At 45.1% G+C, this 57,671-nt stretch carries 28 protein-coding genes and 3 pseudogenes (2 of these 31 running past the window's edge); 9 read left to right on the top strand and 22 right to left on the bottom strand.

The features are described 5' to 3' along the window. Nucleotides 1-7, bottom strand: partial view of a HesB/YadR/YfhF family protein gene (locus MY9_RS09915; RefSeq protein ID WP_014664138.1) — the start only. Its footprint begins 281 nt before the window's first position; only the first 7 of its 288 coding nucleotides appear in the window; it begins with the start codon at nt 5-7; the stop codon falls past the left edge of the window. Between the two features lie 87 nt (nt 8-94). Next, nucleotides 95-676 carry a glycerol-3-phosphate 1-O-acyltransferase PlsY gene (gene plsY / locus MY9_RS09920; protein WP_014664139.1) on the bottom strand — a complete coding sequence of 194 codons (582 nt, stop codon included), beginning with the start codon at nt 674-676 and terminating at the stop codon, nt 95-97. A 169-nt stretch (nt 677-845) separates the two neighbouring features. On the opposite strand from plsY, the gene MY9_RS09925 reads away from it, so the two are divergent. The 3 genes from MY9_RS09925 (at nt 846) to parC (ending at nt 6,041) form a co-directional block, all read left to right on the top strand. Continuing rightward, complete coding sequence (locus tag MY9_RS09925) at nt 846-1,253, top strand: CoA-binding protein (protein ID WP_003245606.1); 408 nt, start codon at nt 846-848, stop codon at nt 1,251-1,253. Nucleotides 1,254-1,649: 396 nt separating this feature from the next. Next, nucleotides 1,650-3,617, top strand: coding sequence for a DNA topoisomerase IV subunit B (gene parE, locus MY9_RS09930; protein ID WP_014664141.1), 1,968 nt, complete (start codon nt 1,650-1,652; stop codon nt 3,615-3,617). Between the two features lie 3 nt (nt 3,618-3,620). Next, nucleotides 3,621-6,041: a DNA topoisomerase IV subunit A gene (parC, locus tag MY9_RS09935; protein WP_014664142.1), complete on the top strand. Its 2,421-nt coding sequence runs from the start codon at nt 3,621-3,623 to the stop codon at nt 6,039-6,041. Nucleotides 6,042-6,081: 40 nt separating this feature from the next. Here parC and MY9_RS22015 read toward each other — a convergent pair whose 3' ends face one another. Continuing rightward, complete coding sequence (locus MY9_RS22015) at nt 6,082-6,207, bottom strand: hypothetical protein (RefSeq protein ID WP_003231548.1); 126 nt, start codon at nt 6,205-6,207, stop codon at nt 6,082-6,084. Between the two features lie 25 nt (nt 6,208-6,232). Next, nucleotides 6,233-6,586 carry a hypothetical protein gene (locus MY9_RS09945; RefSeq protein ID WP_014664143.1) on the bottom strand — a complete coding sequence of 118 codons (354 nt, stop codon included), beginning with the start codon at nt 6,584-6,586 and terminating at the stop codon, nt 6,233-6,235. Between the two features lie 511 nt (nt 6,587-7,097). Here MY9_RS09945 and MY9_RS09950 point away from each other — a divergent pair. The 3 genes from MY9_RS09950 (at nt 7,098) to MY9_RS09960 (ending at nt 10,662) form a co-directional block, all read left to right on the top strand. Then, complete coding sequence (locus MY9_RS09950; protein ID WP_014664144.1) at nt 7,098-8,495, top strand: alanine/glycine:cation symporter family protein; 1,398 nt, start codon at nt 7,098-7,100, stop codon at nt 8,493-8,495. Nucleotides 8,496-8,824: 329 nt separating this feature from the next. Further along, nucleotides 8,825-10,324: a cellulase family glycosylhydrolase gene (locus MY9_RS09955; protein WP_014664145.1), complete on the top strand. Its 1,500-nt coding sequence runs from the start codon at nt 8,825-8,827 to the stop codon at nt 10,322-10,324. Nucleotides 10,325-10,398: 74 nt separating this feature from the next. Then, nucleotides 10,399-10,662, top strand: a complete 264-nt coding sequence (locus MY9_RS09960) for a YnfE family protein (protein ID WP_014664146.1) — start codon at nt 10,399-10,401, stop codon at nt 10,660-10,662. 596 nt (nt 10,663-11,258) lie between these two features. Here MY9_RS09960 and xynC read toward each other — a convergent pair. After that, nucleotides 11,259-12,527 (bottom strand): glucuronoarabinoxylan endo-1,4-beta-xylanase XynC, encoded by a 1,269-nt coding sequence (gene xynC / locus MY9_RS09965; RefSeq protein ID WP_041521354.1) that lies wholly within the window; start codon nt 12,525-12,527, stop codon nt 11,259-11,261. Between the two features lie 109 nt (nt 12,528-12,636). Next, nucleotides 12,637-14,178: an alpha-L-arabinofuranosidase gene (gene xynD / locus MY9_RS09970; RefSeq protein WP_014664148.1), complete on the bottom strand. Its 1,542-nt coding sequence runs from the start codon at nt 14,176-14,178 to the stop codon at nt 12,637-12,639. A gap of 576 nt (nt 14,179-14,754) precedes the next feature. Between xynD and MY9_RS09975 the strand changes: the two are divergent. The 3 genes and pseudogenes from MY9_RS09975 (at nt 14,755) to MY9_RS09985 (ending at nt 16,775) form a co-directional block, all read left to right on the top strand. Continuing rightward, nucleotides 14,755-15,206, top strand: a pseudogene (locus tag MY9_RS09975) (GtrA family protein). 6 nt (nt 15,207-15,212) lie between these two features. Then, the gene (gene galU / locus MY9_RS09980; protein WP_014664150.1) at nt 15,213-16,106 is read left to right on the top strand and encodes a UTP--glucose-1-phosphate uridylyltransferase GalU; all 894 of its coding nucleotides are present in this window, start codon (nt 15,213-15,215) and stop codon (nt 16,104-16,106) included. A 72-nt stretch (nt 16,107-16,178) separates the two neighbouring features. Next, a complete protein-coding gene (locus MY9_RS09985; RefSeq protein WP_003231529.1) occupies nt 16,179-16,775 on the top strand; it encodes a DedA family protein in 597 nt (198 codons plus the stop codon). A gap of 48 nt (nt 16,776-16,823) precedes the next feature. Here MY9_RS09985 and nrnB read toward each other — a convergent pair whose 3' ends face one another. The 16 genes and pseudogenes from nrnB to MY9_RS10065 form a co-directional block, all read right to left on the bottom strand. Next, complete coding sequence (nrnB, locus tag MY9_RS09990; protein WP_014664151.1) at nt 16,824-18,023, bottom strand: oligoribonuclease NrnB; 1,200 nt, start codon at nt 18,021-18,023, stop codon at nt 16,824-16,826. 169 nt (nt 18,024-18,192) lie between these two features. Next, nucleotides 18,193-19,728 (bottom strand): acyl-CoA carboxylase subunit beta, encoded by a 1,536-nt coding sequence (locus MY9_RS09995; protein WP_081483621.1) that lies wholly within the window; start codon nt 19,726-19,728, stop codon nt 18,193-18,195. 10 nt (nt 19,729-19,738) lie between these two features. Beyond that, complete coding sequence (locus MY9_RS10000; protein ID WP_014664153.1) at nt 19,739-20,521, bottom strand: enoyl-CoA hydratase; 783 nt, start codon at nt 20,519-20,521, stop codon at nt 19,739-19,741. 20 nt (nt 20,522-20,541) lie between these two features. Then, nucleotides 20,542-21,441, bottom strand: coding sequence for a hydroxymethylglutaryl-CoA lyase (ldeG, locus tag MY9_RS10005; RefSeq protein WP_014664154.1), 900 nt, complete (start codon nt 21,439-21,441; stop codon nt 20,542-20,544). Nucleotides 21,442-21,455: 14 nt separating this feature from the next. Continuing rightward, complete coding sequence (locus MY9_RS10010; protein ID WP_014664155.1) at nt 21,456-21,677, bottom strand: acetyl-CoA carboxylase biotin carboxyl carrier protein subunit; 222 nt, start codon at nt 21,675-21,677, stop codon at nt 21,456-21,458. Nucleotides 21,678-21,691: 14 nt separating this feature from the next. Then, nucleotides 21,692-23,026 (bottom strand): acetyl-CoA carboxylase biotin carboxylase subunit, encoded by a 1,335-nt coding sequence (locus tag MY9_RS10015; RefSeq protein ID WP_014664156.1) that lies wholly within the window; start codon nt 23,024-23,026, stop codon nt 21,692-21,694. 9 nt (nt 23,027-23,035) lie between these two features. Then, on the bottom strand, nt 23,036-24,685 hold the full coding sequence (locus tag MY9_RS10020; RefSeq protein ID WP_014664157.1) for an AMP-binding protein: 1,650 nt from the start codon (nt 24,683-24,685) through the stop codon (nt 23,036-23,038). Nucleotides 24,686-24,728: 43 nt separating this feature from the next. Next, nucleotides 24,729-25,871: an acyl-CoA dehydrogenase gene (locus tag MY9_RS10025; RefSeq protein WP_014664158.1), complete on the bottom strand. Its 1,143-nt coding sequence runs from the start codon at nt 25,869-25,871 to the stop codon at nt 24,729-24,731. Nucleotides 25,872-25,961: 90 nt separating this feature from the next. After that, nucleotides 25,962-26,168, bottom strand: a pseudogene (locus MY9_RS21430) (DUF5367 family protein); the annotation flags it as partial. 4 nt (nt 26,169-26,172) lie between these two features. Beyond that, nucleotides 26,173-26,349, bottom strand: a pseudogene (locus tag MY9_RS21895) (GNAT family N-acetyltransferase); the annotation flags it as partial. Nucleotides 26,350-26,466: 117 nt separating this feature from the next. Next, on the bottom strand, nt 26,467-27,999 hold the full coding sequence (locus MY9_RS10040) for a glycoside hydrolase family 10 protein (protein WP_014664161.1): 1,533 nt from the start codon (nt 27,997-27,999) through the stop codon (nt 26,467-26,469). 153 nt (nt 28,000-28,152) lie between these two features. Then, entirely contained in the window at nt 28,153-28,545 is a 393-nt protein-coding gene (locus MY9_RS10045; RefSeq protein ID WP_014476970.1) for a DUF1360 domain-containing protein, read from the bottom strand. Nucleotides 28,546-28,655: 110 nt separating this feature from the next. Beyond that, nucleotides 28,656-32,495 (bottom strand): non-ribosomal peptide synthetase, encoded by a 3,840-nt coding sequence (locus MY9_RS10050; protein ID WP_081483622.1) that lies wholly within the window; start codon nt 32,493-32,495, stop codon nt 28,656-28,658. Nucleotides 32,496-32,502: 7 nt separating this feature from the next. Then, entirely contained in the window at nt 32,503-43,317 is a 10,815-nt protein-coding gene (locus tag MY9_RS10055) for a non-ribosomal peptide synthetase (protein ID WP_014664163.1), read from the bottom strand. Between the two features lie 25 nt (nt 43,318-43,342). Then, nucleotides 43,343-51,010 carry a non-ribosomal peptide synthetase gene (locus MY9_RS10060; protein ID WP_014664164.1) on the bottom strand — a complete coding sequence of 2,556 codons (7,668 nt, stop codon included), beginning with the start codon at nt 51,008-51,010 and terminating at the stop codon, nt 43,343-43,345. Nucleotides 51,011-51,028: 18 nt separating this feature from the next. Further along, nucleotides 51,029-57,671, bottom strand: the 3' portion of a protein-coding gene (locus MY9_RS10065; RefSeq protein WP_014664165.1) for a non-ribosomal peptide synthetase. The gene runs 1,037 nt beyond the window's last position; only the last 6,643 of its 7,680 coding nucleotides appear in the window; its start codon lies off the right edge, out of view — the gene reads right to left on this strand; it ends in the stop codon at nt 51,029-51,031.

Genomic DNA, 57,671 nt, shown 5'->3' on the forward strand with positions numbered 1-57,671 from the left:
TATTCATAACAGCACACCCCTTTGTTCTTCATTTGAATTTTCTCTATTATAAACGTATTAGGCTATTCTGTGTCAAAAGAGAAGGTTTTTAAGCTTATAGCCATTTTACTTTAGGTTCTGTTTTATTGATGATTCGTTTAATGTTTGCCCGGTGTCTGTATATCACAAAAATAGTGAGCAGGGTAACGACAATCAATAAATACGTATCATGGACAAAGAAACTATATATAACAGTATAGATCCCTGTTAACATCGATGATAGAGAAACAAATTTAGTCAAGTATAAAAAGATGAAGAATACCGCCACCATCGTGATAAATAACAGTGGTGCGTAAAATAGCAAAACGCCACCTGATGTTGCCACGGCTTTACCGCCTTTAAATTTAGCGAAGACGGGGAACACATGGCCTATAACCGCAAAGACTCCTGCAAGAAGCGGATGAATATCAACGTGCATGAGAAAAGGCAATGCAGTTGCCAGCGTCCCTTTCAAAATATCTCCGGCTATGACGACCGAACCAGCTTTTACGCCCAGTGTACGGAATGCATTGGTAGCGCCTAAGTTGCCGCTTCCGTGCTCCCGAATATCAATTCCCTTGGCAAGCTTGCCCACAATTAAGCCAGATGGAATGCTGCCTATCAAGTAGGCCAAAATAATCAATAAAGCAATTAACATCTACATTTCTCCTTTTTCAAATTCCCTTCTTTCTATTTTAACATGAGATGTCATGATCTGATGATAAGTTTTTTTGTAAAGTTTGCTTACAAATCCAATCAAACATGCATCATATTTTGATTTCTCCTGTTTTGATCGTGTAAAATAAGTGGAAAAGGAGTGACACATGATGCAAAATCCTTCTAAAGCGGAAATTAAAGAGATTCTTCAAAGAAGCAAACGTATAGCAGTAGTGGGGCTTTCAGACCGTCCGGATAGAACGTCACATATGGTTTCAAAAGCAATGCAGGACGCGGGTTATGAAATTATCCCAGTGAACCCGACAATTGATGAGGCACTAGGTGTCAAAGCCGTTTCATCTTTAAAAGAGATTGACGGTCCGATTGACATCGTCAATGTATTCCGGCGCTCAGAACAGCTTCCTGGAGTGGCGGAAGAGTTTTTAGAGACAGATGCCCCGGTATTTTGGGCGCAGCAAGGGCTGGTAAACGAGGAAGCATACCAGATGCTAAAAGAAAAAGGCAGAACGGTTATCATGGATCTGTGCATAAAAGTGGCACACGCTGTAACAAAATAGGTGCAGAACTGCAAAAATCCTTGTGAATTCAAGGATTTTTGCTTTTTAATTTTAAGATATTGTTTGCGTATTACGGTGAAACAGATACAATAAAGCTTGAACAGCTTTTTTTGAATACCTTGTCCAGCTGGGTTTCGGCCGTTCGATTTGCGAAGGTCTGCTGCTTTATATATAATAAACAAACATACGTTCTCATAGTGCGAAAACAGCACTAGCCGATGTTTTGAGAACTGATTCGTTAGCTCTATGTTGCGATTGCAAACATATTGGTTATAATGAGGAGTCCAAGGCAGTACCGGCTTGAGGCGAGGTTTATAAAAAATATCTTATATACAAATGATGTGTAACACTGAAAAAGAGAAAGACAATGTTAGTTTTTGAAAGGGGTTTGTACGTTTGGCTAGAAAACAGCAATTTGATTACAACGAAGATGCCATACAGGTGCTCGAAGGCCTTGAGGCTGTCCGGAAAAGGCCGGGTATGTATATTGGCTCTACTGACGCGCGCGGCTTGCACCACTTGGTTTATGAAATTGTAGATAACTCTGTCGACGAGGTGCTTGCCGGCCATGGAGATCACATAATCGTCAAAATACATAAAGACAATAGCATTTCTGTACAGGATAGAGGCCGTGGCATGCCGACCGGAATGCATAAGCTCGGCAAACCAACCCCTGAAGTGATTTTTACGGTGCTTCATGCCGGAGGAAAATTCGGCCAAGGCGGCTATAAGACAAGCGGCGGGCTCCATGGAGTGGGTGCGTCAGTCGTGAATGCTTTATCTGAATGGCTGACAGTTACCATTGAACGGGACGGTTTTATCTATCAGCAGCGATTTGAAAATGGAGGAAAACCGGTTACATCTCTCGAAAAGATCGGCAAAACGAAAAAGACGGGAACACTCACACACTTTAAGCCAGATCCAACGATGTTCAGCGCAACAACCTATAATTTTGAAACGCTTTCCGAGCGCTTAAGAGAGTCTGCGTTTTTGTTAAAAGGGTTGAAAATTGAGCTGATTGATGAACGCAATGACCAGCATGAGGTCTTTTATTATGAAAACGGCATAGAGGCGTTTGTCGCTTACTTAAATGAAGAAAAAGACGTCTTATCTGAAGTGGTCTCGTTTGAGGGAGAGCATCATTCCATAGAAGTGGATTTTGCGTTCCAGTTTAACGATGGTTATTCTGAAAATATTTTGTCTTTTGTTAACAATGTCAGAACAAAAGACGGCGGGACGCATGAGTCGGGTGCAAAAACTGCGATGACCCGGGCTTTTAATGAATATGCGCGAAAAGTGGCTTTGCTGAAGGAAAAGGATAAGAACCTTGAAGGCACCGATATAAGGGAAGGGCTTTCAGCCATTATTTCTGTCCGCATTCCTGAGGAGCTTCTTCAATTTGAAGGACAAACAAAAGGAAAGCTCGGAACGAGTGAAGCAAGATCAGCGGTTGATGCAATTGTTTCCGAGCAGCTTGCTTACTTTTTAGAGGAAAATCGGGACACCGCAACGCTTCTTGTCAAAAAAGCAATCAAGGCGAGCCAGGCGCGCGAAGCGGCACGCAAAGCCCGTGAAGAAGCAAGAAGCGGCAAAAAACGAAAAAAATCAGAAGCGACTTTAAGCGGAAAGCTGACGCCTGCGGGTTCGAGAAACCCGGCAAAAAATGAATTGTATCTCGTTGAGGGTGATTCAGCAGGCGGGTCAGCCAAGCAGGGAAGAGACCGCAGATTCCAAGCGGTTCTGCCTTTACGCGGTAAAGTCATTAATACAGAAAAAGCTAAGCTTGCGGATATCTTTAAAAATGAAGAGATCAATACGATCATTCATGCGATCGGCGGGGGTGTCGGAGCAGATTTCTCAATCGATGACATCAACTACGACAAAATCATCATTATGACCGATGCCGATACTGACGGCGCCCATATTCAAGTGCTGCTTCTTACCTTTTTCTATCGCTATATGAAGCCGCTCATTGAGCATGGCAAGGTGTTTATTGCGCTGCCACCTTTATATAAGGTCAGTAAAGGAAGCGGGAAGAAGGAAATCATTGAATATGCATGGTCTGATGAAGAGATGGGTGATGTCCTGAAAAAAGTCGGCAAGGGCTATACCATTCAGCGATATAAGGGTCTTGGAGAGATGAACGCAGACCAGCTATGGGAAACGACAATGAATCCGGAGTCCCGCACACTTGTTAGGGTCAAAATTGACGATGCGGCACGTGTAGAGAGACGTGTAACGACGTTAATGGGAGACAAAGTAGAGCCGCGCAGAAAGTGGATTGAGAAAAACGTCGCTTTCGGCTTAGATGAAGAAAGCAATATTTTAGAAAATGAAAACTTATCGGTCGCTGAGGAGGTTTAATGATTGTCACAGCCAGAATTATTTCATGATTTACCATTAGAAGAGGTGATCGGCGACCGTTTTGGACGCTACAGTAAATATATTATTCAAGACAGAGCGCTGCCTGATGCGAGAGACGGATTAAAGCCGGTACAGCGCAGAATTCTGTATGCGATGCATACAGATGGAAACACGTTTGATAAAAACTTCAGAAAAGCGGCCAAAACGGTCGGTAACGTCATCGGTAACTATCATCCGCACGGTGACAGTTCGGTTTATGAAGCAATGGTGCGGATGAGCCAGGATTGGAAAGTTCGTAATGTGTTGATCGAAATGCATGGAAACAACGGGAGCATCGACGGAGATCCCCCGGCAGCCATGCGTTATACAGAGGCACGATTATCTCCGATAGCATCTGAGCTTCTTCGGGATATTGACAAAAACACGGTTGAATTTGTGCCGAACTTCGATGACACAAGCAAGGAGCCTGTCGTACTCCCGGCGATGTTTCCTAACCTATTGGTCAACGGATCTACCGGGATTTCAGCAGGATACGCGACCGACATTCCCCCTCATCATTTGGGAGAAGTCATTGATGCTGTCATTAAGCGTATTCAAATGCCATCTTGCTCTGTTGATGAACTCATGGAAGTCATTAAAGGGCCTGATTTTCCGACAGGCGGTATTATTCAAGGCGTTGACGGCATAAGAAAAGCTTACGAAACTGGAAAAGGAAAAATCATTATCCGCGGAAAAGCTGAAATTGAAACAATCAGAGGCGGACGAGAACAAATAGTCATTACTGAAATTCCATTTGAAGTAAATAAAGCAAACCTTGTGAAAAAAATGGACGAGTTCCGTATTGATAAAAAGGTTGAAGGCATCTCAGAGGTTCGTGACGAAACGGATCGAACAGGGTTGAGAGTGGTCATTGAGCTGAAAAAAGAAGCGGATGCCAAAGGCATTTTGAATTTCTTATATAAAAACACTGATTTGCAGATCACATATAACTTCAATATGGTGGCTATTCATAACCGCCGTCCGATGCTGATGAGCCTGCCGTCTATTTTGGATGCGTATATTGGACACCAAAAGGAAGTCGTCACAAACCGGTCTGTTTACGAGCTTCAAAAAGCAAAAGACAGACATCACATCGTAGAAGGGCTCATGAAAGCTTTGTCCATTTTAGATGAAGTCATTGCAACGATCCGTTCTTCAAGCGATAAACGTGACGCTAAAAATAATTTGATTGCGAAATACGAATTTACAGAGCCTCAGGCTGAAGCCATTGTGTCATTGCAGTTATATCGTTTAACCAATACCGATATCACAGCGCTTAAGGAAGAGGCAGAAGAGCTCGGTGAAAAAATTGAAGAGCTTGAATCTATACTAAGCAATGATAAAAAGCTGTTAAAAGTGATCACAAACAGCTTAAAAGCACTGAAAAAGAAATATGCAGACACAAGACGCTCAGTGATTGAAGAGAAAATTGAGGAAATTAAAATCAACCTAGAAGTTATGGTTGCGTCTGAGGATGTATATGTAACCGTTACGAAGGATGGCTATCTAAAACGGACAAGCCAGCGCTCATATGCCGCTTCCAACGGCCAGGATTTCGGAATGAAAGATACGGACAGGATGCTGCATCAATTTGAGATGAATACGACGGACGTACTGCTGCTCTTTACGAACAAAGGAAGCTACATTTATTGTCCTGTTCACCAGCTGCCTGATATCAGATGGAAGGACATGGGTCAGCATTTTTCTAATATCATCACCATTGACCGTGATGAAACGATTGTAAAGGCCATACCGATAAAAGAATTTGATCCGTCGGCATATCTATTGTTCTTTACGAAAAACGGCATGGTGAAAAAGACAGAGCTCACCCATTACAAAGCACAGCGTTATTCTAAGGCGCTTGTGGCCTTAAATCTGAAGGGTGAAGATGAATTGATTGATGTTCATGTAACAAATGGGGAAAGCCAGATCTTTATGGCCACTCACTTAGGGTATGGCCTGTGGTTTGGCGAAGACGAAGTGAATGTAGTTGGCGCGCGTGCGGCAGGTGTCAAAGGGATTAACTTAAAAGAGGATGACTTTGTTGTCTCCGGGGAGATCCTTCAAGAATCTGATTCAATTGTTTTGTTCACACAGCGGGGAGCGGTAAAACGCATGAGTCTTTCTGAGTTCGAGAAAACATCCCGCGCAAAACGCGGTGTCGTGATGCTAAGGGAACTGAAAAAGAATCCTCACCGTGTTGCAGCACTGTTCGCTTGCGGTCTTGAACAGCGGCTTATGGCAGAAACAGAAAAAGGCGACAGAAAAGAACTGCAGGCAAAAGAGCTGCGGACAAACGACAGATACAGCAATGGCTCTTTCTTTTTTGATGAAGAGGAATCAGGCAAGGTTACAGCTGTTTGGCGCGTTCATACAGAACAATAATAAAAAACCCGCTCATATTACGTGAGCGGGTTTCGTTTATTTAGCTTTCATGGTTGGTGAATAGATCTGTTACGGCATGAATGACTTCAATTCCCTGCCATACAAATAAATTCAGCGCTGTGAAAGAAAATAAGCCTAATATCACCATTCTTAAGATAAACAACATGTTAAACAGCCTCCTCATATTATCGTTATATAATCGGGTGATGTTGAACATGAAGTTTGCCGAAATAAGACGACTGATAAAATTTGGCCAGTATAAAGCTTTTTTTCCGCTGGCGCCTGCGGGTGTATCCCGTACTTTTGCTTTCAGCGGTCAGAAGCAGAACAGCCATTGCCCACAAAGCGGTTAGCGCAAATGCCCCTGTGATGGATTTCTTCTCATCATCAGCATTTTGGCCGGCTTTCATCTCGTGCATTTCCTGCTGGTCGGCTACGGCTTTATAATGATGGCCGATATCAAAGGCGTGGGGAATTGAGAGCAAATGAAAACTGGCGATCGCCAAGAATAAGATGGATGCTTTCAATATCGTTACTTTTTTCAAATGATCTCCCCCTCCTTTAATATTACTGAATATTTTTATAATAATACCCTAATCCATCCTAAAAGTAAACCTGATTTATTAAATTTAAAAACTAAATTTCACTTTGTTAAGTATATATCTTTTTGCTTATTTTTGAAAGAGAAACATTCTTTATTAGTGTATGTATACCCGGTTTATGGTGTGAATAAAAGCATATTTTAGATGATATGTTTGTTGTTTAAGGTTTATTCCTTTATTTGTGAGCTAAAATCAAAGGAAAGGTAAGAGAATGAGAGGAAATGATTGCATTGTTAATAGGTACTTTTTTAAAAATGCAAACTTGCAACGAATGTTTTTATTTTTTATAGGAAAATGCTAGGGAAAGGGTCGACAGAGTAACATCTGGCTATGACAATATTCTTCGCGAAAAAACTTCCTAATTCGTCATATTGTGATATAATAAAACTCGTTATGTTAAAAAATCTAACATCAAAACGAATTCGTATTGAATTGATGAAAACGGGAGGTAAATATGGCGTCTTTTTTCGATAGTTTAATTCATATTCCAAGTGATTTCATTTGGAAATACCTATTTTATATTTTAATAGGGCTTGGATTATTTTTTACCATACGTTTTGGTTTTATCCAATTCCGTTATTTTATTGAAATGTTCAGAATAGTAGGTGAGAAGCCTGAAGGAAATAAAGGCGTTTCCTCTATGCAGGCATTCTTTATTTCCGCTGCATCCCGAGTCGGTACTGGGAATTTGACTGGTGTAGCTTTAGCAATTGCGACAGGCGGACCGGGCGCTGTGTTTTGGATGTGGGTTGTAGCTGCTGTAGGTATGGCTTCTAGCTTTGTTGAGAGTACGCTAGCGCAGCTTTATAAGGTAAGAGACGGGGAGGATTTCCGCGGAGGTCCGGCCTACTACATTCAGAAGGGCCTTGGAGCCAGATGGCTCGGCATCGTTTTTGCTGTCTTAATTACGGTATCATTCGGTTTAATCTTTAACGCTGTTCAAACGAATACTATTGCAGGAGCGTTGGATGGCGCATTTCATGTGAATAAAACAGTTGTAGCCATTGTCTTGGCTGTTTTAACTGCGTTTATAATTTTTGGCGGTTTAAAACGTGTTGTGGCTGTAACACAGTTAATTGTACCGGTTATGGCAGGCATTTATATTCTTATTGCATTATTTGTTGTTATCACAAATATTACGGCTTTCCCTGGCGTTATCGCTACAATTGTTAAAAATGCTTTAGGGTTTGAACAAGTCGTCGGCGGCGGAATTGGCGGCATCATCGTTATCGGTGCGCAGCGAGGACTTTTTTCAAACGAAGCAGGGATGGGAAGCGCTCCGAATGCGGCTGCAACAGCTCATGTATCGCATCCGGCAAAACAAGGTTTTATTCAAACATTAGGCGTATTTTTCGATACATTTATCGTATGTACGTCCACAGCGTTTATCATTTTGCTGTACAGTGTAACGCCAAAAGGTGATGGTATCCAAGTAACCCAGGCTGCCCTTAATCATCATATCGGCGGCTGGGCGCCTAGCTTCATCGCAGTCGCAATGTTCTTGTTTGCATTCAGTTCAGTTGTCGGCAACTATTATTATGGTGAGACAAATATTGAATTTATTAAAACAAGCAAAACATGGCTGAATATTTACCGGATTGCGGTTATTGCTATGGTTGTCTACGGTTCTCTATCAGGCTTCCAAATCGTTTGGGACATGGCGGATCTCTTTATGGGTATCATGGCGCTAATTAACTTAGTTGTGATTACGCTGCTGTCAAACGTTGCTTACAAAGTGTATAAAGATTACGCGAAACAGCGTAAACAAGGACTTGATCCTGTATTTAAAGCGAAAAACATTCCAGGGCTGAAAAATGCTGAAACATGGGAAGATGAGAAACAAGAAGCATAAGAACACGGCTGCATTCAATTCATTGAATGCGGCTTTTTATTTGGCGTAAAGAAGCAGAATCTTTCAAATTAAACAAAAAGTAACGTGAATAGTCCTGATTAAACAATTTTCTATTTGGTCCGTATGTGTCAGCAGTATCTGAAACAAGACAAAAAGAGCAAATTGACAGGCTTTTTAATCCGTCTAAAAACAAGAAATTAGGTTGATAGACAAAGATGAGATAAATTTTTACAATAGTCCGTGCCAAACAAAAACGGAAGGGAGGTGGAGCGTACGAGTTAATAGGCATATATTTTCGTCATGATGTAAAGGAGGAAAGAATACTATATATGAAACGTCAAGTCTCTATCTTAATCGTGTGTTTATTAATTTCAATACTCGCAACCAGCGGCTTAGGAAATCCAGCAGCATCTGCTGCAGGAGCAAAAACGCCAGTCGCCATAAATGGCCAGCTTAGCATAAAAGGCACGCAGCTAATCAATCAAAACGGCAAAGCGGTGCAATTGAAGGGGATCAGTTCACACGGATTGCAATGGTATGGCGATTTTGTCAATAAAGACAGCTTAAAATGGCTGAGAGACGATTGGGGCATTACCGTTTTCCGAGCGGCGATGTATACAGCAGATGGCGGTTATATTGACAACCCATCCGTGAAAAACAAAGTAAAAGAAGCGGTTGAAGCGGCAAAAGAGCTTGGAATATATGTCATCATTGACTGGCATATCTTAAATGACGGTAATCCAAACCAAAATAAAGAGAAGGCAAAAGAATTCTTCAAGGAAATGTCAAGCCTTTACGGAAACACGCCAAATGTCATTTATGAAATTGCAAACGAACCAAACGGTGATGTGAACTGGAAGCGTGATATTAAACCGTATGCGGAAGAAGTGATTTCCGTTATCCGCAAAAATGATCCAGACAACACCATCATTGTCGGAACCGGTACATGGAGCCAGGATGTGAATGATGCTGCCGATGATCAGCTAAAAGATGCAAACGTCATGTACGCGCTTCATTTTTATGCCGGCACACACGGCCAATCTTTACGGGATAAAGCAAACTATGCACTCAGTAAAGGAGCGCCTATTTTCGTGACGGAATGGGGAACTAGCGATGCGTCTGGAAATGGCGGTGTATTCCTTGACCAGTCGCGGGAATGGCTGAATTATCTCGACAGCAAGAAAATCAGCTGGGTGAACTGGAATCTTTCTGATAAGCAGGAATCATCCTCAGCGTTAAAGCCGGGAGCATCTAAAACAGGCGGCTGGCCGCTTACAGATTTAACTGCTTCAGGAACATTCGTAAGAGAAAACATTCTCGGCAACAAAGATTCAACGAAAGAACGCCCTGAAACGCCGGCACAAGATAACCCCGCACAGGAAAACGGCATTTCTGTACAATACAAAGCAGGGGATGGGGGTGTGAACAGCAACCAAATCCGCCCGCAGCTTCACATAAAAAATAATGGCAATACGACGGTTGATTTAAAAGATATTACTGCCCGTTACTGGTATAACGCGAAAAACAAAGGCCAAAACCTTGACTGTGACTACGCGCAGATTGGATGCGGCAATCTGACACACAAATTTGTGACGCTGCATAAACCTAAGCAAGGTGCAGATACCTATCTGGAACTGGGGTTTAAAAAAGGAAAGCTGTCACCGGGAGCAAGCACAGGAAATACTCAGCTTCGTCTTCACAACGATGACTGGAGCAATTATGCACAAAGCGGCGATTATTCCTTTTTCCAATCAAATACGTTTAAAACAACGAAAAAAATCACATTATATAATCACGGAAAACTGATTTGGGGAACAGAACCCAAATAGTTTAACTGTTGGCGGACATCAGCAATGATGTCCGTTTTCATTATCTTATCCAGTAAAACAAGGAGGTGTAGGGTGTGGATGAAACACTGAAGCAATATATGATGCTGTTCAAAGAAATGAATCATGCGATAAATGGTCCGGACTATCTAGGTAAGGAAAAAGACATCCAGTATCAAAAAGAACAGATTGAAGCTTACGAAAAACAGCTGCAGCAAGGATTTTCTACAGATTATGACTATGATGTGTTTGCTGACTCTGTTATCAAATGCGCATATGGCGATATGACGCTGGAAGATTTAGAAGCAGTTTATTATGGATTAACAACGCCATTTTTTTGATTGGCAACAAACAATAAAATTTCAATTTCTGTCTCACTAACTTAAGTATACTTTTGATATGAGACAGAAATTCATTTATTTCGTTTACTTCCTAGAATATATATTATGTAAACTAAAAAGCGAATTCTTTTAGTAGTTGGTTATTAAATCTTGGCCTTCCGGTCTTTTCTTTTCTTAAAGTTTGAATTGTCAACAAGTCAAACTTTCGATAACGTTCTACATTTCCCTTCCCTGAATATTCATAATATCTATCTCAGTAATAGTGCACCAGTTGTCGTTCAGAATGGATCTAGTTTTACTTTCTGTAAAGAGAACATAAAAGTGAATCCATTAAATGATAAAATACTTATTTGTTTATAACGCTTATGTTTATTCCTTATACATTTATTTTAACAAGCTGATGCCCTCCCGCATTTAAAAACCTTGAATCATGCGTCTTCAAAACGACGCACGACACGAAAAAAAGCGATTTTCTGATCGGAAAATCGCTTTTTTTCTGACTTCGACTTTTTATTCCCGTGCAGGTTTATTTGCGGCACCCTCAGCGGTTAATGTCCGTATCCGCTCCAATGCGGTACCGCTTGCCTTAGGTGTCCTTAACGATTTACAACAAATGTTGTCACGCTTTGAGCTGGGAGATGGGCCCAAAAATGATTGCCTGATACAGTGAGATTCGTTCCAGGTTGTAGATTGCTGCTGCTGCTGGTGATCCATCTAGATACGTTTGAAGCAGATCCATTCTGCAAAACAAAGTTTTGGTTGACCCCTGTGTTGCTTTTGTTAATGGCAACAATAACGACCTTGTTGTCACCTTTATAGGCTGACACGTAAACGTTGGCATTAGGGTTTTTCGTTGCATCAATCCTTACATAGCCGGGACGCACAAACTTCGAGAAATGTGCCATATTGTAACCGCGTTTACTGATCGTACCATCTTCTTTCATAGGACCATATGATCTTCGGATGTACCACCATACATAAGCTTGAAAATCTCCCTCTACCATCGAATTGTGAATATGTTGTGAAACATCCAATGCCTCGGGCCATCGATCCGCCGAGTTGTTATCACTGTTCGGATAGTATACTTCCGTCATCCAAAGGTCCTTCCCTGCTCCTTTCTGTTTGAAAAGAGGATAAGGGAATTGGCTGACCTGAGTGCCGTACAGATGGGTTCCGAGAATATCCATATTGGCAAGAGCCTGCGGATCGTTCAAGATCGGGTCCGACAAATTCTTCAAGTATTGAAATGACTCAGGCGCAATGACGCGGGCATTGATCGAGCCGGCGTTTTCTCTCATAAAGCGGAGTATTTCTTGCGGCGTCCACCACGTCCACTCGTGAGCGTAATCAGGCTCATTTTGGACCGAAATCGCGTAAAGATTCACACCATTATTTTTCATGAAGGTAACAAAATCGTTAAGATGCTGCGCATATGCGGCGTACTTATCGTATTTCAGCCGTTTAGCCGATGTATCACCATTACGATTAAAGGTCTCAACCATATCACTTGGAGGATTCCAGGGAGAAGCAAAAACGATTGCCCCATGTTTGACCGCACTCTTGGCAGTCTCCACCTCTTTATACCAATTATTTCGATTTTCATCTACATGAATTCTTAAGATTGAAAAGCCTAACTGATTCTGTCCATTGCCAAAAGCCGTTTCTCTTTGAGCTGCTGTAAGATCCCCAGCCCAAGCCGGATGATTCATCCCTCCAAAACCGCGAATCACTTGTTTCTCTGCAGATACATTAACTGTTACATCACTGGCTGCCAAAACTTCAGCAGCGCCTGGCCCTAACATGACTGACAGCATAGTGAAACATACTAATAATATACAAATTGTTTTTTTAAAACGTGGAATCATTTATTTCGCTCCTTCGTCATGTGTCTTTTACGGTATTAGAAAATTCATAATGGCGGGCTATTCCGGTGCTGGTCACCCGTCTCGTTTTTAAACGGTCCCATTACGAATCCTATCTTTGTGTAAACTGCCAGTAATCAAAATTAAACAAGTTTCCTGTACCTGTTCCGGTAAATACAAAGAATACTTTGTGCACACCGGTTGCCCCGCTTACTGCAGTTTCTATCTCTCTCCACGTTTGCGCTCCGCCTGTGGAAGGTACATTCAGGGTTCCAACAAGCTTACCATCAGCACTGTCGAGGCGCACTTCTATTTTTCCGCCTAAAGTGGATGCTACATTTGCTTTAAATGACCTGGCACCGCCCGCTCCAAAGTCTGCATTTCCTACAGCAATCCAGTCTCCATTTTGAATGTTTGTTACATGCTGATTATTTACTGGCCCGCCGGGGGCTGTGGACTTCTCTGTCAAAATGCGTCCATTCCAGGCAAACGTTTCAGCTTCTACCCGGTTATATGGGTTTAAATTGGAAAGCTGTGTTACACCTGCATAATTTGCTGCTACCTCTTGGATGGATCCATCTGGGTTATGCACCAGCTTATTAATATGGGGAGAACGGTAACCTTTGCCGGCCCCGAACAGAGCGGAACTGACAGTTTGCGCATGGTACACTGCATACCACTCGTTTTTAAAATTGAAAACAGCATGATGGTTGTTTCCGCCGCCTCCGAAAAATGCACCCGGATTTTTCAGGAAGTGCCCTCTATATGTAAAGGGACCCATGGGATTTGAACTGGTCATGTAGCCGATCTCACCCGGGGGTTTATCGGCCGGGTGCGCGCCGCCGAAATTGATGCAATAGGAATAGTAGTATGTTCCGTTATGCTTGTGCAATCCCGAATCTTCAAACATGAAAGGCGCATCAATTGTGGATGCACTTCCCTCAACACTCGTCATATCAGGCCCCAATTTTATGACTCTTGCCGTTTTAGGATTGGCCCATTGTCCCTGCGTTGGATTTGAACCGCCAGGAACGCCTCCCCCGGCATACATGTAACCGGTGCCGTCATCATCTACAAATACAGCCGGATCAAAAAGCCATACAACACCAGACATTCCTGGCGTACTTGGCGTTACGAGCGGTTTTCCGATTGGGTCGGTCCATGGACCAATCGGGCTGTCTGCGGTGAGAACCCCGATACCTCCGCCGCTGTTTGCGAAATAAAGGAAGAATTTATCCTTGCCATTTATTTTTTTAACTGCGATTGCCGGTGCCCATGACGCACCTGCCCATTTTGCAATTCCACGGCCTCCATTAGCTCCATTGGCACCTGCTACCGGAATGGCTCCGTGATCTGTCCAGTTCACCATATCCGCTGAAGATATGACGAATACTCTATTCAAATTGGCAAATGAATTATCTTTAATTGTTCCGTTGCTATTATATTCATAATCATCACTTGACATATAAATGTAAACCCTTCCGTTATAGGTCAGCGCAATCGGATCTGCTCCCAAATGATGGTCGATAAGCGGGTTTGAATTCCCTATATGTTTTGCAATTGTAGTACTGGTGGCAGCATACGCAGACTTTCCAGATAAGCAGCTCAATAATAAAACTAGAATCCATAAACATACGCTACACTTTTTCCTCATCACTTAACATCCTCCTTTTTCCTTAAAATGGGGGGGTTCTTTTGGAATTTGATAACAACAGGTCATGAAGAGCGCACCACTAAACCCATTGAACGGAGATGCATATTTATCCAAAATATCCCTTTGTCTAACATCCTACCTTATTAAAAAAATTGTGTATAGGATACTTTTGGAGGAATTCGTGTTCGATTCTACAAAGGAACTGGATACATTTATTCATTGATAAGATGGGGCTAACATAGACGACTGTTACCGACTTCTTCTTCGCTTCCTGTTCCCTCGAATCTCGTTGTTTTAGAGCTATTGACATAATAGACATCTTTGCAGATAGGAAATCATGGCTCGAAACTTCTCAATCTATTGAATTCGGGCTGCTTTTTCTGCTGATTCCTGTTTACATTGTTCTCTTCTTTGTAAGACATTTCGTTATCATTCCGCCCTCTTCCCCTTCGACATACTGCATATTTTGTCCATCCTTATGTAAAGAGAGCGGTATACCCGCTTTTTCATGTTTTGTTCATATTTTATTAATTGTTTATTCAACACTGTCCGTTAAAGTAATCCATATCAACAAATATGGCAGCTATTCGCATCTTTTATGAAGGGAGGTCGGTGCCGTTATGCTGAAAGAAAAAATAAAAACATTAGGACGCTTTTGCACCGTAGGCGTCGGCAATACACTGATAGATTTTGGTGTCTTCTTTCTCCTTACTGCTTGTCATGTCCCTTATCTGTCGGCGCAGATCTGCTCCTATTCGGCAGGTATCATCAACAGCTATGTGTGGAACCGGAATTGGACATTTCGTGTAAAACGTAAGGCTGACGGGAAAGAGATCGTACGCTTTCTCATGATTAATATTGCCGCGTCGGGGATCACCTTTTTGCTGCTTTATTTGTTTCAAAACTGCGGATGCTCGCTTTTGGTGAGTAAGCTCGCCGCCACTATCGGCGGAATGATGATGAATTTTATCGGAAACCGAATCTGGGTATTTGGAGATTCGCTGAAAAATATACAGGATCAGGAGTGAAGATGAATGAGAAAAAAAGTGAGAAAAGCGGTTATTCCCGCAGCGGGTTTAGGAACGAGATTTTTGCCGGCGACAAAGGCGCAGCCTAAAGAAATGCTCCCAATCGTCGACAAACCAGCAATCCAATATATTGTAGAAGAGGCCGTAGAGTCAGGAATTGAAGATATACTGATTATTACAGGGAGAAACAAACGCTCGATTGAAGATCATTTTGACCGATCGGCGGAATTGGAATTCAATCTGCGGGAAAAAGGCAAGACGGAGACACTTGAAGAAATGCAGCAGATCGCCGATTTGGCCAACATTCATTACATCCGCCAGAAAGAACCGCTCGGATTAGGCCATGCAGTACTGTGTGCGGAGCATTTTATCGGAGATGAGCCTTTTGCCGTTCTCTTAGGTGATGATATTATGGTGTCTGAAACACCGGCTCTTCGGCAATTAATGGATGTATATGACGTTTATGGCACAGAGGTTGTCGGTGTACAGTCAGTTCTCCCTGAGGATGTCAGCAAATATGGTATTATAAATACATCAGGGTCTCAAGGGCATGTGTATGAAGTGAAAGATTTAGTTGAAAAGCCTTCACCTGAAGAAGCGCCTTCCGACATCGCCGTAATGGGACGGTATGTGTTGAATTCTTCGATCTTCCCCGTTTTGAAGTCAATTGGCAGAGGCGCGGGAAACGAAATTCAGCTCACAGATGCGCTTCGTGAGGTTTGCCGTAATGAGCCGATCCATGCTCGGCTGCTGGAAGGAAATCGATATGACATTGGCGATAAGCTGGGCTGTTTTAAAGCGAGCACTGAAATCGGCTTAATGCGTCCCGAAATGAGATCTCAGCTTTTGACCTATTTAGAAGGTGTAATCAAACGGGAAACGAAAGAAATGCTGCGGTAAAAAAATTGTAACCATCTTGCTCGTCAATCAGTCATATAATAGTGAAAAAGATTAGGACAGGTTGTGAAGAATGTGGGCAGTTTGATAAGCGAAATTTTAACATGGCTGACGAACATGGGATATGCGGGTATTGCGATTGGGTTAATGATTGAAATCATTCCGAGTGAGATTGTATTAGCTTATGGCGGCTATATGGTATCGGAAGGCACGATTGGGTTTATTGGCGCCATTATTGCGGGTGTTATCGGAGGTACCATTGCCCAGATCTTTATTTACTGGATCGGCCGCTATGGAGGCAGACCATTTTTGGACAAATACGGGAAGTATTTATTGATTAAAAAGCATCATATCGACATGTCGGAAAACTGGTTTCAAAAGTACGGCGCCGGGGTTGTTTTCTCGGCTCGTTTTATACCGGTTGTCAGACATGCGATATCCATTCCTGCAGGTATTGCCAGAATGCCATTTCTCAAGTTTGTGGTACTGACTGTGCTTGCTATCATTCCATGGTCTATCCTGTTTGTTTATTTAGGCATACAGCTAGGAAGCCAGTGGGATGATGTAGAGAACATAGCGGGTACTTATACAACACCGATTATGATATTGGCTGTTGTTGTGATAGCCCTTTATTTTGTGATTAAGAAACGTACAGCCATATTCAAACGATAGCTAGCGGATATGCATAGGGGTGAATGACGCTCCCCTATGCATATTTTTTTACTTGCGATGTTGATTTGCCAGCTTCAGATTCTCCGCTAAAAATGCGACAAACAATTCATCCCGCACAAGCGATGCGGCATAATTTCTTTTAATGAACCATTCTGCTTCTTCAAACGCTGCGAATGTTTCATCCTGTGTTTCCCCGTTAATTTGGATATTCCACTCGTTGTCTAAAGGAAACAGAAAAAATCTCATTTGAGCACGATTTTCATATAATGATCCGTTCGCAGATCCTTTTAGATTATAGATGTTACGGAAAGCATCAGGCCGTACAGGCTCAATCCGGAAAGCTTCAGTTACAAACAACTCGTATACTTCATCGGTTATTGAACAGCCGGATGCCTTTGCATGCCCCCCGCCTCCGTATCGGCCGGCGATCTCTGACACATCGATGTAATCATGAATGGTGCGCAAACTGACTCGTTTTGATCCCATGCTTAAAAACGCAATGTAATCGAGGTGCGGATTATCTTTCCCTAGCCTGTTTCCCAGTTCTGAATGGTACGATTCAGCGTGAACAATGCCTACACAGTGTTCGTGCACAAAGGTTTGTACCATTTCCCTTTTCTTTCTGCGGAGGTAACGCTCAATTTTTTCGTCTTCTAAATCAAGCAGCTTTTCTTCAAAATCATCGAAGAAAAATTCGTCATGCGAGGAAAGGCGCTGAATCATTTTTGCCTCAAATTCATCAATTGACAACAAAAAGAAAAGATCATTAAGCCGCTTCGCCTGTTTTTGATCGTACCGCTCCCATTCCCATGTATCGTATTGGCGGACGAGCTCTGTGAATTGGTCTAAGGCATTTGTCGGTTTCATGAAGCTATTTTCAACGAGATAGCCATATAAAAGTGACGTCGCGGATGTGAGCCTTCCATCATCGTATTCCACCTGGATTAATCCCCATTCATGCTCATTCAAATGAAGGGCTGTTTTATGATGGTCAATAAGCTTCACTTTGCCCCCTGCATGAACATAATCATTCAATCTCTGTTCGTTTTCTTCATTGACGGCGAGATCGGTGATGAATAATGCATCTTGTCTGTTGCTCTCCTTCATTTTTTCTAAAAAGTACTGCACCTGTGCGTTTAAGCCGTTGACAGAGTTATACCGGACCTCAACGTCTTTTCCGAATGCCAATTTTGCTACGATTCCGCATCCTACTCCGTCCAAGTCGTTATGTGAATATAAATGATACATAATGTAGGCCCCTTTTTATGATAAACTGACAATTGCCGCTAAAGATGCGGCAGCCTTTATTTACTATTCTAAAAAACAAAGCGTTTTATGCAAAGGCGATTAGTTTACATAATATTATTATTGTGAATATATAAAAGAGCGCTTTTGGCGCTCCTAAGTTCTTGCTTTTTTATACCGGATAAACCGGATGCTTTCGATTGGTAAATGTCATTTCCTTTGTCATGTAGGCCTTCAGCCGTTTGGCCAGCTCATCACGCAGCGAATTGGCTGGGATAACAGCATCAATGATCATTTCTGAAGCCAGACGGTAGATATTGATGTCCTCTTTGTATTCCTCCCGTTTATCGCCGATAAATGCGGCTCTCTCTTCTTTTGGCAGTTCGGCGATTTTTTTAGCGTAGACAGCGTTTACAGCGGCTTCGGGTCCCATGACGGCGATTTGGGCAGTTGGGAGCGCTAGACAGCAGTCCGGTTCAAAGGCAGGCCCTGCCATTGCATACAACCCCGCTCCATACGCTTTTCGCACAATGACAGAGAGCTTTGGAACAGTTGCCTCCGACATCGCAGAAATCATTTTCGCTCCGTGTCTGATAATCCCCGCCTGTTCCACTTTTGTGCCAATCATAAAACCGGGAATATCCGCTAAGAACAGCAACGGGATATGAAACGCGTCACATAAGGTAATAAACTTAGCCGCTTTGTCTGCTGAATCGTGGAATAAGACGCCGCCTTTAACCTTCGGCTGGTTTGCAACAATGCCGACAGGCTGTCCCTCGATCCGTGCGAAGCCTGTTACTAATTCTGGTGCAAATAAGGCTTTGATCTCAAAAAATGACCCTTCATCAATGATCCGCTCAATCAGCTCATGCATATCAAAAGGTGCGTTCTGGTTTTGCGGAATGACGTCGGCAAGCGGGATGTCGAAGTGTTTTGGCGGGCGTTCCTCATGAATGGGCGCCTTTTCTTGAAAATTCGCCGGAAAGTAAGACAAATAAGCCCGCGCCAGATGTATGGCTTCTTCTTCAGTTTCTGCAAGAATATCTCCGCAGCCGGAGATGGAGCAATGCATACGAGCGCCGCCCATTTCTTCGAGGGACACTTTTTCGCCAATGACCATTTCCGCCATCCTTGGCGAGCCTAAATACATGGAGGCGTTACCATCTACCATAACGACGATATCACAGAAGGCCGGAATATAAGCGCCTCCTGCCGCAGACGGTCCGAAAAGCAAACAGATTTGCGGAATGCGTCCCGATAATTTAACTTGATTATAAAAAATTCTTCCTGCTCCGCGTCTCCCTGGAAAGACATTGATTTGATCGGTGATTCTGGCGCCTGCTGAATCGACTAAATAAATGAGCGGAACGTTTAGTTTTTCGGCAGTTTCTTGAATTCTGATGATTTTTTCAACGGTTTTAGCTCCCCAGGAGCCCGCTTTCACTGTTGAATCATTTGCCATGACGCAAACGGTTTGGCCGCCGATTTTGCCGATCGCTGTTACCACTCCGTCAGCGGGAAGGCCGTCTGACATGCATTCCGCAAAAAAAGCGTCTTCTAGCTCAATGCCATCGTCAAAGAGAAGCGAGAGCCGCTCTCTGACAAAGAGCTTGCCTTTTTCTCGATTGCTTTGGTGATACTTTTCCGCTCCGCCTTTTCGGATTCGTTCGGCCAATTCTGTTCGTTCCTTTTCATAATCCATGAGCATTGCCTCCCTTTTATATTCCCTTATATACGGCCCGTCTTTTTTCTTGAAACGCCTGAAGTCCTTCTCTCCTGTCTTTTGAAGGAATGGTATGTTCATACGCCTTTTGTTCAATCGCAAGACCTGTAGCGAGATCTGTCTCCAATCCTTTATTGATTGCGAATTTAGCTTGACGGACAGCGATCGGCCCGTTAGCAGAAATAGCTGCAGCCAGTTCCTCTGCTTTTGGCATAAGGTCACAAGGAGCCGTGACATGCTCTACAAGGCCTATCTCTTTTGCTTCATGAGCAGTTACGCGTTTGCCGGTATAAATTAATTCTTTGGCTTTTCCTCTGCCAATCAGCCGGGGCAGTCTTTGGGTCCCTCCAGCGCCTGGAATAATAGCTAACCCTGTTTCCGGGAGTCCCAGCATAGCTGATTCAGATGCAATTCGAAGATCGCATGCCAATGCCAATTCTAGCCCGCCGCCTAATGCGCTGCCGTTTATCGCGGCTATGATTGGCTGCGGCAAGGCTTCAAGGAAAGACGCTGTTCTTTGAATGAGAGTTACACTTTCCAGAACCTGATCTTTTTTTAGTTTTATTCGTTCTTTCAGGTCTGCCCCCGCACAGAACGCTTTTTCGCCGGTGCCGGTGAGGATGACGCAGCGAATGTTTGAGTTGAATTCAATTTCTTGAAGAATCATTTGCAGGTTTCTAAGCATTTCTGCTGAAAGAGCATTTGCCGCTTGAGGCCTGTTTAAGGTGATCAACGCAATATGTTCTTTTTTCACAGTGAAAAGAATAGATTCTCCCATTGTATGCGTCCTCTCTTTTATCAAGATGATTTAAATACTTGTAAATTTCGGCTCGGCAGCTGTTTGCCCATTTTTTCTTCAATCCATTTGGCCGCAGATAGCAGTTTTTCGAGCTTTACATTTGTTTTGATGCCCATCTGTTCAAGCATGTACACGATATCCTCAGTTGCGGCGTTTCCTGATGAACCTGGCGCATATGGACATCCGCCAAGCCCGCCTGCCGAGCCGTCGAATACCGTGATGCCCATTTGGAGCGCTGTGACCATGTTGGCGAGCGCTGTTCCTCTCGTATCATGAAAATGCAGGGCGATTTGATTCGCGGGGAACCGTGCCAATAGAGCTTCAAGTACAGTTTCCACTTGGGCAGGATTAGCCGCTCCAATCGTATCTCCAAGCGACAGTTGAGAAATCCCAAATTCAAATAGAGCTTCTGAAAGGCGAATGACTTGTTCAATGGGGACATCTTTTTCGTACGGACAGCCGAAAACAGTCGAGAGGTAGGCTCTTGTTGTGAGGTTTGCTTTTTTTGCGTCATTGTTTACTTGTTTGAGTACACGAAGAGTTTCAGAAGTGGATTTATTGATGTTTTTTCTGTTGTGCGTTTCGCTGGCGGACATAAAAACGCAAGCTTCGTTAATGCCTCCTTCAAGCGCATTCTCCAGTCCTTTTTGATTCGGGACAAGCGCCGCGTACGTTACCCCTTTTTCACGGTCAATGCCTTTTGCTACATCAATAGCATCTCGAAGCGCTGGAATCCATTTCGGATGAACGAAGGATGTGATTTCAATATACGAAAGCCCTGTCCGGGAAAGCTGGTTGATCCAGGTTATTTTATCCTTTGTTTCGATCCATGCGGACTCGTTTTGTAAACCGTCACGCGGGCCGACTTCTTTGATTGTCACTTTTTTAGGATATGACATGGTCTTCCTCCAAATTATTGAGTGGAATCGCTTAATTCGAGCAGTACGTCGCCTTCATTTACAAAGTCGCCTTCATTTTTTTTGACTTCTTTTACGACTCCGCTTCGATCTGCAACGATCGGGATTTCCATTTTCATCGATTCCAAAATGGCAACCTCCTGGCCTTTTTCAATTTTGTCGCCGGCTTTGACGTGGACTTTCCACAGGTTTCCTGCCATTTGTATGCTAACTGTCATAACAACTGCCTCCTTTATAGGTGTTGTTTCAAAAAGTCAGTCGTAACATCCCCTTCTTTAAATGCCTTTGATGCCGCAGCCTGTATGAGAAGCGGAAGATTTGTTTTGATTCCTTCTACATGGTAGTCGCGAAGCGCTGTCTCCAGTTTTTCAATTGCTTCTGTTCTGGACTGGCCTTTGACGATCATCTTAGCGATCATCGGGTCATAAAAAGGGGTAACAATGCTGTCTTTTGCTACCGCACATTCGTGTCTGACCCCTTTATGGTCAGGGAGTGAGAACGCAGTGATCGTGCCTGGTGACGGGTAGAAGGTCTTGGGGTCTTCCGCGTATATTCTCACCTCTATCGCATGTCCGTTTCGTTTGATGTCTTTTTGAGAGAATGTGAGTGTATGGCCCGCAGCAATTCGCAGCTGCTGCTCAACTAAGTCCAGGCCTGTTATTTCTTCAGTCACGGGGTGTTCAACTTGCAGTCTCGTATTCATTTCGAGGAAATAAAAATTTTGCTTTTGGTCAACTATAAATTCGATGGTGCCTGCGTTCGTATAGCCGATCGCCTTTGCTGCTTTTACTGCCGTTTGCCCAATCCTCATTCTCAGTTCATTGTCTACAAATGGAGACGGCGCTTCTTCAATGACTTTTTGGTGGCGCCTCTGAACTGAGCAATCACGTTCAAACAGATGTACTGTATGGCCGTGTTGATCGGCTAAAAGCTGAACTTCGATATGGCGTGCATGTTCAATGACTTTTTCTATATACATTGATCCGTCACCGAAAAAATCTGCCGCGCGCTTTTTGTTCCCCTCGTACGCTTTTTTTAATGCTTCTTCATTTTCAACAAGCTGCATTCCGATGCCGCCTCCGCCCGCTGAAGCTTTCAGCATGACAGGATATCCGATTTGACTAGCAGTGCGGCAGGCTGCCTCTATGTCTTCGAGGGGTTCTGAAACGCCGGGCACCACAGGGACACCCGCAGCCTCCATTGCTTTGCGCGCTTCAATTTTGCTGCCCATCTTTGCAATGATATCGGGTGAAGGTCCGATAAACACGATGTTTTCTTGCTTGCAGCGTTCAGCAAATCGGCTGTTTTCTGATAACAATCCATATCCCGGGTGGATGGCGTCGGCATTTGCTTTTTTTGCCGTCTCTATGATTCTCTCTATATTTAAATAACTTTCACTGACTCTTGATTCCCCGATCAAATAAGACTCTGTAGCGGCTTTTGTATGGGACGCTTCCTTGTCTGCTTCTGAATAAACCGCGACTGTTTTGATGCCTAGACGGCTGCACGTTCGGATAATTCTCATTGCAATTTCTCCGCGGTTGGCGATCAGTACTTTAGTAAACATGATTTCACCTCATTGAGTTGATGATAAGTTGAACATTTCAATGGTTTTTTCTCGCAGTTTATATTTTTGAATTTTACCTGAAGCCGTCATCGGATAGTCGTCTGTAAAAATCACATAACGCGGAATTTTGTGGCGGGCGATTTTTCCTTTGCAATAGGCTTTAAGCTCATCAGATGAAACGCTTTTACCGTCTTTTAGTTTAATCCAGGCTGCAGCCTCCTCCCCGAATTTGGCGTCAGGCACACCAACGACCTGTACGTCTAAAACAGCGGGATGCCGGTATAAAAATTCTTCAATTTCCCGCGGGTAAATGTTCTCCCCGCCTCTGATGAGCATATCTTTTAATCTTCCGGTGATACGGCAGTACCCGTCTTCATCCATGACAGCAAGATCTCCTGTAAATAGCCATCCGTCATGATTGATTACTTTTCTGGTCGCTTCTTTGTCTTTATAATAGCCTTTCATGACGTGATAGCCGCGGGTGCATAGCTCTCCCTGCACGCCTCTTTGAACTTCTTGGCATGTCCCGGGCTCTACAATTTTCACTTCAGTATGCGGCAGGGCTCGGCCGGTTGTTTCGACTCTTCTTATGAAGGAATCATTTGCCCTCGTTTGCGTAATGACCGGCGAGGCTTCTGTTTGTCCATAGGCGATTGTAATGTCTTTCATGCCCATCCTTTCAATCACAGCTTTCATTACTTCACTTGGACAGGGAGAGCCGGCCATGATGCCTGTTCGGAGCGTTGATAGATCATATGCATCAAAATCCGGATGATGCAGCTCGGCGATAAACATGGTAGGCACACCATGCAGCGCTGTGCATTTCTCTTTTTCTACCGTTTTAAGGACGGTAACGGGATCAAATTCTGGAACAGGTATCATGGCTGCCCCGACGGACACACATGCCAAAACCCCGAGCACGCATCCGAAGCAGTGAAAAAACGGAACCGGGATGCACATGCGGTCTTGAGCGGATAAAGCCATACATTCAGCGATATTGGCAGCGTTATTGATGACATTAAAATGGGTCAGCATCACGCCTTTTGGAAACCCTGTTGTTCCTGATGTGTATTGCATGTTAATCACATCGTCTTTATCCAGGCTGTTCATTCTTGCTTCCAGCTCAGCATCTGTCACTGTTTTTGCCAATATCTCTATATCGTCCCACTGATACAAGCCAGGCAATCGTTTATTGCCAATATAGATCAGCGTTTTTAAAAAGGGATAGCGTTCAGATTTCAGTTGGCCGGGCTTTGCTTCTTGCAGTTCTGGTATTAAACTGTTCACGATGTCTGGATAAGAAGTGCCCCTGTATGAATCCATGATGATAAGTGCCGCGGCATCCGATTGCTTTAACAAGTAATCAAGCTCGTGTGCTTGATAATTGGTATTGACGGTTACGAGCACGGCTCCGATCTTCGCAGTTGCGAACTGCACGGCAAGCCATTCAGGGATATTAGAAGCCCATATGGCGACGTGATCTCCTTTTCCAATCCCCATCCGCATAAGACCTTTAGCGGTTTGACGGCACAGACTGTCAAATTGGGCGTACGTATAGCGGATATTCCGGTCTGGATACACAACCGCGTCTCGATGGGGATGCGCTTCAGCTGTTTGTTCCAGCAGCCTGCCGATTGTGGAATGGATGAGTTCAGCCATTGATTGTTCCTCCTTTCTTAATGATTAGAAAGCGTTTACATTTTCATTTTAAAAGCTGTCTGGCGATCACGAGGCGCTGAATTTCAGATGTGCCTTCACCAATTTCCATTAATTTTGCATCCCGCAGCATCCGTTCCACCCCGTACTCTTTCATATATCCTGAACCTCCATGGATTTGAATGGCTTGATTGCAAGCTCTAGTCGCCATTTCAGAAGCGAACAGCTTGGCGTACGCCGCTTCTTTTGTGAACGGACGATTATGGTCTTTCAGCCAGGCGGCTTTTAACACCATTTGCCGTGCCAGATCAATTTCCATCGCCATGTCAGCAAGCTTAAATTGAATCGCTTGGAAGGAAGAAATCGGCTGTCCAAATTGCTTCCGTTCTTTCGCATATGCCAATGATGCGTCAAGTGCCGCCTGGGCAATGCCAACCGCAAGAGCAGCAATGGAGATTCGCCCGCCGTCCAGCGTATATAGAAATTGTTTAAATCCTTTTGTTGGATCGCCGAGTAAGTTGCCCGCAGGCACTCTTACATCCTCAAGCAAAATTTCTGCTGTATTCGAACCGCGGACGCCCATTTTATCGTACGGGCTCGTAATCGTGAGTCCTGGTGTGTCAGTTGGCACAATCAATGCGGAGATGATGTTTTTTCCGTCTTTGTTTTTGCCTGTTACCGCGGTCACAATAACTGTCCGTGCGTAGCTTGCATTTGTGATCCAGCACTTTTCGCCGTTGATTACATATTCGTCACCATTTGAAATCGCTTTTGTTTGAGTGCCTCCCGCATCTGAGCCGGCATTTGGTTCCGTCAGGCCGAATGATCCGAGTGCTGTTCCCGAAGCCAGCGGCGTCAAATGCGTCCGTTTTTGTTCTTCTGTTCCAAAGTAATAAAGAGGGCTGGCGCCTAATGAGACCGCTGCAGCGTAGCTTAATCCAGTACTGCCGCAAGCTTTGCCGACTTCTTCAACCGCTAAGGCATATGAAATCGTATCACCGCCAGATCCGCCGTACTCTTCTGGAAATGGAATACCCATCAGCCCGAGTTCACCCATTTTTTTAAATGTTTGGATCGGGAACTCGCCCGTTTGATCTACATGTTCAGCGTGAGGAGCAATTTCTTTTTTCGCAAAATCTTTTACCATTTCACGCACCATTTGTTGTTCTTTTGTCAGCTCAAAATTCACGTCGTTTCCCCCTTCACATCTTTGTAACATTTTATTAGGCGAGTTCTATAATCATTCCCTGACAAGAAAAGTCTGAAAATTAAAACTGAATCATTTTTTATGTGACAATATCAGCGGAATGAGCAAATACATGCAGTAGGCGCATACCATCCATATCGCAAACGCAATGACTTGGCCCTTTGATAGAGCCGGGAAGATAAAGGGATGATTCCAAAGGGAAATCGTATCAATCAATAAACCGACCGCTGACCCCCATATACCGAGCTTGATCACCGCGTACTGTGGTCGGTCGAGTTTGGGTAATCATGTTATGTACTGTTTTTATGTTATGTTTCGGGATGATTCCGCAGTAATCGAATACTTTTTCATTATCATAGATCGAAAACACGTCCTGTACATGGATCTCTTCGATTTTACTTAGTACTAGGTTCTCAGATTCCAATACTGGAAAATGTCCAAACACCGCTTCCACATTCATGCGAGTCTCTCCCTTGCTTTTTTTGTTTCTATAAAAATTCAGCGGCTTATCATCATTTCCTGTTTTTAACATCATTTTTTAAAAAAAGACGACTTGGAAAGCCGTCCGTCTCATTTCTTATTTTGTTGTTCGTTTGGAAGCCTTGCTTTCATTATGAAGCCGGTCTGCTGAGGTGACATAATACGTATATTTCTTGTTAGGATCTGCCGAGTTATCTAAGAAGGTTTGCTGCTCATGTGTTTTTCTTTGCGTTGCCAGCAATGTTTTGTGCTTTTTCCCTTCGGCTCTGTATATTGCGTAATAGGCTGTTTCTTTCGTTTTTTGATTTGATGGATGGTCTTTAATCTGCAGAAGGTTGCCGTTTTTGTTTTCGATGACTTTTGTAAGCTTCGGTTTTTTTGGAGCGGTACTGTCAATCCAAGGCATTTGCGGAACCAATGCCGGCTTGCTGTAAAGATCAGTGATGAGCCTGTCTTTGATGCCAAGCGGATTTTTGTTGAGGTCCTTGAGGCTGAAATGCATGCTTCCTTTTACCAGCTCATGCTGACGGTTCAATGTGATTTGCCGCACATATTCCTCGGGGTCGGACCAAGGCGGATCAAAATTGTTATTGATTTTATATGCTGCCTGGCCAATATATAAGTGAACAGGCCTATTTTTAACTTCATTGCTCCACCAATCAGCCAGCACGTCGTAAGCCGCTGCGTTAAAGCCGATACTCCAATAAATTTGCGGAGCGATATAATCGATGTCACCTTCTTGGATCCAATGTCTTGTGTCTGCATATAGGTCGTCATAATTTCTGACGCCTGCTTTTGTATTCGATCCGGTCGGGTCATCTGCGGCGTTTCTCCATACGCCAAAGGGACTAATGCCGAATTTGACATATGGTTTTGCAGCTTTAATTGTTTGGTTGATTTGTTTGACAAGCTGGTTCACATTGTCCCGCCGCCAGTCATCAATATTCGAAAAAGCGTGTTTTCCGTATTGTTCATACTGTGCTTGATCAGGAAATTCCTTTCCCGCTATTTTATAAGGATAAAAATAATCATCCATATGAACGGCATCGATATCATAATGTTTTACGACTTCTTCAATGCCTTTAACGATAAAATCTCTCGCTTCTGGAATGCCCGGATGATAATACAGCTGGTTTCCATAGGCGGCAACCCAGTCTGGATGTTTTCTTGCCGGGTGATCTTCAGACAATTTATTAAGATCTGTATGATTCATCGTAATACGGTAAGGATTAAACCACGCGTGAAATTCCAAATTTCGTTTATGGGTTTCCTCAATCATAAATGCAAGCGGATCATAGCCCGGGTCTTTCCCTTGGACACCTGTTAAGTATTCAGACCAAGGTCCGTAAGCGGATGGATAAAAGGCATCAGCCGTAGGTTTAATCTGAACAATAACGGCATTCATTCCCATTTTTTGCACATCATTCAGCAGTTTGCTATACTCCTGCTTTTGCTTTTCAACCGATAACCCTTTTTTTGACGGCCAATCAATGTTCAATACGGAAGCTATCCATACGGCTCTCAGCTCCCTGTCAGACTGTGCATTGGCCATAAACGGAACGGAGATGACAAACGTTCCGACGATCAAGCTGACAAGGAAACGGACAATCGACTTTTGGCAAACCTTCATTCTGTTTCTTCTCCCCCATTACATCACTTTCACTATTCGCTATTACGGTATTCCCGGGCTATAAAAGGGTGATTAACAGAATGAAGAAATCAGGATTTATGTCTATCTCACTAAATAAACGAAAAAAGTCCTAAAGCATGTTGTGAGCCGCTTTTAGGACTTTTTATCATTCATCATGGTTTGCAGGCTTTTTAACACATCAATGAGTTTTACGCCGACACCGACAGCCGTTTCAAGGATCGCTTGTGCCCCGGCGATGGCTAAAATAAAGATCAGCGGTATAGCAATACGAGGCAAAAAAAGATAGCCAAGTCCGATCAAGATGGCACACCAAACACCGGCACACCAGTAGCAATTGAGCATGTATCCAAAATTAGAAGCCGGCACGCTTTTTTCGTCTACATGCCCGTTTTGATCTACAATCCTTTTCTTTTTCATAAAAGGTTTTCGGATAAATTCTGTGATTTTGTCGAATACAATCAAATGTGTTAGCCTGTAACTGGCTAGAATCAGCATGATAAATGTAAGAAAAGATAGGTGATCCATGGGAAGCCTCCAAGAAAAAGGATGATGTTATCATTCCCTAGTGTCCTTTATCCATTCTTGTACAAACAGAAAGACGGACAGAGAATGCATGCCTCTGTCCGCTAATTTGCTTATCGTTTTTGCAGTATCGCGTTATTTAAAGTGATCTTGTCTATTATGTCGAGGATGATGTCAGCATTCTTTTCAGCATATATTCCTTCCAGCATGTCTTTATGAGCGCCAAAGCCCGTGTACTCACTGTAGGTTCCACAGGCTCCCTCCCATTTCGTCAAGCCTGTATGTCCGCTGGTTTCGGTTTGAATTCCAGCTTCAATGAAATGAATGTTTGCTTTGATGCGCCCTTCATTCAGCAATTGTGCCCAATATGCCTGATAGTTTCTCTTTTTCTTGATCACCTTTTCTCTGACCGCTTCAGGCAGATATGCTGCAGATTCGTCATTTCCTGTATCGATAGGCAAAGACTGTTTTTTGAGATAAGCGTCCACGATAATGAAGTCGCTGACTTCCAATCCTTTGCGCTCCATAGCCTGTGCCACTTCAAAAGCCAGGTTTCCGCCTGCGGAGTAGCCTAATAAAACGTATGGGCCTTCAGGCTGTATGTCCGTGATGCAATTAACATATTGTTCAATGCGGGTGTCGTGTTCTATAAAGTGAAATCCGTAGACAGATGCCTTGTCATTCAGCAATAAAGCAAGGTCTTTGAAATAAATGCCAAATCCTGATATCGGCGGGAAGCAGAACAGGTTTTGCGCGCCGTGCTGGTTCAGTTTGATCACATGCTGTTCATTTGCGTCTGTCAGCTGTTTAGAGTAAAGTGTTTCGGCAAGCTGAGCGATTGTCGGATGTTCGAATAACAAATCAATCGGTATATCAATTTGCTGCTGGTGCTTCAGTGTGTGTATGACCTGCAGCGCTTTTAGTGAATGTCCGCCAAGTGCAAAGAAGTCATCATCAACACTGATTGTGTTGACACCGAGAACATGCTTCCAAATGTTCGCCAATTCTTCCTCAACCAAGTTTCTTGGCAGTATGATGTCCTTCCGTTTGTCAGGCTTATTTTCTGGTATAGGAAGAGCGCTGCGGTCTATTTTTCCGTTTCCGGTAAGCGGCATCCGGTCCACACGCACCCAGTGCTGCGGGATCATATAGTCTGGGAGCACACGCGCCAAATCGGCACGTATCTCCTTTTCTGTTCGTTTGTCATCGCCGACGTAATGAGCGTACAGCTGTCCCTGTCCATCAATTTCTCTCATTGTCACTGCCGCTTCCTGCACACCTTCCATTTCTAACAGGCGCGCTTCAATTTCGGCGGGCTCAATTCGTTTTCCGCGGATTTTCATCTGCCTGTCCATCCTGCTGATGTATTCTAAGTTTCCATCGGGTAGCCAGCGCGCCAGATCACCGGTACGGTATATTCTTTCTCCAGGCAAGAAAGGATGTGGAGAAAAAACAGCAGTTGTCAGATCTTCTCTGTTCAAATAGCCTTTTGCGACTCCATCGCCGCCTACACAAAGCTCGCCGGGAACGCCTATTGGCAAAAGTTGCCCTTTTGCATCTAAGATATAAGCGGTGCTATTGCTGATTGGTTTCCCGATCGGAATCGGCCCTGCATAATCTCTTTTCATCTTAAAAAAGGTTGAAAATGTCGTGTTTTCCGTAGGTCCGTAAATATTATGAAGCGCAAGATCAGGACAGGCATGTCTGACAGCATTCATCAGGGCGGGAGAGAGTGCTTCTCCTCCGACATATAATGTATGGAGCCCGCTGAACATGTCTGCTCGTACCTGTGCCAGCTGATTAAAAAGAGCTGTCGTTAAAAATAGCACGGTGATGTCATTTTCAATCAAATACGCCCCAAACCGATCAGGTGACAGCAGTGTCGATTGATCAATGATATGAAGGCTTGCACCATTTAATAGCGCCCCGAACATTTCAAAGGTGACGGCGTCAAAGCTGATAGATCCAGTCAGAATAAATCGGTCATCAACGGACGCAGACGTGTAATTGCTGTTTTTGACAAGGGACACGACATTGCGATTGGTGATCATGACGCCTTTTGGCCGGCCTGTTGATCCTGAGGTATACATGATGTATGCAAGATCGTCCGGGCTGGAGGTGATATTGATTGGGATATCGTTCTCTTCCATCAATCCCTGCGCATCTGAAATGATACATGTTCCTGAGAACGCAGCGTTTTGCTCCAGTCCCTTTTGAACAATCAGCATTTTTGCTTGCGTTTCCTCAAGCATAAAGCTGACTCGTTCAGGAGGTAGCTCAGCATCAAGCGGGAGGTATGCTCCCCCTGCTTTTAAAACGGCAAGCACACTGATGATGAATTCGGCAGAATGAGCAGCCAATATGCCGGCTGTCTCGTTCTTCCGAAACCCTTTTTGATATAACGCTCTGGCGAGTGAATTAGAGCGTCTATCAAGTTCTTCATACGAAAAAGTCAAATTCCCACACACAAGTGCGATATGGTCTGGCGTCTTTTCTGCTTGTTCTCGAAATAAATCGATAATTGTATGATTCTTTGGATACTCTGTTTTTGTATTGTTGAACTGTGTGACAATCTGCTCTTTTTCTGTTGCATCAAGAAAAGAAAAATCAGCAATTGGCGTATCAGGGTGATGGGCCGCTGTGCTCAGCGCTTGTGTAAATTGCCTTTTGATACAGCTAATCCAGGCAGCATCGTAAACGAACGCATTATAGCTGAATTTGATGACAAGTTCTTCGCCGGGAGCAACGACAAGATTAAAGTGATATCCTGATTGCTCAGATACTTGTACTTGATCGATTTGCAGCGGTGAATCGGTATGATCAGCGGATTCGGCGATTTTCTGCTGTAACGGATAGTTTTCAAAGACGATAATGTGATCAATCAGTTCCTGTTTTAATGAGGTGTTTGCCTGAATATCAAATAAAGGCTGACAGGTAAACGGCTCAGCTTCCAGCATTTCTTTCTGGCATCGTCTGAGCAGTTCTTGGAACGTTTCGTCTTGCTGTGTTTTAATGCGAACCGGAATGGTATTGATAAACAATCCTATCATTTGCTCCACGCCCGGAATTTCTGACGGTCTGCCTGATACAACCGCACCAAATACAACGTCGTCGGTGCGGTTATATTGCTGGAGCATAACGCCCCAGACGGCCTGAATTAGGGTAGCGAGGGTGACGCCGTGTTGTTTGGCACTCTCTTTCAGCTTGTCAGTCAGTGACTTACTTAATGAAAATACCAAATCTTCACGGAGATACCCCTCTTTTGTTTCTTTATCAGACACACGAGGCAGCGGTGATGGGGTGCTGTAGTTTTTTAAATATGAATCCCAGTACTCCGCCGCTTGTGCTTTGTCACGGTTTGTCAGCCAGGAAATATAGGTGCTGTACGGACGGACAGGGGCTAAAGAAAGTGTTTTACCTGTACAGATAGATTGATAAATCTGCATAAATTCCTGAAGTACGATGCCAAGGCACCAGCCGTCCATTAAAATGTGATGATGGCTCCAGACACAGACATGCTCCTCTTCAGCTGTTTTGAACAGAGAAATTCGCATCAGCATGTCTTTTTGCAAATCAAAGCCTTTTTGTTTGTCTCTTTCCTTAAAGCATTCAATATACTCATTCTGGTCGTTTGTTGGCAGATGGGAAATGTCTTCACTGCACAAATGAAATTCGCGTTCAGTCATCACGACTTGCCGAGGTCCCGACAAATGCGGGACGTGCGGCAAAAAGACGGTTCTGAAAATGTCATGGCGGTCGATGATGGTTTGAATGCTGCGCTGAAACCATTCATAACTGAGGCTTCCTTTAATGGTGAAGAGCGACTGTTCAACGTATGCCCCTTCCTCTTTACGGAGGAAGGAATGAAAGAGCATTCCCTCCTGCATGTGACTCAGAGGATAAATGTTCTTGATTTTTTTGATGTTATTCATAATGTCTGCACCTTTCTTCACGGATTCATTAGTGAAAACTGAGCATATCAGCAATCTCTTGCAGGGCGTCCTCGGTTAGTTCTTGGTCATCAAAATCACTGATGGTCTTTTCTGTTTCTCTTTTGTTCTGGCAGTGTTCGATCAGCTGTAATAAACATTGACGGCATGTTTCGCTAAGCTGTTCGATGGTTTTGTGCTCAAAACGGGTAGTGTCATAAGTCATATTGACAGTCATTTTCCCTTCTGCAGCGATTGCACTGATATCCAGTAACTGTTCACGATTCCATGTTGTGCTGATATCATCTCCTGCACCAAGCGGAGAGAATGAGAAGGAGTCCTCTTCAGGTACTTCAGCTGGGCCGCTGCTTTCAAATTGCCCCAGATAATTGAAGCTGATTTCTGGCGTGCCTGTGAAATTGATGTCTTTTTTGTCAGGCGGCGTCAAATATTTAATGACACCGTAGCCGAATCCTTTGTCCGGTACGCGTCTCAGTGTATCTTTTGTTGTTTTTAGCACATGAACCATGTATTCTTCCGAAGCTGGCAAGTCTGTGTTCAGTTTAACCAATAACGGATAAATGGCGGTAAACCATCCAACCGTACGGCTCACATCTATCCCGTCTAATACACCCTCTCGACCATGTCCTTCTAAGGATAGTTTGAAGGCGGATCGATTGGTCCAATGGTGCAGCGCAAGAATGACAGAAGACAGCAGCATGTCCTGCGTATCAGTGTTATATGCGCTGTTGGCGTCTTTTAAGAGCGCAACTGTCTCTTTCTCGTTTAAGGTATACGAAATCGTGGACCGTTTTCTCTCGTTTTCTCTGGTTCCGCCGATTTGATCAAAAGGCAGTGCTTCTGTTTGATATTCTTCGGTTTCGCGCCAATACTTAAGCTGTTTCATTAGCTGCTGGCTTTCAGCGTAGTCAGAGAGCTTTTTCGTATACGCTTTAAATGAGCTTGTTTTAGGCGGCAGCTGAATCTCTTCCCCGCCTGCAGCTTGACGATAGCCTAAAGCCAAATCTTCTAACAGCACTCGCCACGAAATACCGTCAACAACGAGGTGATGAGCAGATAAAAATAAGAAATCACCGTCAATTGTGTGAAATAGACCGGCTTGCAGCAGCGGACCATTTTTCAAATCCATTTTCTGCTGAATATCAAGTACATGGGTTTTGATAAGAGGTTCATACGGTCTATTACCATCAGTGCCGTCTGGAGCCGACAAATCAATAATCTGAAGGCCGTACAGCGCGTCGTCCGAATGACTGAGCGGCCGATTATATTGACTCCACTTTCCTTGTTCATTCTGTGTAAATACCATCCGCAGCGCATCATGATGACACGTTATTGCTTTTAACGTTTTACGAAGTGCTTCCTCTTGTACAGAAGTGCTCCGATGCAGCATAACGGACTGATTAAAATGGTTTCTTTCTTTTATCTCTTGAGAAAGAAACCATTTTTGAACAGGCGACCATTGTACGTCTCCCTCAACCGCAGCTTGGCTGGAACTTGTATCTGAATCACGGATATAAGCTGCCAGTTCTTGAATGGTCGGATGGCTAAACAAATCTTTTACTGCCAGTTGCTTTCCTATCCGATGAAGCCGTGCGGATACTTGTAACGCTTTGATCGAATCTCCTCCAAGTTCAAAGAACGAATCAGCAGTTCCGATTTTTTCTGCCCCCAGTACTTCTGTCCATATATCCGCCAGTATTTGTTCCATCTTGCTGGCTGGCGCGAGGAATGGACGTTCAGCTCCGCTCTTCGATACGGGTTTCGGAAGTGCTCTGCGATCCAGCTTGCCGTTAGGCGACAATGGAAGTGCATCCAGTTTTTCAATAAACGCAGGGTGCATAAACACCGGCAGCTTGTTTTGTAATTCTGAGCGTACAGTATTTGCGCTCAACTCTGGTTTTGTCACAACATAAGCGCTTAATTCGGTTTGTCCTGACGCTGTTACATGAGCAACTACTGCGGCGTCTTGTACACCGTTTATACAACGGATGACCGATTCAATTTCTTTCGTTTCTACACGGTATCCTCTAATTTTGACTTGATCATCGATTCTTCCCAGATATTCGAGTGTTCCGTCGGCCATCCATCTGGCGGCGTCTCCTGTTCGGTACATTCGTGTTTCAGGTTTGAATGGGTTCTTTATGAAGGCTCTCTCTGTCTGTTCCGGAAGATTGACGTACCCCCTTGCAAGCCCTGCTCCAGCGATACAAAGTTCTCCCGCAACACCGATTGGCTGAAGCTGATGACTGCTATTTAAAATCAGTACTTGGGTCCCGTCAATCGGCTGGCCGATACTTACGCATGTCTGCTTTTCCATATGTCTCATGACGGTAGTTGCCACGCTGTTTTCTGTAGGCCCATATTCGTTGGCGAGTTCGGTATGCGGACAAATGGCCAAGCTGCGGTGGATCAATTCGCGGTCAGCTGCTTCTCCCGCTAGTGTCACGACTCTAAGTGTCTTTACATCTGCCGGCTGCACTACGTCCAAAAGCGCTCGATATAAAACAGGCACAATAATCATATGTGTAATCCGGTGACGAGACAGCTGATGCTTAATGGCCAGAATGTCCTTTGCTTCCTCTTCATGAAGCAGAACTGCTTTTGCACCTGACAAAAGCGGTGTGAACATACTAGTTAAAAAGCCGTCAAATGAGAAAGAAAAGAGCTGCAGGATGGCATCTGTCTCGTTGAATGCATAAGCGTTTCGCCGCCACAGAAGCGTGTTGGCAATCCCTTTATGCTCGACCATCACCCCTTTTGGACAACCCGTCGTTCCTGAAGTATAAATGATATAAGCCAAATGATGGGCAGACGACACTTGCGGCAGCGGCGATTTGTCATAAGCCTCCGCGCTCTCTATCGTCAAGACCTCTCCTTCAAAATCAGCAAGTTCTCCCCAATCCGCTTCATTTACTGTCATTAGCAGTTTCGTTCCGCTGTCGCTTAGGATATAGCGTTTCCGTTCCGCCGGGTATGCAGGATCAATGGGCACGTAACAGCCTCCGGCTTTCCACACACCAAGTATGGCTGCCACCATACTAAACGAACGATGCACCATGATGCCTACTGGTGTGTCCGGTTTAACACCTCTGCTGCGTAATGTGTGTGCGATTCCATTGGACCACTCGTCTAGCTCCTGATAAGTCAGTGTTTTGTCTCCGCTGACAAGTGCAGACGCTTTTGGTGTTCGCGCAGCTTGCTGTTCAAACAATTGACTGATGGTTTGTATTTCGTACTGATTCGCTTTCCCGGTGTTAAACTCATTGAGCAGCTGGTTCCGCTCTTCTTGTGTCAGGACGTCGATATGGTTGAGTGTCACCTCCGGGTGTTTGCCGATAATGCGAAGTATATTTGTCAAGTGCGACGCCCAGCGTTCAATGGTGGTTTTCTCAAACAGTGCTGTTGAATATTCAAAAAGGAAATGGATGTTTCCGTCACCTTCAGATGCTTGTAATGTTAAATCGAACTTAGACACGAGATGAGAAACTTGTGCCGGCTTCATTTGCAAATCATGCAGTTGCAATGGCTCGTAATCATTATTTTGGACAACTAACATGGCATCAAACAGCGGGTTTCTGCTCATATCCCTTGTCAATTCAAGCTTATCGACAAGCTCTTCGAACGGATAATCCTGGTGCTCATAAGCTTCCAGTGCAGTCTCGCGCACTTCCTGCAAATACTGTACAAACGGCTTCCCGCCCTCCGGGCGTGCCCGCAGCGCCAGCGTGTTCACAAACATACCGAGTATCGGCTCGAGATCCTTGTGCGGCCGGCCGGCAATTGGCGAGCCGACGATGATATCTTCCTGTCCGCTTAAGCGTGACAATAACGCTGTGTAGGCCGCAAGGAGCACCATGTACAGTGTGCTTCCGTTCTCCCGTGCCAGCTTGTGAAGCCCTGATGCCGCTTCTTGATCAAGCGTAAAGGAGACCTTGTCACCCGCAAAGCTTCGCACCGGCGGGCGGGGTTGATCAGCCGGGAGATCCAGCACCGGCAGCTCGCCCTCGAGCTGCTTCAGCCAGTACGCCTCCTGCGTTTTGTACGTGTCTCCTGTTTTGAATCCTTCTTGCCATACGGCATAATCTTTATATTGAATATGAAGCGCCGGAAGGGCCCGGTTGTTGTACAGCTCTCCGAATTCCCGAATCAGAATGTTGACGGAAACACCGTCTGAAATGATGTGATGCATATCAACCAGCAACAGGTGCCGCTCATCTGATACCTTTACGATTTGGGCACGGAACAGCGGCGCTTGGCTGAGATCAAACGGCTTGATAAACGCGGCTGCGGCCTCCTGTTCGGTTTGGTCGCCGAGAACTGTCGTCTGTAATGTGAACGGCACCTCGTCATGGATGCGCTGCACCGGCTCACCGCCTCCATCCTGTTCAAAGGAGGTCCGCAGCGATTCGTGGCGCTTGATCAGCTCTTTGAAAGCCCTGTCCAGCCTTTCTGGATCAAGCTTCCCTTCCAGTTCTAATACAGCCGGCATATTGTAGCCGGTCCCTCCGTCCTCCAGCTGCTGAAGGACATAGATCCGCTTTTGGGCAGATGAAACCGGATAGGTCTCACGCTGTTCCGTCGGCTTTATTGCTTCATATGGACTGTCCGTTCCTTCACGGATAACAGAAGCCAGTCCTTCTATCGTCGGATGGGCAAACACATCTTTCAGCGGCACCTGTACATCAAATTCTTTTGAGATTCGGGAGACAAGCGCCGTTGCTTTTAAGGAATGTCCCCCGCGGTCAAAGAAGTTGTCGTGAATCCCGACAGGGCCGTTTTTCAGGACGTCTTCCCACAGCTGGGCAAGCTTCATCTCGGTCACATTTCTTGGCGCTGTGTAGGTCTCTGCATCTGCCGCTCCGTTAGGAGCTGGCAGGGCGTTCCGGTCCAGCTTTCCGCTTGGCGTAACCGGCCACTGTTCCATCTCGATCATATGGGCTGGGATCATGTAGCCCGGCAGCCGTCTCTCAAGCTGCGCCCGCACTTCGTTTCTCGGGAGTCCTTCTATATAAGCGCATAATTCCGGCTCGCCGCTGTCTGTCCGTACGGTAACGGCCGCCTCCCTGACGCCTTCTATGCTTCTAAGCGCCGCTTCAATTTCTCCAGGCTCAATCCGGTAGCCGCGGATTTTCACCTGATCATCCGTGCGGCCGAGGAATTCCATATTCCCGTCAGGGAGCCAGCGGGCTATATCCCCTGTTTTGTACATGCGTTCCCCCGGGTAAAACGGGTCCTCAAGAAAACGCTCCTCCGTTAAGGCCGGCCGATTCAAATAGCCTCTGGCCACACCCGCTCCGGCAATGTACAGTTCGCCGATACATCCGGCAGGCAGCATCCGATGCTTCTGATTGAGAATATACAATCTGACATGGTGAACAGGTTTGCCAATAGGAATTCGTTCAAGTTTTTCATGCATCGGACAATCAAAGAATGAAGCTTCTACAGTTGCCTCTGTTGGCCCGTAGGAATTGGTTAATGCAACATTTGGAAGCAACTCGCTAAATCGGGAGACGAGATGGGCCCCCAGCTGCTCTCCACCGGAAAACACCCGCTTGAGTCCGTTTGGCTTCTTCATCGGTACAGAGCGATTTTTTATATGTTCTAAAAAGGCATGTAGCATTGAAGGCACAAAATGCATAGCTGTGATCTCTTGTTCTTCTATGGCCTTTGCGATCACTTCAGGTTCTTTTTCGCCTCCCTGAGGAAGCAGATAAACAGAAGCACCGGCATAAGGCCACCAAAACAGCTCCCATATTGAAGCGTCGAATGAATAAGATGTTTTATGCATAATCACATCTGATTGCTTCAGTTGATAACGGGACTGAAGGGAATTCAAAAAATTCACCGCTGATCGATGTTCAACTTCAACGCCCTTAGGCATCCCGGTAGAGCCGGATGTATAGATGACATAGGCTAAAGATTGCGGGAGAACGTTAACATTCGGATTGGACAAACGATGTTTCAGCCCGTTATTTGTCCGATTGAGATAAAGAATCTCTCCTGCAAATGCCGGAACATGAAGGCCGTCAGACTGAAGCAAGAGAATGTTTGTACCGCTGTCTTTGAGCAGAAAGCTGATTCGTTCTTCCGGATAATCCGGGTCAATGGGCAGATAAGCGCCGCCCGCTTTAAGAATGCCATAAATGCCAATCAGCATTTCAGGCGAACGCCTTCCCATAATGGCAACTGTTGTTTCAGATTTTACTCCCCGTCCAATCAGCTCCCAGGCGATACGGTTAGCCTGTTCATTCAATTCTTTATAGGTCATCGCTCCAGCTTCAAAGATAACGGCTGTCTGATCAGGCGTTTTTGCTGCCTGCTGTTCGAGTGCATGGTGGAGCGTTTGATTCATCAGATAGCCCGTCTCCTGAACCGGATGGCATGCTTCAATGAACTCTCTCTCTTCTCCTTTTGTTAAGATTGGAATGTTGTCCAATTCTGTTTCAGGACTGGCAGCTGTGTGTTCCACAAGCGTGGTGAAAAGGCCGGCCCACCTTTGGATGGTTTCTTTCTCAAACAAAGCTGTACTGTATTCAAACTGACAGAAAAGTTCGGAATCGTGTTCTGTAACATACAAGGAAATATCGAATTTTGATATTGGATGATGCAAGTCCTTCCATTGAAGCTGTACATCTTTCATTTTCAGCTTTTGCTGTTCCATATTCTGAAGGACAAGCGTTGTGTCAAACAGTGGATTCCGGCTCATTTCCCGCTGTACGCCGAGTTTATCCACGAGCTCTTCAAACGGATAATCCTGATGCTCGTACGCTTCCAGTGCCGTTTGTCTGACTTCTTTCAGAAATTCTTCAAATGTCTTATGACCGGCCGGGCGTGTGCGGAGAGCCAATGTATTGACGAACATCCCAAGAACAGCTTCAAGATCGGCATGGGGCCGTCCGGCGATAGGTGAACCAATTACGATATCATCCTGAGCGCTTAACCGTGATAAAAAAGATGAATACAAAGCGAGCAGTGTCATGTAAAGTGTGCTGCTGTTTTGATGGGCGAGCTGTTTTATCCGGGACGTGAGCTCTTTATCCATTTGAAAGGTTACTTTTCCGCCTGCGAATTGCCGTTCTGCCGGACGGCGTTTATCTGTAGGGAGCTCTAGTACAGGGAGGTCTCCGCTAAACTGCTGCAGCCAGTAAGTCTCCTGCTTTTGATACGAGTCTCCCTTTCTAAAAAGCTGCTGCCAGACGGCGTAATCTTTATACTGGATCCGCAGCGGCTTAAGCTGCCGTTTTGCATAAAGATCGGTGAATTCTCGGATTAGGAGCTGAACGGATACGCCATCTGAAATAATATGGTGCATATCTACCAGCAATACATGCTTCTCGTTCGACACTTTTACAAGACCCGCTCTAAATAACGGTGCTTGATTGAGATCAAAGGGACGAACAAATCTCTCGATATCGGTCTCTCTGCTTAATTCAAACGGTACCTCGGTGTGAATACGCTGAACAGGCTCGCCATCTGCCCCGGATACAAAGGAAGTTCGAAGAGGCTCATGCCGACTGATCAGTTCTTTACATACAGCAGACAGGTTAGCGACATCCAGTGTCCCTTCCAGTTCTAAGACCGCAGGCATATTATAGGCGACACCCTCATCAAGCTGCTGAAGCACATAGATCCGTTTTTGAGCGGAAGATACAGGATATGCCTCCCTTTCTTCTGCCGGTTCAATTGCTGCATACGGATTTTCTTCTGCATTTCGAATGATTGAAGCTAACCCTTCCACTGTCGGATAGGCAAAAATGTCCTTAAGCGGAACTTGCACATGAAATTCCTTTGCAATCCGTGACATCAGCACTGTTGCTTTTAGAGAGTGGCCGCCATGATCAAAAAAGTTGTCTTGGATGCCTATAGAGCCATTCTTCAGCACATCTTCAAATAGTTGTGAAAGCTTTGCCTCTAACAGATTACGAGGGGCAGTATATGGATTTCCGCTGATCGAAGCATCTGGCTCTGGAAGTGCTGATTGATCTACTTTGCCATTTGGGGTAAGAGGTATGCTGTCAACCCATACCCATTTCGCCGGAATCATGTATTCTGGCAGCTCACTAGCCATATAGCTGCGTAAATCTATTGCATTCAGATTTTGTACACTGCAATAGTAAGCGCATAATTCATATTCACCGTTTTCATCTTGTCTGATGAGAATGGCAGCCTCTTTTATGTCCGGATGATTCATTAACGTGACTTCGATTTCTTGCGGCTCAATTCGATAACCCCTGATTTTCACTTGATTGTCTGCCCGTCCGATATATTCGATGTTGCCGTCTTCAAGCCGTCTGGCCAAATCACCTGTACGGTACATGATCGCACCAGGCCTGAATGGGTCGGATGAAAATTTGTCGCGTGTCAGTTTATCGTGATTGACATACCCTCTGGCAACACTTGCGCCGGAAATATAGAGTTCACCTGGTACGCCGTATGGCTGCAGCTGTTTTTGGTGATTCAAAATATATAGATCAGTACAGCTTATCGGTTTACCGATTGGCGGAAACTCCGGAATAGGGTCTCCCGGATGAATGGTATACGTTGATACGACATGAGTTTCTGAAGGTCCGTAATGATTGTGCAGGTGTATGTCGCGTTCACGTAACACCTCTTGGAAAAGGTCTGAAATCATTAATTGTTCCCCGGCTGCAATCAAGTGTTTGACGCCATAAGGAAACGAGTTCGCCAGTTGCTGCTCGCTGAAAATCATTTTGATAAAAGCAGTTGGGAGAAACACAATATTGGTCTGTTGCTTGTTTATAAATGCAAACAGCTGAGGCACATCTCTTTTTATGGCTTCTGGCACGATGTGCAGTGTGCCGCCTTTAAGAAGCGCAGAAAATATTTCTTGATAGCAGACGTCAAAGGCAGGTGTCGCAAATTGCAGAACATCTGCTTCGAAATCAATGCCAGAGTGTGCATATTCGAACTTCAGCAAGTTAGCCATGTTTCGATGCTCAAATTGAACACCCTTTGGTTTACCTGTTGTACCTGACGTATAAATGATATACAGCAGATCGTCAGCATTATTGATTGACTTCATGTTACTGCCGTCTTCTTTGCTTTCGATATCTTCTGCATGAGTGATAATATAATTGTTTTCTAACGATGAGGAGAGATGCGCTTGTGAAACAACATGCGAACAGCCGCAGTCATTTAGAATATAACGGATTCTTTCAGCTGGATAATACGGATCAATCGGAACAATAGCGCCGCCTGCCTTTAAGATTCCAAGAACGCCTGTGATAAACGCCGCTGAGCGTTCCATCATAATCGCAACGGGCTCCTGTCTCGCAACACCCTTCATTCGTAAATGCCGCGCCAATTTGTTAGCCGATTTATTCAGTTCTTTGTATGTTAACGAGCAGGCTTGATCAATTACCGCATAAGCATCCGGCGTCTTTTCTGCTTGTGTTTCAAACATGGCATGGATGGTTTCGTAAACTGGTGTTCGATCTGCGATTTCTCCAATCAGCTGCCGCTTTTCAGTGTCTGTCGTAATCTCGATTTCGCCAGGTGAAAGATTCGGATTGTGTAAGATTTGCGATACAACATTCAGAAGATGCTCCTTGACAGAAAGCACAAAAGACCGATCATGCTGCTCAGCATCATAGCTCATTTTCATATGGATTTCTTCTCCTGGCGCTACCATAAGATAAAAGCTGTAATTGGTTTCATCTGCCACAGTGAAGTTATGAATCTGAAAAAGATCTGAAGCATGGTCCTGTTTGTTGAGCATTTGAATCTCTTGCTGCACCGGATAGTTTTCAAATACGAGAATATGGTCAATCAGCCCTTGCTTAACCGCTGAACGGGCTTGAATCTCATATAAAGGATGGTAGCTGTATGCTTCAGCGGCAAGTCGGTCTTTTTGCATATCTTTTATGAGCTGTAGAAATGGTGTTTTTGCCCCCTGCACCCGAACCGGTATCGTGTTAATGAAAAGACCTACCATTTGTTCAATGCCTTCGATTTCGGCGGGTCTTCCAGACATGACAGAACCGAATACGGCGTCATCATGATTATTATATTTTTGAAGCAGAATGCCCCAAATGGTATGGAAAATCGTACTGAGTGTCACTTCTTCTCTTGCTGCAAGCTCCGAAAGCCTGCTGCTTTCTTTCTTAGAGAATGAAAACGTAACGTGTTCCTGCCTGCTTCTCCCTTTTGTTTTTTTCTGTTTTGGGAGCATGGTTTGCTGTTCATAGCCGGAAAGGTAATGATCCCAATATGAAACCGCCTGCTCTTTGTCTTGCTCCATCAGCCATTTGATATACCTTCCGTATGGCTGAACCGGCTCTAGTGATATAGCGGATTCATTTACATAAGATGCATAAATATGAAGAAACTCCTTTAACACAATGCTGAGGCACCAGCCGTCCATCATGATGTGATGAAAGGTCCAAATACAAGTGTATTGGCCCTCTCCTGTTTGAATCAGAGTGATGCGCATGAGCAGATCTTTTTGCAAGTGAAACCCTTGAGCGCGGTCTTTTTCTTTCAATTGTTCGATAAACTGTGATTGCTTCTCTTTGTTTAAATGCGTAATGTCTTTTTCCTGCACGACGACATTGCGTTCTCTCAGGACAACCTGCTGGGGAGAGGAAACATTTTGACTGATAAAAATCGTCCTGAAAATATCGTGTCTTGCGACAAGAGCATTGATGCTGTTTTGAAAATACTGCGGATTGACTTTTCCTGCTATTGTAAAAGAAGCTTGCTCAACATATGCCTGTGAATCTTTTTGCAGGAGGGAATGGAAAAGCATCCCTTCCTGCATGTAAGACAGCGGATAAATATCCTGAATTGAATTCGCTTTTGTCATGTTCATGTCTCCCTGTCACGATTTTCTACAATTCTTCCACCAAGCTGGATATACTGTCCAAATCCTCTGCCGTTAATGATTGACTGCTAAAATCGCTCAGTGTCTTTTCTGCTTTTTGTTTACCGGCGCAGTGTTTCATAATGTCCAGCAAAAAGTGTTCGATCCTGTTGATAAGCTGGTCCATTGTGTTTCTATGGAAACGGGCCGGCGGATAGCTAAGATTGAAATGAAGCTTTTTGTCTGCTGCCATTGCACTTATCTCTATGATTTGCTCACGCTTCCATGTATGAGTGATATCCTTTCCGCTTCCAAGACTTGATGGGCGGAAGCTGCCCTGTCTTTCGATGTCGTTGAACTGGCCCAAATAGTTAAAGCTGATTTCAGGTGTTTTTGAAAACGCAATGCTTTTATTTTCAGGGTGTGTGAGGTATTTCAGCATACCGTAACCTATCCCTTTGTTTGGTATCCGGCCCAGTGTATCTTTAACGGTTTTTACTGCGGTTCCCAGCTCATCCCTTTGATTTTCAAAGCTTATGAGGGCCGGGTACATGGATGTAAACCAGCCGACCGTCCGGCTGATATCCAACTCCGGCATAATGTGCTCTCTTCCGTGTCCTTCCATAGCGATTCGGAGCTTGCTTCCTCCTGTCCATTCACAAATCGCCAACGATGCTGCGGTTAACAGAATATCTTGTGTATCTGTGCCATAGGCGTGATTGACGTTTTGCAGCAAAACGTCAGTGTCTGCTTCAGAGAGTGAAAAGCTTACCGAGTCCCTCTTGCTGCAGCCGGTGTTCTCATGAAACGGCATTTCATATGGCAGTTCCGCAGTTTGCTGTTCTTCTGCACTTCGCCAATACGCCTCTTCACGAATCAGCTTGCTGCTTTGGGCATATTCCTGAATCCGTCTGGCGTATTCCTGATAGGAATCAGTTTTAGGCGGAAGATCAATCGGCTGGCCTGAGGACGCTTGTTGGTACCCTGCTGACAAATCCTCCAGCAAAATCCGCCATGCCACACCGTCAACGACTAGATGATGGATCGCGAGGAACAAGTAATCTCCGGTCAGTGTTTTAAACCACGCGGCATGTAACAATGGCCCTTCCTGCAAATTGATGCTTTGCTGAAGATCTGCAACTTCTCGTTTGATTTGTGTTTCCCAATCGTTTTCAGATTGTGAAAGATCAGATATTTTTAACCTGTATAGCTGTGATTCATGAATGCCTTGGTTGATTTGAATCCATCGCCCGCCATCGTTACGATAAACCATCCGAAGCGCATCATGATGCTCCGCCAGCTTTTTTAAGGATGCTCTAAGAGCGTCTTCAGACAAACGGTCAGTATGGAAAAGCATGACAGACTGATTGAAATGGTGTCGTTCTTCTATGTCTTGTGAGAGAAACCATTTCTGAATAGGCGTCCATGGAACATCTCCCTGAACAGGTCCTTGTTCTATGACTCTCTCTGTTTTACGAATAAATGGTGATAAGTCTTTTATCTTTGGATGACGGAATAAATCACTTACCTGCAAGCTTAACCCGTGGCGCCCGAGACGTGCAGAAACTTGAAGCGCTTTGATGGAATCGCCGCCCAATTCAAAGAATGAATCCTCTATTCCGATCCTCTGGATGCCTAGAACCTCCTGCCAGATCAATGCCAGCTGCTCTTCAAGTTCGTTGCGTGGCGGGATGTATGTTTGTTTAGATGCGAAATCTGGTTCAGGCAGTGCTTTCCGGTTCAATTTGCCGTTCGATGTGAGCGGAAGATTCTCCATTTCAATGATATACGCCGGAATCATATAATTAGGCAGTGAACGGGCGAGAAGAGAACGCACTTGTTCAGCATTCGTGCCCGCTTTTACGCTGATATAGCCAAACAGCTCTTTGCTCCCTGACTGTCCTGTACGTGCCAACACCGCCGCTTCTTTGACTCCGTCTATGTGGCGAAGTGCTGATTCGATCTCACCCAGCTCTACCCGATAGCCTCTGACTTTTACTTGATCATCAATACGGCCAACGTACTCAATTGTGCCATCGGGAAGCCAGCGCGCCAGATCACCTGTGCGGTACAGTCGATCGCCGGGTACAAATGGGTTTTTGACAAATTTCTCTTTCGTTAAATCAGGACGGTGTAAATACCCTCTGGCAACGCCATCTCCGCCGACACAAAGTTCGCCAACAGCTCCGGCCGGCTGCAGCATTCCCCATTGATTGAAGATATATGCGGTGGAATTGCCAACCGGCCGCCCGATCGGAATGGAGAGTTCATATGTTTTTTGAATGTGGAAGCATGTCGAAAAAGTTGTATTTTCGGTTGGCCCATATCCGTTCCATATCGATACTTCCGGGCAGGCATTTCTGATTCGATTGACGTGGCTTGCCGACAAAGCTTCTCCGCCTATGATCAGATGGTTAAGCTGCGAAAATGTTGTCTCGAGTTGCTCTGTCAAATGATTGAATAGAGACGAGGTCAGCCACATCGTTGTGATTCCTTGATGTTCTATGTATCTCTTAAGCTGTTGGGAATCGAGAAAGGTTTGTTGATCGGACAGGTGCAAAGCGGCACCATTTAACAGCGGTCCAAAAAATTCAAATGATCCAACGTCAAAACCGATTGATGATGTCATCAGAAGGCGGTCAGCAGGTGTAAATGTAATATAATTGCTGTTTTTCACAAGACGAATGACACTTCGCTGCTCAATCATGACACCCTTTGGTTTACCGGTTGATCCAGAGGTATAAATGATATATGCAAGTGAATGGGGCCCTGCTGAAGATTCAACGTTCTTCGCCTCTCCTTGCTTTTGAATATCTTCGATTATGATTTGTTCACATTCAATGCCTAATAGCTGTTTTTCTGTTTTTTCAGATTGAAGGAGTAATGCTGCCCTGCTGTCAGACAGCATATAAGCTATCCGTTCAACAGGCAGATTAGAATCGATAGGCAGATAGGCTCCCCCGGCTTTCAGAATGCCCAGCATACCTGCTATGAGTTCTGGCGTTCGTCCTGCCAACAAGGCTACGACTCGATCGGGACCGACTCCCTTTCTCTGTAGAAGTGAAGCAATTTGATTTGCCCAGCTGTTCAGATCCGCGTAAGTTAACTCTTGTGTATCGCTGACAATTGCTATGGCATTAGGCGTTTGTTCCGCCTGCATTTCAAAGAGTCTGCTGATGGTTTCATTTCTTGGATAATCCATTTTTGTACGATTGAGTTCATGGATAAGGTAATGGGCCTCATCTTCATTCAGGATATTTATTGTTCCGAGAACGGCTTTGTTGTCCTGGATGATGGAGAGTAACATATTGATGAAGTATTGAAGCCACTTTTCTATCGTTTTTTTCTTATATAAGTCAGTACTAAACTCCATTTGGAACGTCAGCAAACCGTGGGGCTGTTCCTGAGCATATAGCGTTAAATCAAATTTGGACGTTTGATGCCCATTGTTTGCTGCAGGTTTGAGACACAGTTCATCCAGGTCCAACGATTCCTGATCCATGTTTTGAAGAACAAACATGACGTCAAAGAGCGGATTCCGGCTCATATCCCTTGTCAATTCAAGCTTATCGACAAGCTCTTCGAACGGATAATCCTGATGCTCGTAGGCTTCCAATGCTGTCTCGCGCACTTCCTGCAAATACTGTACAAACGGCTTCCCGCCCTCCGGGCGTGTCCGCAGCGCCAGCGTGTTCACAAACATGCCGAGTATCGGCTCGAGATCCTTGTGCGGCCGGCCGGCAATTGGCGAGCCGATGATGATATCTTCCTGTCCGCTTAAGCGTGACAATAACGCTGTGTAGGCCGCAAGGAGCACCATGTACAGTGTGCTTCCATTCTCCCGTGCCAGCTTGTGAAGCCCTGATGCCGCTTCTTGATCAAGCGTAAATGAGACCTTGTCACCCGCAAAGCTTCGCACCGGCGGGCGGGGTTGATCAGCCGGGAGATCCAGCACCGGCAGCTCGCCCTCGAGCTGCTTCAGCCAGTACGCCTCCTGCGTCTGGTACGCGTCTCCTGTTTTGAATCCTTCTTGCCATACGGCATAATCTTTATATTGAATATGAAGCGCCGGAAGGGTCCGGTTGTTGTACAGCTTTCCGAATTCCTGAATCAGAATGTTGACGGAAACACCGTCTGAAATGATGTGATGCATATCAACCAGCAACAGGTGCCGCTCATCTGATACCTTTACGATTTGGGCACGGAACAGAGGCGCTTGGCTGAGATCAAACGGCTTGATAAACGCGGCTGCGGCCCCCTGTTCGGTTTGGTCGCCTAGAACTGTCGTCTGTAATGTGAACGGCACCTCGTCATGGATGCGCTGCACCGGCTCGCCGCCTCCATCCTGTTCAAAGGAGGTCCGAAGCGACTCGTGGCGATTGATCAGCTCTTTGAAAGCCCTGTCCAGCCTTTCGGGATTGAGCTTTCCTTCCAGCTCCAATACCGCCGGCATATTGTAGCCTGTCCCTCCGTCCTCCAGCTGCTGAAGGACATAAATCCGTTTTTGGGCAGAGGAAACCGGATAGGTTTCACGCTGTTCCGTCGGTTTTATTGCTTCATATGGACTGTCCGTTCCTTCACGGATAACAGAAGCCAGTCCTTCTATCGTCGGATGGGCAAACACATCTTTCAGCGGCACCTGTACATCAAATTCTTTTGAGATTCGGGAGACAAGCGCCGTTGCTTTTAAGGAATGTCCTCCGCGGTCAAAGAAGTTGTCGTGAATCCCGACAGGGCCGTTTTTCAGGACGTCTTCCCACAGCTGGGCAAGCTTCATCTCGGTCACATTTCTTGGCGCTGTGTAGGTCTCTGCATCTGCCGCTCCGTTAGGAGCTGGCAGGGCGTTCCGGTCCAGCTTTCCGCTTGGCGTAACCGGCCACTGTTCCATCTCGATCATATGGGCTGGGATCATGTAGCCCGGCAGCCGTCTCTCAAGCTGCGCCCGCACTTCGTTTCTCGGGAGTCCTTCTATATAAGCGCATAATTCCGGCTCGCCGCTGTCTGTCCGTACGGTAACGGCCGCTTCCCTTATGCCTTCTATGCTTCTAAGCGCCGCTTCAATTTCTCCAGGCTCAACCCGGTAACCACGGATTTTCACCTGATCATCCGTGCGGCCGAGGAATTCCATATTCCCGTCAGGGAGCCAGCGGGCTATATCCCCTGTTTTGTACATGCGTTCCCCCGGGTAAAACGGGTCCTCAAGAAAACGCTCCTCCGTTAAGGCCGGCCGATTCAGATAGCCTCTGGCCACACCCGCTCCGGCAATGTACAGTTCGCCTGAGACCCCTAAGGGCTGTACGGCTAAATGGGGATCTAAAACATACAAACGCGCACCGGGTACAGGCTTCCCGATCGGAATCCTAAAGCGGTCCCTGTCCCGCTCTGGGTCCAACACGTAGAATGCCGCGTCAACCGTTGCTTCTGTCGGCCCATAGCCATGGATCAGCGATACCTCAGGCAATAAAGAAGCAAATCGCACTGCCACACGGGGTGCAAGCGGTTCACCTCCGGCAAATACACGCTTCAGGCTTGTCCCGTCACTTAGTGTTACGATTTCCGCTTGATCGAGAAAACTGTTCAGCATAGCCGGAATAAAATGAACCGTTGTCACCTTTTCCTGATGAATGGCTTTGACAATCAATGCCGGATCTTTCTCCCAGCCCGGAGGAAGCAGATAAGCCGAAGCACCGGAAAGCGACCACCAAAACAGCTGCCACACAGACGCATCAAAGGAAAAAGAGGTTTTCACCATGACAATGTCATCTTCCGAAAGCGGAAATTGGTGCTGCATGCCGGTCAGAAAGGAAACAGCCTGGCGGTGCTCGACGGCTACCCCTTTTGGCTGCCCGGTGGAGCCAGACGTATAGATGACATAGGCGAGAGAACCACTGTCAGCAGAAACAAATACATGGTTTTCTGCTTTTTCTCTCCCAAGAGATGTCAGGTCAACTTCAAGCGTCTCTCCGGAAAAGCTCGGTGCGGAGCATCCCGGCTGTGTCAGTAAGAGATCCGCCCCGCTGTCTTTCAGCATGTAGCTCAGCCGCTCTTCTGGATACTCAGGATCAAGCGGCAAATACGCCCCGCCAGCTTTTAATACAGCAAGTACAGCGATCAGCATGTCAGGTGACCGCTCAGACAGGACACCTACGATGCTTTCCTTTGAGACGCCGCGTGCCGCAAGGCGGGCAGCCAGCCGGCTGGCATACATGTCAAGCTCAGCGTACGTCAGCGAACCGCCTGAAAATCGGATGGCTGTCCGCTCCGGTGTGAAAGCCGCCTGTCGTTCAAACAGACCGTGCAAAGTTGGGGCTTCAGGCGAAACAGATACTGACCTGTTGTTTTGAGAAACGATTTTCCGTGTTTTGTTCTCATCAAGCAATGTCATCTTTGACACAGGAAGAGATGGATCAGAGATGACGTCAGAGACCATGTGCAGCAAATAATCTTTTATTTCGGACATCATGCTTGGTTGATAAGCGCTGGTCTGAAAATGAATCCGAACGGACAAGGTACGGCCTGGGATCACTTTGACACTGCAACTATAATTGGTCACCTCTTCCATCTCAAAATCTTTGACGGAGAAATCAAATGACCCCGCTTGATTCATCTCTTCGATCTCTTGCTGGGTAGGTGTATTTTCAAAGACGATAATATGATCGATCAATTCTTGCTTAAGAGCACTCTGCGCCTGAATATCATACAAGGGAAAGTAACTATAGGCTTCTGCCTCATTCATGTCCTTTTGCATTCTCCTGACTAGGTCAGAAAAAGACAGAGAATCACTTTGGGCTCGAATAGGAATGGTATTGATAAAAAGCCCGACCATGTTTTCCACATCTTTTAGCTCAGAAGGTCTGCCTGATATAACTGAACCGAACACAGCATCGCTGCTGCGATTGACCTTTTGAAGCATAATCCCCCATAAAGCTTGGAAAACAGTGTTTAGTGTCGCACCAGAAGCTGCTGCGATTTTCTGTAATTCGGCGGTTTCTTTTTCGGGAATGGTAAACGTGATTTGCTGTAGTGTCCCATTCGGAATTTGATCTGTTCTTTTCGGCAGGGGTGTAGATTTTTCGAAATGCTGAAGTCTCTTTTTCCAGTACTCAGCTGCTTCTTCACGATCTTGCTGCATCAGCCATTTAATATACGTCCCGTACGGCTGTACGGGAGGCAAATCAGGAAGCTGGCCTTTACCCAGCGCTTGATAAATGTGAAGAAAATCTTTAATGACAATGCCTAAACACCAGCCATCCATTAAAATATGATGGTGGCTCCAAATACAGACATAACGACCAGGCGCCCATTTTAAAATAGATATTCTCATTAGTACATCCGTTTGCAGATCGAATCCCCTGGATTTATCCTGCTCTTTGAATGCCTCTGTACAATGTTCTTTATCTTTTTCATTGAGATGAGAAATATCTTCAAAATGAACATGGCAAGGACGTTGCTTGAGCACGACCTGACGAGGCTTGGCAACATTTTTATAGATGAATGCTGTTCGAAAGATATCGTACCTGTCAAAAACAGCATCCATACTTTTCTGGAAACGCTCCAAGTTAAGCTGTCCATTGATCGTAAAAGAGGCCTGTTCAAAATAAGCTCTCGACTGTTCATCATACAATGAGTGAAAAAGCATCCCTTCCTGCATAAAAGACAAAGGGTATATATCCTGTATTTCGGGTTGCTGCGGCATCAGATGAATCTCCTCTCCCTATAGTTTGTTGACGGCTCCCATAATCTCGTTCAATTCATCAAGCGTTAAATCTTCATCAGTGAAATCCGATGCGCTCCATTCTCGGCTTTCTTTGCCCGTACAATGCTCAATGATGTTTTGCAGTGTCTGTTCAAAATGCCCGGCAAATGTTTGGATTGTATTTTCCTCAAATTGTAGCCTGTTATAGATGATGTGCAGGTTCAGGCATCCCGAAGAAATGGCACCGCTGATATCCAGTACATAAGGCCGCTCCCAGTTCGGGCTGATCTCATTTCCTGGCTTGATGTCAGACACTTCAAAGGCTTTTGACTGAATATCCTGATCAAATTGACCTAAATAATTAAAGCTGATTTCCGGGCTGTTTTTCTCAGAGTCCCATTTTTTGCTGATATATTTCAGCACACCGTAGCCCACACCTTTATGCGGTATACGATGCAGCATGTCTTTTGTCTGTTTAATGAGGTGGCCCAGCCGCTCATCGTTATTCTTATGTTCAGAATCGCTCATATCAAGCCACACAGGATAAATGGAGGTGAACCAGCCAACAGTTCTGCTAATATCAATGTCGTCAAGATAGGATTCTCTTCCGTGGCCCTCCATGCTGATTTTAAATTGGTTATTGCCCGTCCATTGCTGCAAAGCAAGTCCTAAAGCTGTCAGAAGGATATCATTCATCTCCGTGCTGTAAGCTTTATGCACAGCCGTTAACAGTAATTCTGTGTGATGGCGGGACAGCTCAAAATCAATCATTTCTGTATCTATGAATGTGTTAGGTGCTGCGTCATTGTCTTTTGGAACAGGCTGAATGTGACGGTTCTCGCACTCATCCCAATACACTGCTTCGCGCTGCACTTGCCGGCTTTTTGAGTAGTCAGCTATTTTTTGTGAATACGTTAAATATGAGTCTGTTTTTTGCGGCAGTTTAATAGATTCTCCTGAGACTGCCTGTTTGTAAGCTGTTGAAAAATCCTCAAACAAAATGCGCCAAGAAACCGCATCAACGACTAAGTGATGAATCGTCAGAAACAAATGGTCACCATTCTCGGTTCTGAACAATCCAGCGTGAAGCAAGGGTCCGGTTTCCAAACGCATATGCTCCTGCATTTGGCTGGCTGCTTTCTTAATCCTGCTATGTGCGTCTGTTGCGTTATCCTTTACATCAAACAGTTCAAAAGCATATAGCTCCTCATCTGGCAGATCTATGCCTCTGTTTAGCTGAACCGGACTGCCATTTTCATACCGGCATATGATTCTCAGTGCGTCATGATGGGTTACCAGGCTTTTTAGCACCTTTTTGAGCGCAATCTCGTCAAATCGTTCAGACCGGTAGAGCATAACGGACTGGTTAAAATGATGGCTTTCCAGAGATTGCGAGAAAAACCATTGCTGGATAGGTGTCCAAGTGATCTCACCTTCGACCGGACCTTGGTCAATGACGCGTACGGCTTTTTGGACACGAGCGGACAGTTCACCAAGAGTCTGATGTTCAAACATCTCACGTACTGTCGTTTCATATCCGCGCTGCTTCAGTCTGGCACAAACCTGCAGCGCTTTAATAGAATCTCCGCCCAGTTCAAAGAAATTGGCGTTTACGCCCAGCTCATCTACATCAAGAAGCTCCTCCCAAATTTCAGCCATCACCTTTTCAATCTCATCTCTTGGGCTGATATCATCAGCAGTATAAGTGTGTTTTTCAGGTTCCGGGAGAGCTTTCTGATCAAGCTTGCCATTAGCAGTTAGCGGGATGCTGTCAATCTGTATCAAGCGGGCGGGCAGCATAAAGTCAGGCAGCATGGTTTTTAGAGAAGTCCGGATGTCTGATATATTCGCAATTTGTTGATCTTTTATCACCATGTAAGCATATATAGCTGTTTGCCCTTGCTCGTCTGCTCTGGTAACGACAGCCGCCTCTTTAATCATTGGAAGCTGGAGAAGAGCCGCTTGGATTTCACCCAACTCGATGCGATGTCCTCTGACTTTAACCTGATCATCAATGCGTCCTAAGTATTCCAGCTCGCCATTTGACAGGCGTTTAGCAAGATCTCCCGTGCGATATAATCTGTCCCCCGGAAAGTATGGATTGGGTACAAAACGGTCAGCGGTCAACTCATCTCTGTTTAGATATCCCCGTGCCACACCTTCACCGCCTATATACAGCTCCCCTGGAACTCCGATAGGCAGCAGATTCATATGAGCGTCCATCACATAAGCCTGCAGAGTTGAAAGAGGCCGGCCGATATTGCTTTTATTTTTTGCAATATCTGCTGCGGACAATTTTTTGAACGTTACATGTACCGTCGTTTCTGTAATACCGTACATATTGATGAGATCGGTATGAGGATATTTTTCATTCCAGCTTTGAAGCATGCCTGGCTGTAAAGCTTCACCGCCAAAAATGACGTAGCGGATGGTTAATCGGTCCGGATGGTTTTGATCTTCATGCATCAGGCCGTAAAAAGCTGTTGGGGTCTGATTGAGTACAGTGACGCGTTCTTTTTTTAACAATAATCGAAATGCCTGGGGATCACGGGCTGTTTCCTTAGAGACCACGACTAGTGTGCTTCCGTTCAATAACGCACCAAACATTTCCCATACAGAGAAATCAAAACAATATGAATGAGAGAACGTCCAGATGTCTTCATGGCCAAATTCAAAAGGTTGGTTTTGATGCTTTAAGAGACTGATCACATTGCGGTGCTCGACAATGACGCCCTTTGGCTGGCCAGTCGTTCCGGATGTGTATATCACGTATGCAGGCTGATCCGTTAATATTTGAATGTTTAAATCAGCCGGAATTGAGTCGTTTTCGCCTTCATCGATATACAAAATATGTCCGTTGTAGCCTGCGGGCTTGTTTTGACTGCGCTCTGTCAGCAATATCTCTGTCCCGCTATCATTGAGCATAAAGCTAATACGTTCCTGAGGATATTCAGGATCAATCGGCAAGTAGGCCCCTCCAGCTTTTAAAATCGATAAAACACCAATGACCATATCAGATGACCGATCGAGCATCAGACCGACGATATCCCCAGCGCTGACTCCTCGTTTGATCAGCAGAGCAGCTGTCCGCTCGGCTTTTTCATTCAGCTCTCGATAGGTAAGCTGAGAGTCACCGCACACCACTGCGAGATGCTCCGGATGTTCAGCGGCTTTTTTTTCAAATAAGCTTACAATGTTTTCATTTCTTGGATAAGCTGCATACTGTCCCATTTTTTCAAGGAGCAAGTCACGCTCTTCAGAAGGAAGCAATTGCATATCCGAAATCCTCATCTCGGTATCCGCCGTTACACTTTTTATCAGCTCAATAAAATAGGATGCCCACCGTGCAATGGTTTCTTCTTCAAAAAGAGCAGTGCTGTATTCAAAACGGCAGCGGATTCCGCCAGAATGCTCCTCAGCGTGCAAGGTCAAATCAAATTTAGATATATCGTGTTTAGGAGTGACAGACGAAATCGATAGACCCGGCACTTCGAACTGAAAATCATCACTGCTTTGAAGCACGAGCATCGCATCAAACAGCGGGTTGCGATTAACTTCTCTATGTGTATCGAGCTTATCTGCCAGCTTCTCAAAAGGATAATCCTGATGCTCATAAGCTGTCAGAGCCAGGTGGCGAATGTCCTGCAAATACGAGCTGAACGTTTTGCGGCCCTCGGGCTGGCAGCGAATTGCTAGTGTATTGACGAACATCCCGATGACGCGCTCCAGATCGGCGTGCGGTCTTCCGGAAGCAGGTGAGCCGACAACAATATCCTCTTGTCTGCTTAGCTTAGATAACAAAATAGAATAGGAAGCCAGAAGAATCATATACAATGTTGTTCCCGTTTCTGCCATTACACGGTGCAGCTCATCAGCCGTGTCTTTATCAATGTTGACTTCGATTGTTCCGCCGCTGAAATCGGGGAGACGCGGTCTTGTTTGATCAAGCGGTAAATCTAATACAGGAAGTCTCCCCCCTAGCTGATTGAGCCAATAGGCCTCCTGTTTTTTGTGTAATTCTTCAGGATACTTCTCTTGTTGCCAAACAGCAAAATCTTTATATTGCAGGCTTAATGCTGGAAGCTCTTTTCCGCAATATAAGTCAGTAAATTCTTGGACTAAAGTGCTCATCGAGACACCGTCAGCGATAATATGATGCATATCAAGCAGCAAAAATCCGCGGTTATTGCCCATCGAAACGAGACATGCTCTAAAAAGCGGGCCGGACGATAAATCAAACGGTTTGATAAAGGACTCAATTGCAGACTCAAGCATTTGGTCTGATTCCATTTCAAGCTCTTTCAGATCAAAGTCCATCTCAGGATAAATGAGCTGTACGGCCTCTCCTCCATCAATCACAAAAACAGTCCGCAATGCTTCATGCCGAATCACAAGTTCTGTGAGAACGCTTCTCATCCGCTGACGATCGAGGTATCCGCTTAATTCAAGTACAGCGGGCATGTTATAGCCTGTGCTGTCATCTGCCAGCTGATGAAGAGCATATAATCGTTTTTGTGCGAAAGACAGCGGATAGACATCTCTTTGATCCGCAGGTTCAATCTGTGTAAAAGCATGTTCTTTTAAGCTCATCAATTTGACAGCCATGCTTTCAATTGTCGGATTTGAAAAAACCTCACTGATCGGCAGCTCAATATTAAGCTTTTTATGTATTCTTGATACAAGTAAGGTCGCTTTTAAGGACTGTCCGCCTAACTGAAAGAAATCATCACGAATGCCGATTGGCTGTTTATTCAGCACATCTTCCCAAATACGTGCGAGATCAGCTTCGATTAAGGTTCGGGGCGCCATATATGTGAGGCTCGTATTTGTTTCAGGTTCAGGAAGTGCTGAGCGGTCAAGCTTTCCGCTGGATGTTAATGGCATTCGGCTGATGTTGATCATACTTGCTGGAATCATATAGGACGGCAATGTCCCAACAAGATGCCGATACAAATCTGGGAGACTGTTTCCCTTTTCCGGAACGATATAAGCAACAAGCTCTTTTTCCCCAGCAGAAACATCACGGGCCAGTACGGCTGCTTCCTTTACACCTGGTATCTGTCGAAGAACCGTTTCAACCTCTCCCAGTTCAATGCGGTAACCCCTAATTTTCACTTGATCATCAAAACGTCCAATATATTCAATCGTTCCATCCGGTAAAAAACGGCCTGCATCACCTGTTCGGTATACGCGCTCCCCTTCAAGGAATGGATGATCGTAGAATACTTTCTCTGTCAGCTCCGCCTGTTTGTAGTATCCTCTCGCAAGGCCCGCGCCGGAAATACACAGTTCGCCCGCCGCGCCGATCGGCTGTATCTGATTTCCGTACAAAACAAATACCTTCGTGTTTGCTATCGGGTGTCCGATCGTGATCCTCTCTTTTTCGTTCAGTTGACGCAATATTGTTGTTGCCACACTATTTTCGGTCGGACCGTATTCATTTGCCAATTCTGCAGAAGGACAAATCTTTTCGCTCATCTTAACCAGGTCAGGTGTGACCGCTTCACCAGCAAATGTCACAATACGAAGACTTTTTGCATCCTCAGCAGTCATTACTTCCAATAACACCCGGTACAGAGAAGGAACAATGATCATGTGATTGACCTTATAACGGGCTATTTTTCGCTTAAGGGCTAGCACATCCTTCGCTTCGTCATCCGTTGTCAGCAATACGCAAGCACCGGATAAAAGCGGGGTAAATAAGCTCGTTACACAGCCGTCAAACACGTATGAAAACAAATGGAGGGATATATCCTGTTCGGTCATGCCATACTCTTCCCGTCTCCATTGCAATGTATTGGCAATGCCTTGATGTTCAACAAGAACACCTTTAGGCCGCCCTGTCGTTCCCGACGTATAAATTAAGTAGGCAAGATCACCAGGCGGCACATCTGGAGCTGCTGATTGAAGGCTTTCTGTTCGTTCTATCGATATCATGTTTCCTTCATAGTGCGGCGGGATAAATGTCATAAGGTCTTCTTCTATCAGCATTTGAGCCGCTTGACTGTCCTTCAGCAAGAAAGAAAGACGTTCTGTCGGAACATTTGGATCAAGCGGCATATAAGCGCCCCCCGCTTTCCAAATCCCTAGTAAAGCTGCTGGCATTTCCATTGACCGCCTCATCATCACAGCGACGATATCTCCAGATCCAACCCCTTTTTCTATGAGAGCATGCGCAATCTGATTGGCCCTTCCGTTTAATTGACGATAGGTCCAGCATTCGTCTCCCATTTTCAATGCAGCAGCTTCGGGTGTTTTGTAAGCTTGTTCCTCGAACAATTGGGATATCGTTTTGTTCACATAAGGACGCTCTGTTTCATTAAACAATTGGATAACCTGTTGTTCCTCCGGCGGCACGATATTGATGTCACTGACGGCAACATCGGGATGTGTCACAATGCATTCAAGCGCTTGCTTTAGATGGCCTTGTATCCGCAGCATCTCCTCACGTTCATAAACGGCTGCGTTGTAGCTGAATTTGATATAAAATGATTCTCCCGGAACGATCACGATATTAAAGTCGTAATTGGTTTGCTCCGACATTGAAATGTCACCCAGCTTCAGCGCATTTTCCTCATTCTCGCTCTCGATGCGTAATGCCTGATCAAGCTGTACAGGATAATTTTCAAAAACAAAAATATGATCGATCAAACCTTGCTTC

It is taken from the genome of Bacillus sp. JS, from assembly GCF_000259365.1.
Lineage (GTDB): Bacteria > Bacillota > Bacilli > Bacillales > Bacillaceae > Bacillus > Bacillus stercoris.

What these genes read in the sequence shown, in the direction of transcription:
- plsY (WP_014664139.1), bottom strand. Translation starts at nt 676, where the DNA reads ATGTTAATTGCTTTATTGATTATTTTGGCCTACTTGATAGGCAGCATT.
- MY9_RS09925 (WP_003245606.1), top strand. Translation starts at nt 846, where the DNA reads ATGCAAAATCCTTCTAAAGCGGAAATTAAAGAGATTCTTCAAAGAAGC.
- MY9_RS22015 (WP_003231548.1), bottom strand. Translation starts at nt 6,207, where the DNA reads ATGTTGTTTATCTTAAGAATGGTGATATTAGGCTTATTTTCTTTCACA.
- MY9_RS09950 (WP_014664144.1), top strand. Translation starts at nt 7,098, where the DNA reads ATGGCGTCTTTTTTCGATAGTTTAATTCATATTCCAAGTGATTTCATT.
- MY9_RS09955 (WP_014664145.1), top strand. Translation starts at nt 8,825, where the DNA reads ATGAAACGTCAAGTCTCTATCTTAATCGTGTGTTTATTAATTTCAATA.
- xynC (WP_041521354.1), bottom strand. Translation starts at nt 12,527, where the DNA reads ATGATTCCACGTTTTAAAAAAACAATTTGTATATTATTAGTATGTTTC.
- xynD (WP_014664148.1), bottom strand. Translation starts at nt 14,178, where the DNA reads ATGAGGAAAAAGTGTAGCGTATGTTTATGGATTCTAGTTTTATTATTG.
- galU (WP_014664150.1), top strand. Translation starts at nt 15,213, where the DNA reads ATGAGAAAAAAAGTGAGAAAAGCGGTTATTCCCGCAGCGGGTTTAGGA.
- nrnB (WP_014664151.1), bottom strand. Translation starts at nt 18,023, where the DNA reads ATGTATCATTTATATTCACATAACGACTTGGACGGAGTAGGATGCGGA.
- MY9_RS09995 (WP_081483621.1), bottom strand. Translation starts at nt 19,728, where the DNA reads ATGCTCATGGATTATGAAAAGGAACGAACAGAATTGGCCGAACGAATC.
- MY9_RS10000 (WP_014664153.1), bottom strand. Translation starts at nt 20,521, where the DNA reads ATGGGAGAATCTATTCTTTTCACTGTGAAAAAAGAACATATTGCGTTG.
- ldeG (WP_014664154.1), bottom strand. Translation starts at nt 21,441, where the DNA reads ATGTCATATCCTAAAAAAGTGACAATCAAAGAAGTCGGCCCGCGTGAC.
- MY9_RS10010 (WP_014664155.1), bottom strand. Translation starts at nt 21,677, where the DNA reads ATGACAGTTAGCATACAAATGGCAGGAAACCTGTGGAAAGTCCACGTC.
- MY9_RS10015 (WP_014664156.1), bottom strand. Translation starts at nt 23,026, where the DNA reads ATGTTTACTAAAGTACTGATCGCCAACCGCGGAGAAATTGCAATGAGA.
- MY9_RS10020 (WP_014664157.1), bottom strand. Translation starts at nt 24,685, where the DNA reads ATGGCTGAACTCATCCATTCCACAATCGGCAGGCTGCTGGAACAAACA.
- MY9_RS10040 (WP_014664161.1), bottom strand. Translation starts at nt 27,999, where the DNA reads ATGAAGGTTTGCCAAAAGTCGATTGTCCGTTTCCTTGTCAGCTTGATC.
- MY9_RS10045 (WP_014476970.1), bottom strand. Translation starts at nt 28,545, where the DNA reads ATGGATCACCTATCTTTTCTTACATTTATCATGCTGATTCTAGCCAGT.
- MY9_RS10055 (WP_014664163.1), bottom strand. Translation starts at nt 43,317, where the DNA reads ATGACAAAAGCGAATTCAATTCAGGATATTTATCCGCTGTCTTACATG.
- MY9_RS10060 (WP_014664164.1), bottom strand. Translation starts at nt 51,010, where the DNA reads ATGCCGCAGCAACCCGAAATACAGGATATATACCCTTTGTCTTTTATG.